This is a genomic window from Denitratimonas organivorans (genome assembly GCF_037478135.1).
Lineage (GTDB): Bacteria > Pseudomonadota > Gammaproteobacteria > Xanthomonadales > Xanthomonadaceae > Denitratimonas.
The window spans coordinates 57672-114974 of sequence record NZ_JBBHDV010000013.1; the positions used below are offsets into that span (position 1 = coordinate 57672).

Annotated in this window: 48 protein-coding genes and 1 pseudogene (2 of these 49 running past the window's edge); 36 read left to right on the forward strand and 13 right to left on the reverse strand. The window is 65.4% G+C overall.

The annotated features are described in order from the left end of the window. The 3 genes from WDB66_RS12650 to WDB66_RS12660 form a co-directional block, all read right to left on the reverse strand. A protein-coding gene (locus WDB66_RS12650; protein WP_339398960.1) for an oxygen-independent coproporphyrinogen III oxidase crosses the window boundary here: on the reverse strand, positions 1-913 show its 5' portion. It extends 434 nt beyond the left edge of the window; the window shows 913 of its 1347 coding nt (coding positions 1-913); its start codon is at positions 911-913; the stop codon falls past the left edge of the window. A 92-nt stretch (positions 914-1005) separates the two neighbouring features. Further along, positions 1006-2985: a pyridoxal phosphate-dependent decarboxylase family protein gene (locus tag WDB66_RS12655; RefSeq protein ID WP_339398961.1), complete on the reverse strand. Its 1980-nt coding sequence runs from the start codon at positions 2983-2985 to the stop codon at positions 1006-1008. A 7-nt stretch (positions 2986-2992) separates the two neighbouring features. Further along, a complete protein-coding gene (locus WDB66_RS12660; RefSeq protein WP_339398962.1) occupies positions 2993-3352 on the reverse strand; it encodes a hypothetical protein in 360 nt (119 codons plus the stop codon). A 59-nt stretch (positions 3353-3411) separates the two neighbouring features. On the opposite strand from WDB66_RS12660, the gene WDB66_RS12665 reads away from it, so the two are divergent. From WDB66_RS12665 to WDB66_RS12685, 5 genes are all read left to right on the forward strand, one after another. Next, positions 3412-4908, forward strand: a complete 1497-nt coding sequence (locus WDB66_RS12665; protein ID WP_339398963.1) for a UbiD family decarboxylase — start codon at positions 3412-3414, stop codon at positions 4906-4908. Between the two features lie 52 nt (positions 4909-4960). Beyond that, positions 4961-5959, forward strand: a complete 999-nt coding sequence (gene ubiU, locus WDB66_RS12670) for a ubiquinone anaerobic biosynthesis protein UbiU (protein ID WP_339398964.1) — start codon at positions 4961-4963, stop codon at positions 5957-5959. A 30-nt stretch (positions 5960-5989) separates the two neighbouring features. Then, on the forward strand, positions 5990-6865 hold the full coding sequence (locus WDB66_RS12675) for a U32 family peptidase (RefSeq protein WP_339398965.1): 876 nt from the start codon (positions 5990-5992) through the stop codon (positions 6863-6865). A 123-nt stretch (positions 6866-6988) separates the two neighbouring features. After that, positions 6989-7213: a hypothetical protein gene (locus WDB66_RS12680; RefSeq protein WP_339398966.1), complete on the forward strand. Its 225-nt coding sequence runs from the start codon at positions 6989-6991 to the stop codon at positions 7211-7213. Between the two features lie 15 nt (positions 7214-7228). Then, entirely contained in the window at positions 7229-8056 is an 828-nt protein-coding gene (locus WDB66_RS12685) for a S66 peptidase family protein (RefSeq protein ID WP_339399007.1), read from the forward strand. 136 nt (positions 8057-8192) lie between these two features. Here WDB66_RS12685 and fabB read toward each other — a convergent pair whose 3' ends face one another. The 3 genes from fabB to ubiT form a co-directional block, all read right to left on the reverse strand. Beyond that, positions 8193-9428, reverse strand: coding sequence for a beta-ketoacyl-ACP synthase I (fabB, locus tag WDB66_RS12690; RefSeq protein ID WP_339398967.1), 1236 nt, complete (start codon positions 9426-9428; stop codon positions 8193-8195). Positions 9429-9431: 3 nt separating this feature from the next. Further along, positions 9432-9947, reverse strand: coding sequence for a 3-hydroxyacyl-[acyl-carrier-protein] dehydratase FabA (gene fabA, locus WDB66_RS12695; RefSeq protein ID WP_339398968.1), 516 nt, complete (start codon positions 9945-9947; stop codon positions 9432-9434). 302 nt (positions 9948-10249) lie between these two features. Next, positions 10250-11170, reverse strand: a complete 921-nt coding sequence (gene ubiT / locus WDB66_RS12700; protein WP_339398969.1) for a ubiquinone anaerobic biosynthesis accessory factor UbiT — start codon at positions 11168-11170, stop codon at positions 10250-10252. A 143-nt stretch (positions 11171-11313) separates the two neighbouring features. Between ubiT and WDB66_RS12705 the strand changes: the two genes are divergently transcribed. The 8 genes from WDB66_RS12705 (at position 11314) to WDB66_RS12740 (ending at position 25645) form a co-directional block, all read left to right on the forward strand. Then, positions 11314-12441: an alkene reductase gene (locus tag WDB66_RS12705; RefSeq protein WP_339398970.1), complete on the forward strand. Its 1128-nt coding sequence runs from the start codon at positions 11314-11316 to the stop codon at positions 12439-12441. A 106-nt stretch (positions 12442-12547) separates the two neighbouring features. Then, entirely contained in the window at positions 12548-16057 is a 3510-nt protein-coding gene (locus tag WDB66_RS12710) for a helicase-related protein (protein WP_339398971.1), read from the forward strand. Between the two features lie 106 nt (positions 16058-16163). Next, positions 16164-17339 (forward strand): Fic family protein, encoded by a 1176-nt coding sequence (locus WDB66_RS12715; protein WP_339398972.1) that lies wholly within the window; start codon positions 16164-16166, stop codon positions 17337-17339. Between the two features lie 166 nt (positions 17340-17505). Continuing rightward, positions 17506-18114, forward strand: a complete 609-nt coding sequence (locus tag WDB66_RS12720) for an NYN domain-containing protein (RefSeq protein WP_339398973.1) — start codon at positions 17506-17508, stop codon at positions 18112-18114. A gap of 8 nt (positions 18115-18122) precedes the next feature. After that, positions 18123-21020 (forward strand): DUF1156 domain-containing protein, encoded by a 2898-nt coding sequence (locus WDB66_RS12725; RefSeq protein ID WP_339398974.1) that lies wholly within the window; start codon positions 18123-18125, stop codon positions 21018-21020. Position 21021: 1 nt separating this feature from the next. Continuing rightward, a complete protein-coding gene (locus WDB66_RS12730; RefSeq protein ID WP_339398975.1) occupies positions 21022-21780 on the forward strand; it encodes an AbiU2 domain-containing protein in 759 nt (252 codons plus the stop codon). A gap of 8 nt (positions 21781-21788) precedes the next feature. Continuing rightward, positions 21789-22847 carry a PDDEXK nuclease domain-containing protein gene (locus tag WDB66_RS12735; RefSeq protein WP_489670864.1) on the forward strand — a complete coding sequence of 353 codons (1059 nt, stop codon included), beginning with the start codon at positions 21789-21791 and terminating at the stop codon, positions 22845-22847. Next, entirely contained in the window at positions 22844-25645 is a 2802-nt protein-coding gene (locus tag WDB66_RS12740; protein WP_339398977.1) for an ATP-binding protein, read from the forward strand. The genes WDB66_RS12735 and WDB66_RS12740 overlap by 4 nt, the downstream gene beginning before the upstream one ends. Before the next feature lie 102 nt (positions 25646-25747). Here WDB66_RS12740 and WDB66_RS12745 read toward each other — a convergent pair whose 3' ends face one another. Next, on the reverse strand, positions 25748-27265 hold the full coding sequence (locus tag WDB66_RS12745; protein ID WP_339398978.1) for a helicase HerA-like domain-containing protein: 1518 nt from the start codon (positions 27263-27265) through the stop codon (positions 25748-25750). Between the two features lie 147 nt (positions 27266-27412). Here WDB66_RS12745 and WDB66_RS12750 point away from each other — a divergent pair, with 147 nt between their 5' ends. The 8 genes from WDB66_RS12750 to kdsB all read left to right on the forward strand — a co-directional run bounded on the left by WDB66_RS12750 (position 27413) and on the right by kdsB (position 34532). Then, entirely contained in the window at positions 27413-27739 is a 327-nt protein-coding gene (locus tag WDB66_RS12750; protein ID WP_339398979.1) for a ribbon-helix-helix domain-containing protein, read from the forward strand. After that, positions 27736-28155 (forward strand): type II toxin-antitoxin system VapC family toxin, encoded by a 420-nt coding sequence (locus tag WDB66_RS12755; protein WP_339398980.1) that lies wholly within the window; start codon positions 27736-27738, stop codon positions 28153-28155. The genes WDB66_RS12750 and WDB66_RS12755 overlap by 4 nt, the downstream gene beginning before the upstream one ends. A gap of 69 nt (positions 28156-28224) precedes the next feature. Beyond that, a complete protein-coding gene (locus tag WDB66_RS12760; protein ID WP_339398981.1) occupies positions 28225-29682 on the forward strand; it encodes a lytic transglycosylase domain-containing protein in 1458 nt (485 codons plus the stop codon). A 162-nt stretch (positions 29683-29844) separates the two neighbouring features. Continuing rightward, positions 29845-30501: a MotA/TolQ/ExbB proton channel family protein gene (locus tag WDB66_RS12765; protein ID WP_339398982.1), complete on the forward strand. Its 657-nt coding sequence runs from the start codon at positions 29845-29847 to the stop codon at positions 30499-30501. Next, positions 30498-30926: an ExbD/TolR family protein gene (locus WDB66_RS12770; RefSeq protein WP_339398983.1), complete on the forward strand. Its 429-nt coding sequence runs from the start codon at positions 30498-30500 to the stop codon at positions 30924-30926. The genes WDB66_RS12765 and WDB66_RS12770 overlap by 4 nt, the downstream gene beginning before the upstream one ends. Positions 30927-30950: 24 nt before the next feature. After that, on the forward strand, positions 30951-32732 hold the full coding sequence (gene msbA, locus WDB66_RS12775; protein ID WP_339398984.1) for a lipid A export permease/ATP-binding protein MsbA: 1782 nt from the start codon (positions 30951-30953) through the stop codon (positions 32730-32732). A gap of 1 nt (position 32733) precedes the next feature. Next, positions 32734-33768, forward strand: coding sequence for a tetraacyldisaccharide 4'-kinase (lpxK, locus tag WDB66_RS12780; protein ID WP_339398985.1), 1035 nt, complete (start codon positions 32734-32736; stop codon positions 33766-33768). Continuing rightward, positions 33765-34532, forward strand: coding sequence for a 3-deoxy-manno-octulosonate cytidylyltransferase (kdsB, locus tag WDB66_RS12785; protein WP_339398986.1), 768 nt, complete (start codon positions 33765-33767; stop codon positions 34530-34532). The genes lpxK and kdsB overlap by 4 nt, the downstream gene beginning before the upstream one ends. A gap of 147 nt (positions 34533-34679) precedes the next feature. On the opposite strand, the gene WDB66_RS12790 is transcribed toward kdsB, so the two are convergent. The 3 genes from WDB66_RS12790 to WDB66_RS12800 form a co-directional block, all read right to left on the reverse strand. Then, on the reverse strand, positions 34680-35570 hold the full coding sequence (locus WDB66_RS12790; protein WP_339398987.1) for a copper resistance protein B: 891 nt from the start codon (positions 35568-35570) through the stop codon (positions 34680-34682). Next, complete coding sequence (locus WDB66_RS12795) at positions 35567-37411, reverse strand: copper resistance system multicopper oxidase (protein WP_339398988.1); 1845 nt, start codon at positions 37409-37411, stop codon at positions 35567-35569. Before WDB66_RS12795 ends, WDB66_RS12790 begins: the two co-directional genes overlap by 4 nt. A gap of 76 nt (positions 37412-37487) precedes the next feature. Further along, positions 37488-37877 carry a hypothetical protein gene (locus WDB66_RS12800; RefSeq protein ID WP_339398989.1) on the reverse strand — a complete coding sequence of 130 codons (390 nt, stop codon included), beginning with the start codon at positions 37875-37877 and terminating at the stop codon, positions 37488-37490. Positions 37878-38106: 229 nt separating this feature from the next. On the opposite strand from WDB66_RS12800, the gene WDB66_RS12805 reads away from it, so the two are divergent. From WDB66_RS12805 to WDB66_RS12815, 3 genes are all read left to right on the forward strand, one after another. Beyond that, complete coding sequence (locus tag WDB66_RS12805; protein WP_339398990.1) at positions 38107-38985, forward strand: bile acid:sodium symporter family protein; 879 nt, start codon at positions 38107-38109, stop codon at positions 38983-38985. Positions 38986-39038: 53 nt separating this feature from the next. Next, the gene (locus WDB66_RS12810; RefSeq protein ID WP_339398991.1) at positions 39039-40163 is read left to right on the forward strand and encodes a PA0069 family radical SAM protein; all 1125 of its coding nucleotides are present in this window, start codon (positions 39039-39041) and stop codon (positions 40161-40163) included. Between the two features lie 137 nt (positions 40164-40300). Continuing rightward, positions 40301-41314 carry a TraB/GumN family protein gene (locus WDB66_RS12815; protein ID WP_339398992.1) on the forward strand — a complete coding sequence of 338 codons (1014 nt, stop codon included), beginning with the start codon at positions 40301-40303 and terminating at the stop codon, positions 41312-41314. Positions 41315-41785: 471 nt separating this feature from the next. On the opposite strand, the gene WDB66_RS12820 is transcribed toward WDB66_RS12815, so the two are convergent. Then, entirely contained in the window at positions 41786-43813 is a 2028-nt protein-coding gene (locus tag WDB66_RS12820; RefSeq protein WP_339398993.1) for a 3-hydroxyacyl-CoA dehydrogenase NAD-binding domain-containing protein, read from the reverse strand. Positions 43814-44003: 190 nt separating this feature from the next. Between WDB66_RS12820 and rpoE the strand changes: the two genes are divergently transcribed. The 9 genes from rpoE (at position 44004) to recO (ending at position 52615) form a co-directional block, all read left to right on the forward strand. Then, positions 44004-44618, forward strand: coding sequence for an RNA polymerase sigma factor RpoE (rpoE, locus tag WDB66_RS12825; protein WP_339398994.1), 615 nt, complete (start codon positions 44004-44006; stop codon positions 44616-44618). Beyond that, positions 44618-45286 carry a sigma-E factor negative regulatory protein gene (locus WDB66_RS12830; RefSeq protein ID WP_339398995.1) on the forward strand — a complete coding sequence of 223 codons (669 nt, stop codon included), beginning with the start codon at positions 44618-44620 and terminating at the stop codon, positions 45284-45286. The genes rpoE and WDB66_RS12830 overlap by 1 nt, the downstream gene beginning before the upstream one ends. Before the next feature lie 159 nt (positions 45287-45445). Beyond that, positions 45446-46861 (forward strand): DegQ family serine endoprotease, encoded by a 1416-nt coding sequence (locus tag WDB66_RS12835; RefSeq protein WP_339398996.1) that lies wholly within the window; start codon positions 45446-45448, stop codon positions 46859-46861. Between the two features lie 225 nt (positions 46862-47086). Further along, positions 47087-48877: a translation elongation factor 4 gene (gene lepA, locus WDB66_RS12840; RefSeq protein WP_339398997.1), complete on the forward strand. Its 1791-nt coding sequence runs from the start codon at positions 47087-47089 to the stop codon at positions 48875-48877. A 43-nt stretch (positions 48878-48920) separates the two neighbouring features. Then, positions 48921-49703, forward strand: coding sequence for a signal peptidase I (lepB, locus tag WDB66_RS12845; RefSeq protein ID WP_339398998.1), 783 nt, complete (start codon positions 48921-48923; stop codon positions 49701-49703). A gap of 54 nt (positions 49704-49757) precedes the next feature. Beyond that, positions 49758-50138 (forward strand): DUF4845 domain-containing protein, encoded by a 381-nt coding sequence (locus WDB66_RS12850; protein ID WP_339398999.1) that lies wholly within the window; start codon positions 49758-49760, stop codon positions 50136-50138. Continuing rightward, complete coding sequence (gene rnc, locus WDB66_RS12855; RefSeq protein ID WP_339399000.1) at positions 50131-50784, forward strand: ribonuclease III; 654 nt, start codon at positions 50131-50133, stop codon at positions 50782-50784. The genes WDB66_RS12850 and rnc overlap by 8 nt, the downstream gene beginning before the upstream one ends. Before the next feature lie 15 nt (positions 50785-50799). Further along, the gene (gene era, locus WDB66_RS12860) at positions 50800-51693 is read left to right on the forward strand and encodes a GTPase Era (protein WP_339399001.1); all 894 of its coding nucleotides are present in this window, start codon (positions 50800-50802) and stop codon (positions 51691-51693) included. Between the two features lie 106 nt (positions 51694-51799). Further along, positions 51800-52615, forward strand: coding sequence for a DNA repair protein RecO (gene recO, locus WDB66_RS12865; protein WP_489670865.1), 816 nt, complete (start codon positions 51800-51802; stop codon positions 52613-52615). 12 nt (positions 52616-52627) lie between these two features. Here the strand turns inward: recO and greB are convergent, their stop codons facing one another. Beyond that, positions 52628-53131, reverse strand: a complete 504-nt coding sequence (greB, locus tag WDB66_RS12870; RefSeq protein WP_339399002.1) for a transcription elongation factor GreB — start codon at positions 53129-53131, stop codon at positions 52628-52630. 187 nt (positions 53132-53318) lie between these two features. Here greB and WDB66_RS12875 point away from each other — a divergent pair, with 187 nt between their 5' ends. After that, entirely contained in the window at positions 53319-54824 is a 1506-nt protein-coding gene (locus WDB66_RS12875; protein ID WP_339399003.1) for a rhomboid family intramembrane serine protease, read from the forward strand. 13 nt (positions 54825-54837) lie between these two features. Here the strand turns inward: WDB66_RS12875 and WDB66_RS12880 are convergent, their stop codons facing one another. Further along, positions 54838-56076 (reverse strand): hypothetical protein, encoded by a 1239-nt coding sequence (locus tag WDB66_RS12880; RefSeq protein WP_339399004.1) that lies wholly within the window; start codon positions 56074-56076, stop codon positions 54838-54840. A 154-nt stretch (positions 56077-56230) separates the two neighbouring features. Between WDB66_RS12880 and dapD the strand changes: the two are divergent. Together dapD and WDB66_RS12890 are read left to right on the forward strand one after the other, a co-directional pair. Beyond that, positions 56231-57049: pseudogene (gene dapD, locus WDB66_RS12885) on the forward strand (2,3,4,5-tetrahydropyridine-2,6-dicarboxylate N-succinyltransferase); the annotation flags it as partial. After that, positions 57046-57303 carry the 5' portion of a Spx/MgsR family RNA polymerase-binding regulatory protein gene (locus WDB66_RS12890; protein ID WP_339399005.1) on the forward strand. Its footprint extends 99 nt past the window's final position, so the window shows 258 of its 357 coding nt (coding positions 1-258); its start codon is at positions 57046-57048; the stop codon falls past the right edge of the window. The pseudogene dapD and the gene WDB66_RS12890, both read left to right, overlap by 4 nt.

The following is a 57303-nucleotide window of genomic DNA, read 5'->3' on the forward strand; positions in this document are numbered from 1 at the left end:
GGGTGGTGTAACCGAGCAGGTCGCAGCGCAGTTCCTCCTGCCGGTCAGCCAGCGCCAGACGGTTGTCGGGCGGCGTGAAACAGCCCAGGCCGATATGCACATAGCCGGCAGCTTCGACCCGCTGTGCGAGGTTTTCGAACCCGTCCGGCTGCACGCCGGTGGCTGCTTCTTCGTTGCCGGTTTGCTGGCCGGTTTCGGGCAGCGGCGGGCGTGCCTGGCGGCGCAGGCCGAGACGATCCGGGCGCAGCGCCAGCACCTGTGTCAGCAGCGCATCCAGTTCCGCCGAAGGCTGCTCGAACAGGCGCCCGCTCAGGTTCACATGGATATTGCGCAGACCGTGCTGGCGCAGGTCTTCGACCAGCCCGGCCAGCGCCGGGATGTCGCTGTCGAGGTCGCTGTCCAGATTGAACACCGCGCGGTTGAAGCCGGCATCCACCAGCGCCGGAATATCCGCGCGCCGGGTCGAGGCCGGCTCCAGTTCCACCGAGCGCAGGGTGCGCTCCGGTGCTGCCCAGGAGTAGTGCCGGCCGATCACGTCCATGGCTTCGGCCAGCTGGTCGGCGTGCAGGTGGCGCAAGGCGTAGTCCAGCACGTGCACCTGTTCGACCTGGCGATCACGGTCGAACAGTTCGGCGCTCATCGCGATTTCCCGGTACAGCCGGGTCAGATAGGCATTGCCACGGGCGCCGCCATCGGCAGCGGTGCGCAGCAGCGGGCGCTGCGGAAAAGCAATGCATAGCGACAGCGGGCGCGGGATCGGGTCGCCATTGGTGATCGTGGCGATCTGGCGCAGCTCGCGCTCCTGGAAGCGGGTCGTCAGGCCTGCGCGGGTGCGGAAACACAGGCATCCAGGCCGCGGCGGATCATGACGCGGCAACTGGAGAAGTGCGGACGGGGCAGGGTAGGCGGCCATGCCGGCACCTTAGGCCGCGCTCCGGGCGGTTTCCTTGACCTGAATCATCCCGGGTGCAGGTTGCAGGCGCCGGCTGAGCCGGGCGCGGCGCTTCAGCCGCGCAGGATGCAGGCGGCCAGATGTTCGAAATAGCGGTCGATATAGCTGATGCCGTTTTCGTGGTCGATCAGATACGGGTTCATCAGCGTATGGCGCAGGATCAGGAGGCGGTCGTTGCCAGCATCGTCGCCGTGTGCGGCGAGCGTAGCCAGGTCCAGTTGCAGGCTGGTCAGGATGCGCTGCATTTCGGTGGGGCCGAGCACGTCGGGGCGCAGCGTGGTGGTGGAGGCGAAGAACTGCTTGAGCTGCAAGGGCTGACCCGGATCGCTGCGCAGTTCATCGTGCAGGCGCTGCACGAAACGGTTGGCCTGGGCCAGATCGCGGTTGCCGTGCGGGTTCAGTGCCAGGCAGACCAGGTTGCTGTCCGGCTCGAACGGCACCAGTGCGTGCAGCCGGCCGCGCATGTCGTGGGCGAAGCGTTCGGCGCGTTCGCGGAAGGCTTCGGCGGCCAGCACGGTGTGGCGTGGCAGCAGGCCGAAGTTTTCGTGGTCCAGCGGCAGCACGCGGTGGGTGACGTGCACCGCTGCCGCCATCGCACCGGATTTGGAGCCTTCCGGAATGAACTGGCCGAGTTGCCGGTAACGGCCGGCGTAGTCGCGCTTTTCGCCGCCGTGGAAGACGTAGTCGGCGCTCTCGGCCAGCAGCGCGATGGCGCGGTGATCGCGGCAGACGAAGGCGCCGGCGCCGTAGGGCAGATAGCCGAGCTTGTGTGGGTCCACCGTCACCGAATCGACCCGTGCCAGCGCGGCGAATGCGGCATGCACTTCCGGCTGCGGGAAGTGGCGGAAATCGCGCTGCACTTCGTGCAACGGCCGCAGGCTGCCATCGGGATTGCGGAACAGCGTGGTCAGATAGCCGCCCCAGGCGGCATCCACATGCACGCTGAAACCCAGACCGCGTGCGGCGAAACGTTCGCGTGCATCGACCACTGCATCGACCGGGTCGATGGTGCCGTATTCGGTGCTGCCCAGCACCGCGACCGCCGCCAGCACCGGCTGTTGGCGGCGCAGGCAATCTTCCAGCGCCTCGTCCAGTGCGGCTGCATCCAGACGCATGCCGCGCGTGGGCAGCAGGCGCAGCTGGTCGCGCCCCAGGCCGATCATCTTCAGCCCCTTGCTCCACGAATAATGCGCGGTGATCGGCGCCAGCACCTGCGGTGCGCGCAGCTGCGGATGCTGCTGGAAAAAGGCCAGCAGGCCGAGGCTTTCGATGCGTTGCGCTTCGACCTTTTCGCGCCAATGCACGCGGGTGCCCTCGGATTGTGCCGCCAGCCATGCCTGCCATTGGCCGAACAGCGCGATGCCGGCCTCGGGCGCGAGATTGAAGGCCTGCCAATCGTCCGCAGGCAAGGCGATATCCGGCACTGCGGCGGCGCGCAACGCGACCGGAAACGCCTTCAAGGCCAAGGCCAGACGCAGGCCCTGATAGTTGGCCAGGGTGCCGCCGGAAGTCAGGTGGCCGAAGGCGCAATCGGGGCGCTGCGGATCGTCCGGCCAGCCCAGCATCCGCGCCAGTTGCAGGCCGACCTGCATTTCCAGTTGCAGCGTGACCGGCGCGGCGTCCTCGCTGACGTTGTTCGGGTTGTAGGGCAGGGTCAGCATCTGCGCCGCCAGCCCGGGCAGCAGCAGGTCCGACACCATGTGCCCGACATAGCGCGGGCTGTGGAACGGCACCGAGCGCTTCAGCGCCGCGGAAAGCTGATGCAGTTCGCGCCGCATCCGCGCTTCGAAAGCCAGGTAATCCGGATGCTGCGCGGCACGGGTCGGGATCGCCGGCGGGTCTTCGGGATGGAAGTTGCGCCGCCAGTGCACGTGATCGCGCAGGAACTCGACCATCAGCCGTTCCAGCAGCGCATCGTTCTCGCCATACGGACCGAGGAAACAGGCATCGAGGCGGCGTTGCTTGGCCTCGGCCTCGCGGGTCTCGGAGCCGGAGGCGGGATGCGGAGGTGGGAGGGCTGATACCGCGTTCATGCCGGCATCAACCGCTGCAACCGCCGCAACAGATCGATGGCAGGCGTTCGACCTGTTCGGCCCGCACCGGATGACCGGCCTGGTCCAGCGCGGCCAGCAGCTCCTGATCCAGCATCATCGCGGCCACGCGCAGCACTTGCTGGCGGCTGTCGATATCGGCGATCGCGGCCGGATCAAAACGTTGCAGCGCATCGCCGATCACGGCCAGATCTAGGCCGGCGGTATCCATGTGGATCACGTATTCCATGGCGAAAGTTCCAGGGTGGGTGGATCCAGCTTCGCGCCGCAGTGGGGTCGACACCATGACCTGCGTCAACCGCAGGCCACCTTCGGCCGCCTGCCCGGCACCGTGCTTGACATCGGTCATGGCGGCGCGGCGCTGGCCGAATCCAGACTGCCCGGCATTGCCGCAACAGGATCAGGCCGATGGCGTTTCATGATTTGCGCGCGTTTCTGCAGCGCCTGCAGGAACAGCGGCAACTGCTCCGGATCGATGCGCCGATCGATCCGGAACTGGAAAGCACCGCGCTGTGCCAGCGGGCCTTGCGTGAATCCGGGCCGGCGCTGTTGATGTGCAATCCGGTCGGCTCCGAGCACCGCCTGCTGGGCAATCTGTTCGGCCACCAGCGCCGCATCGAAATGGCGATCGGCGACCGGCCGCTGGCCTCGCTGCGCGAGTTGGGCCAATTGCTGGCCGAGCTGAAAGAACCGCAATGGCCCTCATCATTGCGCGAGGCGCTGAAAAACTGGCCCGGTCTGGCGCAACTGGCGCATGTGGCGCCGCGCCGGATGAGCGAGGCGGGGTTCAACGAGATCTTGCTGGAAGGCGCCGACATTGATCTTGGCGCGTTGCCGATCCAGCGTTGCTGGCCGCAGGATGCCGGCCGCCTGCTGACCTTCGGCATGGTCGTGACCCGGGGCGTGCATCAGCGCCGCCAGAACCTGGGCATCTACCGCCAGCAACTGATCGGCCGCAACCGGCTGATCATGCGCTGGCTGCCGCATCGTGGCGGGGCGCAGGATTTCGCATCGTGGCAGCAGGCGTTTCCGGACAAACCTTTCCCGGTGCTGGTGGCCATCGGTGCCGATCCGGCGACGATGCTGGCGGCGGTGGCGCCGGTGCCCGACAGCCTGTCCGAATACGAATTCGCCGGCCTGCTGCGTGGCGCCCGCAGCCGCGTCTGGCACAGCGCGATGACCGGCCTGGACGCGCCGGCCTGTGCCGAAATCCTGCTCGAAGGTCATATCCATCCCGGTGACACCGCGCTGGAAGGCCCGTTCGGTGACCACACCGGTTACTACAACGCGCAGGAGCGCTTCCCGGTGCTGACCGTGGAGCGGCTGCGGATGCGCCACGATGCGATCTACCACGGCAGCTACATGGGTCGCGCGCCGTTTGATGAACCTTCGGTGCTGGCGATGGCGTTGAACGAGGTGTTCGTGCCGATCCTGGCCAAGGTGTTTCCGGAAATCACGGATTTCCATCTGCCGCCGGAAGCCTGTTCCTACCGCATCGCGGTGGTGTCGATCCGCAAGCAGTATGCCGGCCATGCGCGCCGCGTGATGATGGGCATCTGGTCCTATCTGCGGCAGTTCACCTACACCAAGTTCGTCATCGTCACCGACGAGGACATCGATGTGCGCGATTGGCGCCAGGTGGTCTGGGCGATATCGACCCGGGTGGACCCGGCACGCGACACGATGCTGGTGGAAAACACCCCGATCGACTATCTGGATTTCGCCTCGCCGGTGTCGGGCGTCGGCTCCAAGCTGGGGCTGGATGCGACCAACAAATGGCCCGGCGAAACCTCGCGCGAATGGAGCCAGCCGATCCGTCCCTGCGCGCAGGTGGAACGCCGCGTCGATGCCTTGTGGAAGGCGCTGGCGGATGCTGATCGGCGCTGCGGTGACATTGGTCAATGAGTGGCCGGCAGCGCCTGCCTAGCATGACCGCTCCTTTCCCGTGGAGCCTGCGATGCAACTGGTATGTCCGGCCGGCAACCTGCCGGCGTTGCGCGTGGCGATCGACGCCGGAGCCGATGCGGTCTACGCCGGTTTCCGCGACCAGACCAACGCCCGCGCTTTTCCCGGCCTGAACTTCGATGCCGACGAATTGCGCCAGGGCATCGCCTACGCCCACGCGCGTGGAAAACAGGTTTATCTGGCGCTGAACACCTATCCGGACAGCGCCCGGCTCGAATACTGGGAAGGCGCCGTCGACCATGCCGCCGAGTTGGGTGTGGACGCGATCATCGCGGCCGAGATGGGCGTGCTGGACTACGCCTGCCGCCGCCATCCGCAGATGGCGCGGCATCTGTCGGTGCAGGGTTCGGCCACCACTGCGGCGGCGCTGAAATACGCGTATGAACGCTTCGGCATCGCGCGGGCGGTGCTGCCGCGGGTGCTGTCGGTGCAGCAGGTCGAACGCCTGTGCCAGGCCTCGCCGGTGCCGCTGGAGGTGTTCGCTTTCGGCAGCCTGTGCATCATGGTGGAAGGGCGCTGCCAGCTCTCCAGCTACGTCACCGGCATGTCGCCCAACCGCCACGGGGTGTGTTCGCCAGCGCGCTTCGTGCAATGGGACGAACACCCGGATGCCAGCCGCACGGTGCGCCTGAACGGTGTGCTGATCGACCGCTTCGCCGAACATGAGGCGGCCGGTTATCCGACCGTCTGCAAGGGCCGTTTCGAGGTCGGCGGCGAGATCTTCCATGCACTGGAGGAACCGACCAGCCTCAACACGCTGGAACTGCTGCCACGGCTGGCCCGCGCCGGCGTGGTGGCGCTGAAGATCGAAGGCCGCCAGCGCGGTGCGGCCTACGTCAAGGCCGTGGCCGGCACCTGGCGGCGTGCGATCGACCGTTATCAGGCTGACCCGGCGCGCTGGGTGCTGGATGACGAGTGGCAGCAGGCGCTGTCGGCCCATGCCGAAGGCCAGCAGACCACGCTCGGCCCCTACCACCGCGCCTGGCACTGAGCCGGCGGCCGCACCCGAAAGGACAACCCGATGAAACTGAGCCTTGGCCCGTTGCAGTATTTCTGGCCGCGCCAGCAGACCCTGGATTTCTACCGAGACGTTGCAGCGTGGCCGCTGGACATCGTCTATCTGGGCGAAACCGTGTGCAGCAAGCGGCGTGAATTGCGCCTGCAGGACTGGCTGATGCTGGCCGACGAACTGGCCGAGGCCGGCAAGCAGGTCGTGCTGTCCACGCTGGCGCTGATCGAGGCCGAATCCGAGCTGGGCGCATTGCGCCGCCAGGTGCAGCAGGGCCGCTACCTGATCGAAGCCAATGACCTTTCCGCGGTGCAGCTGTGCCGCGAAAACGGCGTGGCCTTCGTCGCCGGCCCCAGCCTCAATATCTACAACCACCGCGCGCTGGCGATGCTGATGCAGGACGGCCTGATGCGCTGGACCGCCGGGGTCGAACAGGGCCGGCAACTGATCGGCGAACTGCGTGACGCGATGCGGGCGCAGGGCGAGCCGATGCCGGAACTGGAAGTCATCGGCTGGGGCCGCTTGCCGCTGTCGTTTTCGGCCCGCTGCTTCACCGCGCGGGCGCTGGATTTGCCCAAGGACCAGTGCGGCTTCCGCTGCATCGAACATCCGGACGGCCTGCCGCTGGCCACGCGCGAGGACCGCAGCTTCCTGCGCATCAACGGTATCCAGATCCAAGGCGAGGAAATCACCGACCTGGGCCCGGAACTGCCGGAACTGCGTGCGCTGGGCGTGGACGTTCTGCGCATCTATCCGCAGGCACAGGATGGCCGCGCCATCGTCGAACATTTCGACCTGGCCCGCCGGTGTGTCGAGCCACCGCCCCGGCGCGGTGCGCGCAACGGCTACTGGCATGGTGGGCCGGGCATGCGGGTCGAGGCGCCATAGCCCGGCGCTGGCCACGGGCCTGATCCGGGGAGCTGCAACCGCGTGCTGGCGGGTGTTCGCAGGATTGGACGCCGTGCCGCGTGAATCAATAAGCTGCGTCGTGCTCCAATGGATGACAGGTGCATGGACAGGCGTGGATTCATGGCAGGTGCGGTGGGCGCGGGTATCGGTATAGGACTCGCCGGCATGGTTCAGGCGGCAGCAAGCGGCGGCGCTTCGGTGGCCACGTCGACACGGGAGCGGCTGTTGCCGCCGGCGGTGAATCCGGGTGACCAGGTGGCGCTGGTCAGCCCGTCATCCGCGCACGTGGACCGGCTCGATCTGCAACTGGCGCAGGAAGTGCTCTAGGCACTGGGCTTGAAGGTGCACACTGGCGCGTATGTCTCGTCACGCCACGGCCATCTGGCCGGCACCGATACTGAGCGCGCGGCCGACATCAACGCCGCCTTCGCCGATGAAGGCATTCGCGCGGTCATCGCGTTGCGCGGCGGTTCGGGTGCGGCGCGGCTGTTGCCGCTGCTGGATTACGCTGCGATCCGCGCCAACCCGAAACCGCTGTTGGGCTATTCGGACATCACCGCGCTGCATTGCGCGCTGCAGGCGCAGACCGGGCTGGTCAGCTTCCACGGCCCGAATGGCAGCGGCAGCTGGAACGGCTTCAACGCCGACCAGTTCCGCCGCATGTTCTTCCAGCGCGAACAGATGCACTACCGCAACGAACCGGACCCCGGCGACGAGCTGGTGCCGCGCCGCGACCGCACCTTGACCATCACGCCAGGGCGGGCGCAGGGTGAGCTGCTGGGCGGCAATCTTGCGGTGCTCACGGCGTTGTCCGGCACGCCGTATCTGCCGGACTTCAGCGGCCGCATCCTGTTCCTGGAAGAAGTGGCCGAAGCGCCGTACCGCATCGACCGGATGCTGACTACGCTGAAACTTTCCGGCGCATTGTCGCGCATCGCCGGTTTGATCTTCGGCCATTGCACCGATTGCTCGCCGGGTGAAACCCACGGCTCGCTGAGCCTTGACCAGATTCTCGACGAGCACATCAAACCGCTCGGGGTACCGGCCTACCGTGGCGCGATGATCGGTCACATCCCGCGCCAGTTCATCGTGCCGGTCGGTGGCCGGGTCGAGATGGATGCCGATACGGGAACGTTCCGACTGCTGGAGTCGGTGTTCGCCGGGGTCTGACGCGCAGGCGGGTGCCGCCGCCCGGCCGTGGTGGTGACCGCGGCCGGGATGTCGCCTGGACAAGCGCGGGAATTCACCGGGTGGCGTTTGCGCTGGCGGCGGTGTTCGCCGCCGGAGCCGGCCACCGGCGAGCGCATCAGACCCGCGCGAACACCAGGCTGGCGTTGGTGCCGCCGAAGCCGAAGCTGTTGGACATCACGGTGTTCAGGCTGGCCTCGCGCGTTTCCCGCACGATCGGGAAGCCTTCCACCTTCGGGTCCAGCGTTTCGATGTTGGCCGAGCCGGCGATGAAGCCGTCGCGCATCATCAGCAGGCAGAAGATCGCCTCGTGCACGCTGGCCGCGCCGAGCGAGTGGCCGCTCAGGGCCTTGGTCGAGGAAATCGGCGGGAGCGCCTCACCGAACACTTCGCGCACCGATTGCAGTTCGATCACATCGCCCAGCGGGGTGGAGGTGCCGTGGGTGTTGAGGTAGCCGATGTTTCCGACTGCTTCGCCGTGCAGGCCAGCCAGTGCCATGCGCATGCAGCGCACCGCACCTTCACCGGACGGGGCCACCATGTCCACGCCATCGGACGTGACGCCGTAGCCGACCAGTTCGGCGTGGATCTTCGCGCCGCGCGCCTTGGCGTGCTCGTAGTCTTCCAACACCAGCATGCCGCCGCCGCCGGCGATGACGAAGCCGTCGCGGTCCGCATCGTAGGGGCGCGAGGCGCTGTGCGGAGTGTCGTTGCGCTTGCTCGACAGTGCGCCCATCGCATCGAACTGCGTGGTCATGCCCCAGTGCAGTTCCTCGCCGCCACCGGCCAGGATCACGTCCTGCGCGCCGTGACGGATCAGGTCGGCGGCCGCACCGATGCAATGCGCGGAGGTCGCGCAGGCGGCGGAAATCGAATAGCTCAGGCCGCGGATGCCGAACGCGGTGGACAGCGTGGCCGAGACGGTCGAACCCATCGAACGCGGCACCATGTACGGGCCGACCTTGCGCACGCCCTTGTTGCGCAGCAGGTCGCCGGTTTCGATCTGCCACTGTGGAGAACCGCCGCCGGAACCTGCGATCAGGCCGGTGCGGATATCGCGCACCTGCTCATCGGAAAGGCCGGCGTCGGCGATCGCATCGCGCGCCGCGACATAGGCGAAGCCCGCCGCATCGCCCATGAAACGCTTGAGCTTGCGGTCGATCTGCTCGTTCAGATCGATGTCCGGCCAGCCGGCGACCTGGCTGCGCAGGCCCAGCTCGGCGTATTCGGGTACAGCGCGGATGCCGGCGCGCATCTGGCGCAGCGAGGCGCTGACGCTGTCGGCGTCGTTGCCCAGGCAGGAGGTGATGCCGAAGCCGGTGACCACCACGCGGCGCTTGGAAATTGCATTCATGACTCAGAACCCATCGGTCGAAGTGAACAGGCCCACGCGCAGGTCCTCGGCGGTGTAGATCTCGCGCCCATCCACCAGGGTGCTGCCGTCGGCGATGATCAGTTCCAGCTTGCCGCGCATGACCCGGCGCACGTGCAGTTCGTAGCTGACCAGCTTGGCCGTGGGCAGCACCTGGCCGGTGAATTTGACCTGGCCCACGCCCAGCGCACGGCCACGGCCCGGCGCACCCAGCCACGGCAGATAGAAGCCGCACAGCTGCCACATCGCATCCAGCCCGAGGCAGCCTGGCATCACCGGATCGCCCTCGAAATGGCAGGGGAAAAACCACAGGTCCGGATGGATATCCAGCTCAGCCTGGATCAGGCCCTTGCCGTACTTGCCGCCCTCGGTGCCGATGTGGGTGATGCGGTCGAACATGAGCATCGGCGGTGCCGGCAGGCGCGCGTTGCCGGGGCCGAACAGCTCGCCACGGGAACAGGCCAGAAGTTGCTCACGGTCGTAGGAATTGGCTCGGGTCATATCAACTACACAGCGGGGAAAAGCGGGGATTCTGACCGGTCCGGCACAACTTTGCGCTGAAGCCGTCCCTGCCCATTTCCATACGGCAACGCATTGTCGGGCAAGGAAATGGTGTACTGGCAAGGGTTTGCGCCGCTGCACCCGGAGCGGATCGACGCCTGTGAAAAAGTGTGGCCGGCGGCAATTCATGCACGCCTGTGCGCAAATCTGCGCAGTAATTGGGTGCCATCACCCCGGTGGCGCTCTGTCGGGCAGGTTGCAGTGATTGATGATGGGGCCGGCGTGCCGCTGCGGTTGCGGCTTCAGTCGGCGTCGGGCAGCTGTGGCAAGGCCGGCGCCCACCTTTCGCGAAATGCGCTGCGCGCGGCACGAGCCAGGCCGGCACTGCGTTGCAGGGCGATGCGCAGACCCAGCGGGATCGCTTCCCAGGGCATGCGGTCCAGCAGATTGCGCACCGTCAGGCCCAGTTCGGTATCGCCGGTCAGCACCAGCCGGCGCTGGAAGAACAGCGTATCGGCATCCTCCAGCCGGCTGGCCAGCAGCAACAGATCGGTGGCGCTGCCGCGCACGCTGGCTTCGGCCGCTTCCGGCACCGCGTGCAGGCGGCCGTGCTGCCAGTGGAACACCCATTCCAGCCCGAGATCGGACACCGTGATGCCAAGCCGGCGCCCGGCGACTTCATCCAGCGTCGAACCCACACCGGGTTGCCCCAGCACGCGGGAAAGCACGGTTTCCACCAGCCGCGCGTGCAGCGGTGCCGGCAGATGCCGCAGCAGCGGCTTCCAGCGTGAAGGCGGTGGAACCAGGCGCAGCAGCGCCGGATGTTCGACAAGCGGGGTGTGACGGGATGGATTCATTTCAGCAACGACCAGGGAAGGATCGGGACAGGAGGAAATGCCGGCGCCAATGCCCTGTTGCTGGCGCGCATCGGCGATCAGCACGCGGACAAGCCGCTGTGCGGTGAGGCGTGGCAGGTGCAGGCGTTCCGCCAGCCGGTGGGCGCGGTGCAGCACCTGCTGTTCGCGCGCCGGATCGTGCAATGGCTGGCGCAGCCTGCGTTTCAAACGTCCGGCGATGGCCGCCAGCCGACGCCGCAGCGCGAGCAGGCGGAGCATGTCGTCGTCGATCCGGTCGATGCCGTGGCGGGTGCCGCGTAGCAGCAGTTGCGCCAGTTCATCTGGCAACGGCAACGGGCCGGAAGGGGACTGCTCGGGTGGCGGCACGCGCGGATCCTGCGGGCTTTGGACAGCGCAGGATGCTAGCCGGCGGCTGTCGCCGGGCCGCTGACAAAGGTCAAGCTGCGGGGCATCGGTGGCCGGCTTGTCCCGCCGCAGGCGTTCACGCATGCTGGCCCGATCCCCTTTTGATGTCTGGTGATGCCATGAGCCGTCTGTTTGAACCCGTCAACGCCGGAGCGTTGCAGCTTCCCAACCGCATCGTGATGGCGCCGCTCACGCGCAACCGCTCGCCCAAGGGCGTGCCCGGCGCGATGGTGGAAACCTATTACGCGCAGCGCGCCAGCGCCGGTCTCATCGTCAGCGAAGGTGTGGCGATCACCCAGCAGGGCCAGGGTTATGCCGATGTGCCGGGGCTGTACGAGGCCGCGCAACTGGACGGCTGGCGCCGCGTCACCGCCGCCGTGCATGCCGCCGGCGGCCGCATCGTGGCCCAGCTCTGGCATGTGGGCCGGGTGTCGCATGTATCGCTGCAACCCGGTGGTGCCGATCCGGTCGCACCTTCCGCCATCACCGCCGAGGCCAAGACCTACATCCTCAAACCCGATGGCGACGGCGAATTCGTACCGACTTCGGCCCCGCGCGCGCTGGAGATCGGGGAAATCCCCGCCATCGTGCAGGACTACGCGCGCGCCGCCCGCGCTGCGATCGATGCCGGCTTCGACGGCGTGGAACTGCATGGTGCCAATGGCTACCTGATCGACCAGTTCCTGCGCGCCGGCAGCAACCGGCGCAGTGACGAATACGGCGGCTGCATCGAAAACCGCGTGCGTTTCATGGATGAAGTCGTGGCCGCCGTGGCCGCCGCGATCGGTGGCGAACGCACCGGCATCCGCATCTCGCCGGTGACCCCGGCCAACGACGCCGCCGATCCCGAACCGCAAGCCCTATTCGAAGCCGTCGCCGCGTCGCTGGCGCGCCACGATCTGGCCTTCGTGCACGTGATCGAAGGCGCCACCGGCGGTGCCCGCGACTTCCAGCAAGGCGACACCCCGTTCGACTACCACGCCCTGCGAAATGCCTACCGCAACGCCGGTGGGCACGGCGCCTGGATTCTCAACAACGGCTACACCCGCGAACTGGCCGACGCCGCCATCGCGGCTGGCCACGCCGACGCCATCGCCTTCGGCCGCCCCTTCATCGCCAACCCCGATCTTGTCCGCCGCCTGCGCGAAAACGCCCCGCTCAATACCCCGGATCGCAGCACCTTCTATGGTGGCGGTGAAGCGGGGTATATCGATTATCCGGTGATGGGTTGAAGACAGAACCTGGGCACGTCGCAATCTCAGTCGGTGAGACTACGACGTGCCAGCATCGCCGCTTTCTCCGACGTGCAAGGCCCGTGAATCAGGAACAACCCGAGCAATGAAACTCGAACAACTTTCCGCAGGCGCACAAATCACCGGCATCGATCCCTCCGGACCGGTGGCGCTCGTAGCCGTGGAATGGCTTGGCGAGGATGTCGTATCCGTGGTCTACCGCGGTGCCGATGGCCGCGTTTCCGAGCGCATGCTGTCCCGTACCGATGAGGAACGTCTCGCACCGGCCACCACCACGCGCGCCTGGAGCTTCCAGTCCAATGGCGGGGATTTCAGGCTCGCCACCGAAGCCCTGCGGATCAAGTTGGCGCACCTGTTCGATCCGATGATGGCGGTGCACACCTCCAACGTCGAACCACTGCCGCACCAGATTTCGGCGGTGTACGAACACATGCTGCCGCGCCAGCCGCTGCGCTATGTGTTGGCCGACGATCCGGGCGCCGGCAAGACCATCATGGCTGGCCTGTTCATCCGTGAACTGGTGATGCGCGCCGATGCGCGGCGCATCCTGATCGTTGCGCCCGGCTCGTTGGTGGGCCAATGGCAGGATGAACTGCGCGAGAAGTTCGGCCTGGAGTTCGAGATCTTCAGCCGCGAGCGACAGGAAGCCAGCGGCAGCGGCAACTATTTCCTCGATCAGGATCATCTGCTCGTGCGCTTGGACCAGCTCTCGCGCAACGAGGAATACCGCGAAAAACTCAGTCTCACGGATTGGGATCTGATCATCGTGGACGAGGCGCACAAGCTCTCGGCCAGTTACTTCGGTGGCGAAGTCAAGAAAACCCGGCGCTTCCAGTTGGGCGAACAACTCGGCGGCCTGTGCCGGCACTTCCTGCTGATGACCGCGACCCCGCACAACGGCAAGGAGGAAGATTTCCAACTCTTCCTGTCGCTGCTTGATGGCGACCGCTTCTACGGCAAGTTCCGCGAAGGCGCGCACAAGGTCGAAGTCGGCGACCTGATGCGCCGCATGGTCAAGGAAAAGCTGGTCAAGTTCGACGGCACGCCACTGTTTCCCGAACGCCGCGCCTATACCGCCCAGTACGAACTTTCCGATATCGAAGCCGCGCTGTACGAGTCCGTCACCACCTATGTACGCGAGGAAATGAACCGCGCCGACCGGCTCGATGGCAAACGCAAGGGCACCGTTGGCTTTGCACTGACCATCCTGCAACGGCGTCTGGCGTCCAGCCCGGAGGCCATCTACCAATCGCTCAAGCGCCGTCGCGCCAGGTTGGAAACCGAGCTGGCCGAACGCCGCACCCTCGCGCGCGGACGCAATGTGCGCGAGGACGCCGAGCTTTACGTGGTACGCAAACTCGACGTGCCGGACAACCTCTTTGAAGCCGACGACGAGCTCAGCGCCGAGGAATACGAAGCCTACGCCGATCAGGTGTCCAGCCAGGCCACCAGCGCCCAGACCCTGGCCGAACTGGAAGCGGAAATCATCAGCCTGCAAGCACTCGAACAGCAGGCGCGCGATGTCGTGCAATCGGGCAACGACAGCAAATGGCGGCAGCTTTCCGCCCTGCTCGAATCCCCGGAAATGCGTGATCCGCAGGGCCGACGTCGTAAGCTGATCATCTTCACCGAACAGCGCGACACCCTGAACTATCTGCGCGCCCGCATCGCCGACACCTTCGGCAATCCTGATGCCATCCTCGCCATCCACGGCGGGGTCAACCGCGACGAGCGGCGCAAGGTGCAGGAACGTTTCCGCCAGGACAAACAAGTCGTCGTGCTGCTGGCTACCGATGCGGCAGGTGAGGGCGTCAACCTGCAGAACGCCCACCTGATGATCAACTACGACCTGCCGTGGAATCCGAACCGCATCGAACAGCGCTTCGGCCGCATCCACCGCATCGGCCAGCGCGAGGTCTGTCACCTGTGGAACCTGGTCGCCAGCGGCACCCGTGAAGGCGCGGTGTTCCAACGGCTTTTCGAGAAGCTGGAAGTCGAACGCCTGGCGCTCGGCGGGCAGGTTTTCGACATCCTCGGCGAAGCCTTCGAGGGCGAATCGCTGAAGGATCTGCTGATCGAAGCCATCCGCTACGGCGAGCGTCCGGACGTGCGTGCCCGTCTCAACCAGGTCATCGACGGCGCGCTGGATACCGCACATCTGAGCAGCATCATCCAGCGCAATGCACTGGTCGACAACAGCATGACCATGGAGCACCTGTTCGCCATCAAGGAGGAGATGGACAAGGCCCAGGCGCGCAAACTGCAACCGTACTTCTTGCGCAGCTTTTTCCTGGAAGCCTTTGCCGCCATCGGTGGCGATGCGCGCAGGCGTGAAGGTCATCGCTACGAAATCCCGCACGTGCCCGCCGTGCTGCGCGAACGTGACCGCCAGATCAGCGACACCCGCACCCCGGTGCTGACCCGCTACGCCCGCATCTGCTTCGACAAATCCGAAATCCATGTCGATGGCAAACCGATGGCGGATCTGGTCCATCCCGCGCATCCGCTGATGGCCGCGCTGATCGACGTGGTACTGATCGAGCGCCAGCGCAGCCTGCGCGAGGGCACCATCCTGCTTGATCCCACCGACGAAGGCAGCGAACCCTCACTGCTCCTGCTGCTGGATCACGCCGTGCGCGAAGGCAGCAGCGAGAACGTCCGTCATCTCTCGCGCCGCATCCAATTCGTCCACGCCAGCGCCTCGGGCCAGATGCGCTTTGCCGGATGGGCACCGCATCTGGATCTGGAGCCGCTGGAACCTGCCGACCTGGCTCTGGTCGAGCCGCTGCTTGATCAACCCTGGCTGGCCTCCGGTGTGGAATCGCGTGCCGTGCAGCACGCCGCCACCATGCTGGCGCCGGACCATTACGACGAAGTGCGTCAGCGCCGCGAACGCCAGGTCAGCCGCATCCATGAGGCCGTCCATCACCGCCTGGTGAAGGAAATCAACTATCTGTCCAGCCGGGCCGCCCAACTCGATATCGATGTCGCCGCCGGCCGCCAGCCGCGCGTCCAGCCGCAACAATTGCGCCGCCGCGCGGAAGAACTCGCCGCGCGCCTGCAAACTCGTACCCGCGAACTGGAGGACATGCGCCACATCGTTTCCGCCACGCCGGTGCTGGTCGGCGGCGCACTGGTCGTGCCGATGGGCCTGCTGCGCGAACTTCGCGGCCAGACCCCGGCACCTTTCAGCCCCGATGCCGCAGCACGCCGCGCCATCGAACTGCGCGCCATGGCCGCCGTCATCGCCCACGAAGAAGCCCTCGGCCACGCAGTGAAGGACGTTTCGGCGGAAAAGTGCGGCTGGGACATCACCGCCCAACCACCCGCCACCGCCGGCGCGCTGCCGGAACCGCGCCATATCGAAGTCAAGGGCAGGGCACGGGGTGCCGATGTCATCACCGTCACCCGCAACGAGATCTGTACCGCCCTCAATCAAGGCGAAAAGTTCTGGCTCGCCATCGTGCTGATCGATGGCGACCACATCGATGGTCCGCACTACATCCCGCAGCCGTTCACCCAGGAGCCGGAGCCGGGCGCCACCTCGGTCAACTTCCAGCTTGCACATCTACTGGCGCAAGCAAGGACAGAGTGATGTGGCGGGTGCGACATTTTCGGCGACACTCTGTGCGGTAAAAAAGCTATAAATAGCTGACTCAGTTACACTAAACAACTTGATCAGGGGCGACATTTCGAGCGACATGAACGCGGTATCCACGCTTCCATGGTTGCGGCTGGAAACGGATCGGTTCGGCCCGTTCAGCTTTGTCGTGGGCGTGGACATGGCCGCGCTCGAAATCGAACTCACCCGCGTCGAAGACGCCTGGCGCATGTTCAACGCCTCACCGCTGGCCCAGGTCGCCAACCGCCTGCAACGCGAAGTGCTGGTTCAATCCGTGTTCGGCACCAACACCATCGAAGGCGCTCACCTCACCGAGGAAGAAACCGACCGCTCGCTCGACCTCGACCCGGCGCAAGTGCAGGCCGAGCAGGACATCCGCGTGCGCAACATCAGGGCCGCCTACGAACTGGCCGTGCGCAGTGCCGAGACGCCCGGCTGGGAACTGTCGCTCGACTACCTGTGCCAGCTTCACACCGAAATCTGTCGCGATCTGCCGCACGCCGACAACCGCCCCGGCCTGCTCCGCGACAACCCGCGCGAGCGCCCCACCGTCGTCGGTGATGCCCCGCATGGCGGCACCTACAAGCCGCCACAATACGGCCGCGACATGCGCACGCTTCTCGAAGGCTTGATCGACTGGCACCGGCAACTGGTACAGGCCGGCATCTCATCGCTGATCCGCGCACCGCTGGTGCATCTGTATTTCGAACTCATCCACCCATTCTGGGATGGCAACGGCCGCGTCGGCCGCGTCCTCGAAGCCACTTTGCTGCGTCAGGCCGGCTACAAGTACGCCCCGTTTGCCTTGGCCAAGTTCTACCAGGAACAGATCCACCGCTACTTCGCGCTGTTCAACCAGTGCCGCAAGACGGCTGCGCGCGGTGACGAACACCCCAACCATGCGTTTGTCGCCTTCCATCTGGAGGGCTTGCGCGTGGTCATCGAGCGCCTGCATGGGCGCGTCAACCAGATGGTGCATGTCCTGCTGTTCGAGGCCCAGGTCCGCGGCTTGTTCGACGCCGGCGACATCAACCAGCGCCAGTACGCCATCATCCGCCACCTACTGGAACACGGGCGCGCGCTGCCGATGACCAGCCTGCGTACCGACCCGCGCTATCAGGCCATGTATCTGGGGCTTACGGACAAGACCCGCCAGCGCGACATGCGCCGTCTGCTGGAAATCGGCCTGATCCGACACGACGACAACGGCCAGCTGTGGCCGGGATTCATCGCAAGCAGGGAGGCCGGCAAGTGAACAGCTGTCGATGCCGGAAAAAAGAAACGCCCGCACGAGGCGGGCGTCGGGCCGGGGATGCTATCCCCGGCGGGGTAGGCGGAATATTAGTCTTGCCTAACAGTTTGTCAAGTGCCGCGGTGCCAGATACGCGGCCGGCAGCAAGGGGCCGTGCATGGGCCGAGTGATGGGATACATCGACGGGTTCAACCTGTTTTTTGGGCTGCGCGACAGCAAGCTGCGCCGCTATTACTGGCTGAACCCCGAGAAGCTGGTAGCCAATCTGCTGAAGGAGGGCCAGGTGCTCGTAGGCACCCGTTACTTCACGGCCCGCATCAGCCCCAATCCGGCCGACCCCAACAAGCACCTCCGTCAGCAGGCGTACCTGGAGGCGCTGGAAACGCTGCCTGAGGTTGACATCGTTTTCGGCCAGTACCTGACCAAGCCAAAGTCCTGCCTTCGCTGCCATGCGACCTGGCAGCAGAACGAGGAAAAGATGACCGACGTCAACATCGCCGTGCGCTTGCTGACCGATGCCATGGACAATGCGTTCGATACCGCCATGATCGTGTCAGCCGACAGCGATCTGGTGCCGCCCGTGCAGGTCGTGAGGCAGCGATTCCCCCAAAAACGCATCATCATTGCATCGCCACCCAAACGACACTCGGTGCGCTTGGCCGAAGCAGCCAACGCCTGCTTCACCATTGGTCGAAAGCGGCTTGCCGACAGCCAGCTCCCCGACACTATCGTCAATCCTGCCGGTTACGCATTGCAGCGCCCGGACACCTGGAAATAGCAGAGCCCATGACCATCAAATCCCCCCGCAAGCTCATCGAAGTCGCCCTCCCGCTCGACAAGATCAACGCCGCCGCGGCGCGCGAGAAGTCGATCCGGCACGGGCATCCCAGCACCCTGCACCTGTGGTGGGCGCGGCGGCCGCTGGCGGCGGCGCGGGCGGTGATCTTTGCGCAGATGGTCAACGACCCCGGCTACCAGCAGGGCGGCGGGTTCAAGTACGGGGCGAACAAGGAAAAGGCCGCGATCGAGCGCGAGCGGCTGTTCCGCATCATCGAGGACCTGGTGCTGTGGGAGAACACCAACAACGAGGAGGTGCTGGAACGTGCCCGCGCCGAGATCCGCCGCTCCTGGCGCGAGGTCTGCGCGCTGAACAAGGATCACCCGCAGGCCGCCGAACTGTTTGACCCTGACAAGTTGCCTGCCTTCCATGACCCCTTCGCGGGCGGGGGTGCGCTGCCGCTGGAGGCCCAGCGCCTGGGGTTGGAGAGCCACGCCTCCGACCTCAACCCGGTGGCGGTGACTATCAACAAGGCGATGATCGAGATCCCGCCGCGCTTCGCCGGCCGCAAGCCGATCGGACCGGAGCCAGCGGCAGACACCGGCAGCCGGAAGAAGGCGACCAAGGATGCCTTTGAAGACTGGTCCGGCGCCCGCGGCCTGGCCGAGGACGTGCGCCGCTATGGCGCCTGGATGCGCGAGCAGGCCCAGCAGCGCATCGGCCATCTGTATCCGCAGATCGAGGTCACCGCGCAGATGGTCGCCGAGCGCCCGGACCTCAAGCCGTACCAAGGACAGAAGCTCACCGTCATCGCCTGGCTGTGGGCGCGCACCGTCAAGAGCCCCAACCCGGCCTGGCGCCATGCCGAGGTGCCGCTGGCGTCCACCTTCATCCTGTCCAGCAAGAAGGGCAAGGAGGCGTATGTGCAGCCGGTGGTGGAGGGTGACCGGTATCGCTTCACGGTGGAGGTGGGGACGCCGCCTGAGGATGCAAAGGGCGGCACTGCAGCCGGCAAGCGGGGTGGCTTCTATTGCCTGCTGTCGGACTCACCCATCGACTACAAATACATCCGTTCAGAAGGTCAAGCAGGGCGGATGGGGCGGCGTCTTATGGCTATTGTGGCCGAGGGTGATCGTGGTCGAGTTTATTTGACGCCGACCGAGGAGCACGAAGTCATCGCGCGACAGGCTGAACCTACTTGGAAGCCTGAAACAAAACTGCATGGCAAATGTCGCGTCAACGTCAGCAACTATGGGCTGGACGTTTACGGCGATCTATTTACCCCGCGCCAGCTGGTGGCGCTGACCACCTTCTCCGACCTGGTGGGCGAAGCCATCGCCAAGGTCAAGGCCGACGCGCTGGCCGCCGGCATGCCCGACGACGGCCGCGGCCTCGACGCCGGCGGCACCGGCGCCACCGCCTACGCCGAAGCGGTGGGGGTGTATCTGGCGTTCTTGGTCGATCAAGTAGCCAATCATCAATCCACGATCTGCGGTTGGAATCATCCAAACACGCAAATGAGGAGTGTGTTCTCTCGCCAAGCAATCCCGATGACTTGGGATTATGCAGAGGCCAATGTCTTCTCTAGCTCGTCCGGGAGCTACACGAATCTGTTCGATAGGCAAGTTAAAGGCTTTGAGGCGTTGGGAGCGCATCCCATCGAGGGGGTCGCACAGCAAGCCGACGCAGCAACTCAAGTCATCTCCCGTAACAGGCTGATATCCACCGATCCGCCCTATTACGACAACATCGGTTACGCCGACCTGTCCGACTTCTTCTATGTCTGGCTGCGTCGCTCATTGCGTTCGATCTATCCCGATCTGTTCGCCACGCTCGCTGTGCCCAAGGTTGAAGAGCTCGTAGCTACACCCTACCGCCATGGAAGCAAAGAGGCCGCTGAGACATTTTTCCTCGACGGAATGACCCAAGCGCTGCGGAATCTGGCGCAGCAGGCTCATCCCGGTTTTCCGGTCACTATCTATTATGCTTTCAAGCAGTCCGAGACTAAGGACGACGCCGGCACCTCCAGCACCGGCTGGGAAACGTTCCTTGAAGCGGTGCTACAGGCGGGATTTGCGCTCACGGGCACTTGGCCGATGCGAACCGAGAAGCAGGGTCGTGTAATCGGCAACAATACCAACGCCCTGGCTTCGAGCGTTGTCCTCGTCTGCCGCCGCCGCGAAGTCGACGCCCCTTCCGTCTCCCGCCGCGAGTTCATCCGTGAACTCAACGCCGTGCTGCCGGAGGCGCTGAACGAAATGACCCGCGGCGGCGTCAATTCGCCGGTGGCGCCGGTGGACCTGTCACAGGCCATCATTGGTCCGGGCATGGCCATTTTCAGCCGCCATGCCGCGGTGCTGGAGGCCGACGGTACGCCCATGAGCGTGCGCAGCGCCCTGCAGCTCATCAACCGCTACCTCTCCGAAGACGATTTCGACCACGACACCCAGTTCTGTCTGTCCTGGTTCGAGGAGAGCGGCTGGGCCGAGGGCAAATACGGCGATGCCGATGTGCTGGCCCGCGCCAAGGGCACCAGCGTCGCCGGCCTGGTCGAGGCCGGCGTGGTCGAGAGCAGCAAGGGCCGCCTGCGCCTGCTGCGCTGGCGCGAGCTCCCCGCCGACTGGTCCCCACGCAACGACGCCCGCGTGCCCGTCTGGGAAGCCCTGCACCAGCTCATCCGCGCCCTCAACCAGCACGGCGAAACCGCCGCCGGCCAGCTGCTCGCCCAGATGCCCGACAAGACCAGTGCCCTCATCGCACTCACCTACCGCCTCTACACCCTCTGCGAGCGCAAGGGCTGGGCGGAAGAGGCCCGCGCCTACAACGAACTGCAAGGCGCCTGGAACGGCATCGAGCAGGCCAGCCGTGAGGGTGCGGCGGGTGAGCAGGGGAGTTTGGACGTTTGACATGGCAAAGCCGCAGTCCATCACCGAAGTATTGAAGCTAATCGGTAACGAATTGCATTTGCTATGGGCGCAGATGGATACCTACCAGACGCTTTACCTCGTCGATAAGGATAAGCGTCAACAGTTGATGGCAGAGACGGCCCCCGGGTTCTTCGTTCTCATTCAAGCCACCTTGATCGAGAGCTTGTTGCTGCGTATTTGCCGACTTCTCGATCCTGCGGAGCAGAATGGCAATGCGAATGTCTCCTTCGAGACACTGTGGCTGCTGCTGGCAAAGAACGAGCAGCCGGACGAGCCCAGCTCACAGAAGGCCATGAGGCTCGCAGTTCGCGAATTGCTTGACGACTGGAGTGAGTGTCATTGCAATACCGCAGCCAATACTGTCGGCAAGTACGGCCGGCTCAAGAAGCTGCGTCGGAAGGTGCTGGCCCACAACGACTTCACCCTGCGAAGAAGAGCGCAAGCCAATGAGCTATGGGCTGTCGAGGCAACTGAGCAGGACTACGAGTTGGTCCGGGAAGTGGCGGGTCGCCTTTGGTCGGTCTATCGCAAAGTCAAACAGGAAGTCGTGGGCCGGGATGAGGTCGAGCCGCGATACGCGAAGCTGCATGACCAGCCTGTGATGTTGCTGAGGCAGTTGGCTAGCGGGATATGTCTCGATAAGTTGGTGGATGCCAACATTCGCCTGCAAGCGGCCGACTGTCTAACGCATCACATCGGCGACGAACGACAGCAGAAAGTGTTCGGCTCAAGCAAATGACCAAGCATATGAGCCAGTCATCAGCCTTGCTCCAGGAACTGCGCAGCCTGATTGAGCACGCACGGCTGCATGTCGCACAGACTGCCAACAGCACGTTGACCCTGCTGTACTGGCAGATGGGCGGGCGGATTCATCGGGAAGTGCTCAAAGGTGATCGGGCGGAATACGGACAGAAGATTCTTGCGACGCTGTCGCAAGAATTGACGAGGGAGTATGGGAAGGGATTCAATTTCTCGGCGCTGACGCGGATGGTCAAGTTTGCGGAGGCTTTCCCCGACGGGCAGATTGTTGCTGCGCTGTCGCAGCACCTGAGCTGGAGCCATTTCGTCGAAATCCTGCCGCTCAAGCAGCCGCTGGAGCGCGAGTACTACGCCGAAATGTGCCGCGTCGAGCGCTGGAGTGTGCGCACGCTGCGCGAGCGTATCGGCAGCCAGCTTTACCTGCGCACGGCGATGGCCAAGCAGCCGGAGGCGGTGGTTCGCAAGGAAATCAGCCACCTGCGTGACGGCGGGCAGATGACGCCGGACATGGTGTTCCGCGACCCTTACATGCTGGACTTTCTGGGCTTGCCGGACGGCTACAGCGAGCGCGATCTGGAAGCCGCCATCCTGCGCGAGATGGAACGGTTCCTGCTGGAACTGGGCAGTGGCTTTACCTTTGTCGCGCGGCAAAAGCGCATCAGCGTCGGCAAGGACGATTTTTACCTCGATCTGCTGTTCTATCACCGGTATCTGCGCCGGCTGGTGGCAGTGGAATTGAAGCTGGAAGCCTTCTCGCCTGCGCACAAGGGGCAGATGGAGCTGTATCTCCGTTGGTTGGATAAGTACGATCGCGCCGAAGGCGAGGCATCGCCCCTGGGGCTGATTCTGTGCGCCGGTGCGGATCGCGAACAGGTCAAGCTGCTGGATCTGGATGCGTCAGGTATCCGCGTGGCGCAGTATCTGGCGCATATCCCCGACATCGCGCAGTTGCGCGAACAATTGCATCGTGCCGTGCTGCTGGCACGTGAACGGGCCGCTACCGGTCAGTTGCCGCACGCGGAAGAATCGAACGAGGATCGGACATGAGTCTCAAACCCTGGCGCGAAATCGCCATCCCGCACGAAGACGTGCATCGCGGCACCTTCCAGCAGGCCGAGTTCGCCGCCGACATCACCCAGGTGCACGAGGGCAGGGCCGGTGCCGAGTATCAAGATCCGGCGCTGTTTTTCCGCCGCACCTTCATCACCGAGGGCATGGGCCTGTTGCTGACGTCGGTGGCGCAGCGCTTGTCCGGCAAGGGCGGTGATCCGGTGATCCAGCTGCAGACGGCGTTCGGTGGCGGCAAGACGCACACCATGCTGGCGGTGATGCACATGGCTGGCGGCAAGGCGGCGGCGACCGAGATGGACGGTGTGCCCGCCATTCTCGACCGCGCCGGGGTGATGCAGTTGCCTGCGGCGAAGGTGGTGGTGCTGGATGGCATCCGTCTTTCGCCGAGCCAGCCGCGGATGGTGGATGGCCACTCGCTGCGCACGCTGTGGGGCGAGTTGGCGTGGCAACTCGGTGGCGCAGAAGGTTATGCGCGCGTAGCCGATGCCGATGCCAGCGGCACGTCCCCCGGCAAGCAGGTGCTGGTGGAATTGCTGCAAGCCCATGCCCCGACGGTGATCCTGATTGACGAACTGGTGGCCTATATCCGCCAGTTCGAGGACGGCAAGGCGCTGTCCGGCGGCACCTACGACAGCAACCTGACCTTCGTGCAGGCGCTCACCGAGGCGATCAAGTCGGTGCCGACGGCGGTGTTGCTGGCGTCGTTGCCGGAATCCGAACGTGAGGCGGGCAGTGCGCGCGGTGTGCAGGCGTTGAAGGCGCTGGAGCATTATTTCGGGCGCGTGCAGGCGATCTGGAAACCGGTGGCGACGCTGGAAGCCTTCGAGATCGTGCGCCGTCGGCTGTTCACACAGATCAGCGACCGTTCGGCAGCCGATGCGGTGTGCCGCGCTTTCGCCAGCGATTACGTGACCCACGCAGCGGAACTGCCGGGCGAGACGCAGGAAGGCCAGTATCTGGAGCGGATGCAGGCGGCGTATCCAATTCATCCCGAAGTATTCGAGCGGCTTTACAACGACTGGTCAACCTTGCCCAGCTTCCAGCGCACGCGCGGCGTGCTGAAGCTGATGGCACGGGTGATCCACCGGCTGTGGCAGGACAACAATCAGGACCTGATGCTGATGCCGGGCAACCTGCCGCTGTACGACGCGGCGGTGCGCACGGAGTTGACGGCGTATCTACAGGCGGGCTGGGAGCCGGTGCTGGAGCGGGATGTGGATGGCGAGCGTTCCGAGCCGGTGTTCATCGAACAGAACGAACCACGTTTCGGTGCGGTGCAGGCGTGTCGACGGGTGACGCGCAGTATCTTTCTGGGCAGTGCGCCGACTGGCAGCAATGAGCTGGCCCGTGGCCTGGAAACTTCGCGCGTGGTGCTGGGTTGTCTGCAACCGGGGCAGGCACCGCATGTGTTCGTCGATGCGCTGGGCCGGTTGGAAGGCCGGCTGACCTATTTGAGCAAGGGCAACGGGCGCTGGTGGCTGGATGTGCGGCCCAACCTGCGGCAGGAGATGGAGGAGCGGAAGAAACGCTTCGACGATGCCGCAGTGATCGACGAAATCCGCCAGGCAATCAACCGCGTGATGGGCAATTCGCAGCCGTTTTCTGCGGTGCATGTGTTCACCCGGCACGCGGACATTCCGGACGATTGGGAACTGCGTCTGGTGGTGCTGCCACCTTCGGCTGCGTGGACGCGTGCAGGCACGAATCCGGCGCGCGACATGGCACAGCAGATTCTTCGCTCACGAGGAGAGCAGCCGCGCCAGAAGCAGAATCGCCTGTTGTTTCTGGCGGCGGATTTCGATCAGGTCGGGCGACTCAAGGACACCGTGCGGATGCTGTTGTCGTGGCGCTCGATCGAGGCCGATATCAAGGATCTGCGCCTGACGCTGGACAATCACCAGCAACGGCAGGCTACGCAGGGCCGCGAGCAGGCGGCGGAAACCTTGCTGCGGCTGGTGCGTGAGGCGTACCGCTGGGTTCTCGCACCGATGCAGTTGGAAAAGCGCAATGGCGGGCTGGAGGATCAGGGCTGGGAACATTTCGCGCTGAATCCGGCTTCGCAAGGTCTGGGCCGGGAAATCGAGCGCGTGGTGACGGAGAACGAGTTGGTGATCGGGGAGTGGGCACCCGTGCACCTGAATCGGTTGCTGTCCAAGTGGTACTGGAAGGATGGTGCCGTGGACGTGCCGGCGATGCAGGTGTGGCAGCACATGTGCCAGTACCTGTACCTGCCACGTCTGATCAAGTCCACGGTAATGCAGACGACCATCGCGGCCGGCGCCGTCAGCCGGGATTTCTTCGGGCTGGCCTACGGCAGGGATGGTGACAAGTGGCGCGGCTTTTCGTTCGGCAAGACCACCACGCCCTTGATGGACGAGCTGCTGCTGATCGAGCCGGCTGCCGCTGCGCAGTACGAGGAATCGATCCGGCCAGTCACACCGCCCGCAGCGCCCGTACCGACTCCGGGTGATGGGAATGAGCCGCCTTCAGAGCCTTCGCCGAATGCGCCGCAGCCACCAGTGGCTACGCCCGCACCGGTTGCCCGGCTGACGCGGTTTTTTGCCACGGCCGAGCTTGATCCGGTACGCGCATCGCTGGACTTCTCCAAGCTGGCCGAGGAACTCATCGGTCTGTTCAGCGCCTCACCCGGCAGCCAGGTCACGATCAAGGTCGATATCGAGGCGCAGAACCCGGATGGCTTCAGCGATTCGGTGGTGCGTGCGGCCAGGGAGAATGGCAAGGTGCTGGGCGTGCGTAGTGTGGATTTCGAGTAAGCGTCGCTGACGCAATGAAAACGGGCGCCACCTGGGCGCCCGTCCATCCATCACGCCGCCACCGCTGGTTTCATCCAAGCGGTGGTGGCGAGTGTCGTCATCTCATTTTTTGTTGAAGATCCCGCCCAGCACGCCACGCAAAATCTGGTTGCCGAGTTTGGTGCCGACGGTGCGGGCGGTCTGCTTGGCCATGGTGTCGACCACGCCCTGGCGGCGTTTGGTGCCGAACAGCCATTCGTTGACCTTCTGGCCCATGCCGCCGTCGGTTTCGGCGGGTTTGGCCTTGGCCTGCGCCTTGGCTTCGGCTTCGGCGGCCTTGGCGGCGGTCAGTTCTTCGGCGCGGCGCAGCAGGATTTCATGCGCGGATTCGCGGTTGACCGGGGTGTCGTAGCGGCCCCCGACCGGGCTGCGGCTGCGGATGGTGGCGCGTTCTTCAGGCGTGATCGCGCCCATGCGGCAGCGCGGTGGGCAGATCAGGGTTTTTTCCACCGGCGCGGGGATGCCCTTGTCCATCAGCATCGAGGTCAGTGCTTCGCCGGTGCCCAGTTGCGAGATGGTTTCCACCACGTCCAGTTGTGGGTTCTGCACGAAGGTCTGGGCTGCGGTGCGCACCGCTTTCTGGTCGCGCGGGGTGAAGGCGCGCAGTGCGTGCTGCACGCGGTTGCCGAGCTGGCCGAGGATTTCGGTGGGTACATCGTCGGGGAACTGCGAGCAGAAATACACGCCCACGCCCTTGGAGCGGATGATGCGGATCACCTGTTCCACGCGCTGGCGCAGCGCCGGCGGCGCGTCGTCGAACAGCAGGTGCGCCTCGTCGAAGATGAAGACCAGTTTTGGGCGGTCCAGATCGCCCACTTCCGGCAGGTTTTCGAACAGCTCGGACAGCAGCCACAGCAGGAAGGTGGAATACAGGCGCGGCTTGAGGATCAGCTTGTCGGCGGCGAGGATGTTGATGATGCCGCGGCCGGAAAAATCGGTTCGCATCAGGTCGTTGAGATCCAGTGCCGGCTCGCCGAAGAACTGGCCGCCGCCGTCCTGTTCCAGCCGCAATAGGGCGCGCTGGATGGCACCGATCGAGGCTGGGCTGATCAGGCCGTAGCGGGTGGAAATGTCCTTGCGTTCTTCGGCGGCGAAGGTCAGCAGCGAGCGTAGATCGTCGATGTCCAGCAACAGCCAGCCGTTGTCATCGGCCAGCTTGAACACGATGTCGAGCACGCCGGCCTGGGTGTCGTTGAGTTCGAGCATGCGCGCCAGCAGCGTCGGGCCGATCTCGGAGATTGTGGCGCGCACCGGATGGCCGTCCTTGCCGAACACGTCCCAGAACACGGTCGGGTTGCCTTCGTTGCCGTAGCCGTCGATGCCGATTTTTTCGGCCCGGGCCAGCAGCTTTTCGTTGCTGGTGCCCGGTACCGCAAGGCCGGCGATGTCGCCCTTCACGTCTGCCAGGAACACCGGCACGCCCTGCCGGGAAAAACCCTCGGCCAGCACCATCAGCGTGACCGACTTGCCGGTGCCGGTGGCGCCGGCGACCAGACCGTGGCGGTTGCCGTATTTGGTCAGCAGGTGGACTTGGCCGCTGTCGGGCGTGGTGACGGACTTGCCGACGAGGATCTGGTTCACGGACGGGGCTCCCTGTGCAGTACGCGCTGTGTAAAACACGCGATTGTATGCGCGATGGCGGCACGCCTTCACGGCAGGCATGGCTTGCATCAATTCACTGCTTGTCATAACTTGTATGACGAAGCATGACTGGCCGGACATCCAACCATGAACACGCCTGCCGATATCCGCATCAACGCCCGCCTCACCGGTGAGGATGCCGAGCGTTTCCAGCAGTTGCTGGGCAGTGAGGGGCTGACGGCCTCCGAGCTGTTGCGCGCGGCACTGCGCGAGTACCACGAGCGCCACGCGATACCGGCGCGCGATGCGCTTTCCATCCTTGAAAAACATGCGTTTCTGGCCGGCGGCGAAGGGCCGGAGGATTTGTCCTCGGCGTACAAGAGTTATCTCACCGAGGCGCTGGAAACCAAGATTCCGACGCATGCGCACGAGCCGCTTCCAGCTGCGCCCAAGCCTCGCAGGCGCAGGCCGTGATCCTGACCGACAGCGGTTTCTGGATCGCGCTGGGCAATCGCCGCGACCGGCATCACGCTGCCGCACTGCGCGCCGCCGAGCGTTATCAGGGTGAAGGCTTTGTTTCCACCTGGCCGGTGCTGACCGAAGTCACGCATCTGCTGATGGCGCGCGTGGGTGTGCATCAATCGCTGGCGTTCGTGGCCTCGGTGGCCGATGGCGCCTGCCGTGTGCCGGAGCTGCCGGACGGTGCGCTGGCCCGCGCCACTCATCTGATGACGCGCTACCGCAACCTGCCGATGGATCTGGCCGATGCATCGCTGCTGATCCTGGCCGAGAGCCTGGGTGAAGGCCGTATCCTTTCCACCGATCGCCGTGATTTCGATGGCTATCGCTGGAAGGAAACCCGGCCTTTCGCCAACCTGCTCGAAATATGACCCAGGCACGCTTGCCGCTGCCGGTGGTGCTGGTTAGGCTGGCGCGTTTGTTCGAACCGGGGATGTGGCGTGCGTGTTTCGTTGATGGTTTTGCTGGTGGCCGGTGTGCTGGCTGGTTGTGCAACGCAGCCGCCCCGGCCGCAGGCACAGGTATCGGATGCGGCGCTGAACGCGCTGTACGCACGGATCGACGAGGCCACGGCAGGCTTTGACGCGGCGGTAAGCAGTTACGAGCGCGGTGATGCGAGCGCCGCCGCCAGCCAGTTCGGCAGCGCCCGTGCCGAACTTCGCGCCATTGCCGATGAGTGCCTGGAGCAGCCCGGTTGCGACGTGCGCCGCGTGCTGGCCGCACAGGATGCACTGCTGGTGCGCCAGGGCCGCGTTCTGGTCGGTGCCACCGAGGACAGCGACCCGGTAAACGGTGACGGGGATCTGGTCGGCGAGGGCGACTCGCCGGTGCTGCTGGTGTTGCCCGAGTCGGCCCGCACCGTGGCGATGCTCAACGGCAAGGATCTGGCCAAGGTCATCGAGTTGAACGAACCGGTGAAGGCGGCGCTGGAGGAATGGCTGACCTGGATGCGCCCGCAGCTGCTCGATACCTGGGAGAACTACCAGTACATGCGGCATCGCATGTTCCCCGAGTACGAAAAGAGCGGTCTGCCCGAGGCGCTGCTGTTCGGCATCATGGCCAAGGAATCGGGCGGGCGCGTGCACGCGGTGTCGCGCGCCGGGGCGGCCGGGCCATTGCAGTTCATGCCGGCCACCGGCGCGCGTTTCGGGCTCAATCGCGGCGGCAGCTTCGATCTGCGCTTCGATCCGCAGGAATCCACCCGCGCCAACGCCGCCTATCTCAACGAACGCTTCGCCGAGTTGAACGGCAATCTCTCGCTGGCGCTGGCCGCCTACAACGGCGGGGAAGGGCGCATCGCGCGGCTGTCCGGCAAGGGCACGCATGATTTCTGGAGCTCGCAGGTGTTCAACGCGCTGCCGGCCGAAACCCGCGAATACGTGCCGATGGTGATGGCGGCAGCGTGGCTGTTCCTGCATCCGGAGCGCTACAACCTCAGCTTCGCGCAATACGACGCCAGCCCGGTGAAGATCACGCTGGAGCAGGAAATTTCGATCAACGAAATGGCGGTCTGCATCGGCCAGCACGGCAACCCGCGCGGCTGGTTCCGGCACCTGCGCAACCTCAACGCACGCTGGGAAGCCGGCCGTCGCATTCCGGCCGGTACTGAACTGGAACTGCCGGCCGCCGCCGCCGATGCCTGGCTGCGCCAATGTCAGAACGGCCCGATGCTGGCGATGAGCCGCGAATTGCACGAAGCCCGTCCGCCAGTGGCGCCAGCCGTGGCCGCGCGTGGCGCCGGCAGCTACACGGTGAAGAAGGGCGACTCACTGCATTCGATTGCGCGCCGCAATGGCTGCACCGTGCAGGGCATCGCCAATGCCAACAGCATCCGTGCACCGAAATATCTGATCAAGCCCGGTCAGCGACTGGTGCTGGCAGGTTGCAGCCGGCGCTGACGGCTGTGCTGAACACGGCGCTGCAGCCCGGCCTGGTGCCGCAGCGTTCCGCCCCATGGCCACCGCAGCGATCTTGCGCAACTGTGCAGGATCGCGTTGCCGGCGGTGTCAGCGGGTATCATTCGCCGACCGGGGGCGAGTCTTTGGCTTAGGAGTTGTTGCGTGCTGGAACTGTTCAAGGCGGGCGGATGGGTGATGTGGCCGATCCTGGCGGCATCGGCGATTGCATTGGCGATCATCCTGGAGCGTTTCTGGACCCTGCGCCGCAAGAGCGTGCTGCCGCCGGGGCTGGGCGAGGAAGTGCGCGAATGGGCGCGGCATGCGCATCTTGATCCCAAGCATATCGAGGCGCTGCGCAGCAATTCCCCGCTGGGCGAAGTGCTGGCGGCAGGGCTGGATGTGCGCCGGCGCCCGCGCGAGGTGATCCGCGAGCGCATCGAAGACACCGGCCGGCATGTGATGCACCGGCTCGAACGCTATCTCAATACGCTGGGTACGATCGCCAGCGCGGCGCCGCTGCTGGGCCTGCTGGGCACGGTGATCGGCATGATGCGGATGTTCCTGGGCATTCTGGATCACGGCATCGGCGACATGACGCAATTGGCCGGCGGCATCGGCCAGGCGCTGGTCACCACGGCGGCCGGCATCTGCGTGGCGATTCCGGCGCTGGTGCTGCACCGTTATTTCCGTGGTCTGGTGACGGCCTACGTGATCGAAATGGAGCGCCAGGCGATGGCGCTGATCGACACCCTGGACACCGTGGCGCACCCGCCGCCGGCCGCTCCGGCACCGGTGCGGCGCAGGAGTGCGGCCGGATGAGGATCGGATCGGCCAGCGCGCATGACGAACTGGAAGTCAGCCTGATTCCGCTGATTGATGTCGTGCTCACGCTCATCATCTTCTTTGTTGTCACCACCACCTTTCAGGACCGCAGCGCGCTGAAGATCGATCTGCCCGAGGCCGCTGGCCAGCCGGCGGAAACACCGAAGGATCCGCTGGTGGTCGTGGTTGATGGGGAAGGGCGCTACTTCGTCGGCGGTGGCGAAGTACTCAAGCGCGATGTGCGTTCGCTGCGCGAGGCCATCGGCCAGGTGGCCGGTGACGACAAGAACCGCGCGGTGATCCTGCGCGCCGATGCCCGTACCCCGCATCAGGCGGTGGTGACCGCGATGGATGCGATCGGGCAGCTGGGTTTTTCACGCCTGTCGATCGCCACCGTGCCGGCACCGGATGGTGGCGGCTGACGCCCGCTTTCAAGGCCCATTCCGATGTCCCGCGATCCGGCCAGGCCCGCTTCCAGCTCCCGGCAGACGCATGCGCGCCTGCTGCGTTATGTGCGTCCGTACTGGCCGTTCTGGTGTCTGGCGATCCTGGGCATGGTGTTCGATGCCGCCGCTGCCGGTGCCTTCGTCAAACTGATCGAACCGATGCTCGACGAGCTGTTCGTGGTGCGGGATCCGGTGGCGATCTTCTGGATGCCGATCGCGCTGGTGCTGCTGTTCGTGGTGCGCGGCGTGGCGACCTATGCCGGGGATTACGGCATGGCGCGCATCGGCCGCAGCGTGGTACGCGACCTGCGCAACCAGGTATTCGGAAAATATCAACGCCTGCCGGCGGCCTATTTCGACCGCGAGCCGGGTGGGCAGGTGGTGTCGCGCCTGATCTACGGTGCCGAACAGGTGGCCCAGGCCAGTGCCGATGCGGTCAAGGTCATGATCGTGGACAGTCTGACCATCGTGGCGATGGTGACGGTGATGCTCTGGCACAGCCCGAGCCTGACGCTGTATCTGTTCGTGATGGTGCCGCTGACCGGGCTGGTGTGGCGGTACGTCGGGCGCCGTTACCGCCGCATCAATCGCACCATCCAGTCCTCGATGGGCGATGTCACCGGCATGGTGGAAGAAGCCGTCGAAGGCCATCGCGAAGTGCGCATCTATGGCGGCCAGTCGCGCGAGGCCGAGCGTTTCGCCAAGGCGGCGCAGCGCAATCTGAGCTTGAACCTGAAGGTGGCCAGCACCAATGCGCTGAGTTCGGCCACGATCCAGCTGGTGGCCGCCAGCGCGCTGGCCGCGATCGTCTGGCGCGCAACCCGGCCGGATCTGCTGGAAAGCCTGACCGCCGGCGCCTTCATGTCGCTGATCACCGCGATGCTGGTGATGCTGCCCTCGATCAAGCGCCTGACGACGGTACAGGCCGTGGTGCAGCGTGGCGTGGCGGCCGCCGATGAACTGTTTGAAGTGATTGATGCGCCGGAAGAACCCGACCACGGCAGCCGTCCGATGCAGCAGGCGCGCGGCGAAATCGAACTGCGCGAGGTGAGCCTGCGCTACCCCGGGCGCGCTGAAGCCGCGCTGGACCGGGTCAGCCTGCATTGCCCGCCGGGCAGCGTCACCGCGCTGGTCGGGCCATCGGGCAGTGGCAAGAGCAGTCTGGCCAGCCTGCTGCCGCGTTTCTACGAGCCCGATGCCGGCAGCATCCTGCTTGATGGCCACCCGCTGGCCGATTACCGCCTGGCCGATCTGCGCGCACAGATCGCGCTGGTGAGCCAGCGCGTGGTGCTGTTCAACGGCAGCATCGCCGACAACATCGCCTACGGCGGGCTGGAAGGCGCCACCCGTGCGCAGATCGAAGCTGCTGCCGAGGCCGCCAACGCGATGGAGTTCATCCGCGAATTGCCGGATGGGCTGGACAGCCCGGTGGGCGAACACGGCGCGCTGCTGTCCGGCGGCCAGCGCCAGCGCATCGCGATTGCCCGGGCGCTGCTGAAGAACGCACCGATTCTGGTTCTGGACGAGGCCACCAGCGCGCTGGACACCCGCTCTGAACGTCTGATCCAGGATGCACTGAGCAGACTGATGGCCAACCGCACCACGCTGGTGATCGCGCACCGGCTGAGCACGATCGAACACGCCGACCAGATCGCGGTGATGGATCATGGCCGCGTGGTCGAGCTGGGGCGCCATGCCGATCTGCTGGAAGCCGGCGGCGTCTATGCCGCGCTGTACCGCCTCCAGTTCCGCGAAGCGTCGGCCAGCGGCAGCGGAGACTGAGATGCCCAGCCTGCGGACCCACGCCACCCACTGGTTCGAGCGGCGCTGGTACGGCGCGGCGCAGCCGGGGGTGTTTCTCGGCGCGCTGTCACGCCTGTTCCGCCGCATAGCGGTGGCGCGGCGCGAACGCTATCTGGCGGCGCTGGCTGGTGATCCATCAGCCGCACGGCATTTGCCGCAGCGGGCGGAGGTGCCGGTCATCGTGGTCGGCAACCTGGCCATCGGCGGGGCCGGCAAAACCCCGCTCACCATTGCCTTGGCACAGGCGCTGTCCAGGCGCGGATTCCGCCCTGGCGTGATTTCGCGCGGCTACGGCCGGCGCGGCACCACGCCGCACCGGGTGCAGGCCTTGGATACGCCAGCAACAGCCGGTGACGAACCCCTGCTGATTTCGCGCCGTGCAGAGGTGCCGGTCGCAGTGGCGGCACGCCGCATCGACGCGGCCCGGCTTTTGACCGCCAGTGGCGACGTGGATGTGCTGATAGCCGACGACGGCCTGCAGCACTACGCCCTGGCGCGCGACATCGAGATCCTTGTGATCGACGGCGTGCGCCGTCTCGGCAATGCGAGGATGCTGCCGGCCGGCCCGCTGCGGGAACCGGCTTCACGCCGCAATGCTTGCGATTTCGTCGTACACAACGGCGGTGCGCCGGCACCGGGCGAAATTCCGATGCGGCTGGAGCTGCTGCATGCCCATCCACTGGCCGGCGGCAGCGCGAAGGCGCTCAAGGAGTTCGCCGGCAGCAGGGTGCATGCCGTCGCGGGCATTGGCCACCCGGAGCGCTTCTTCAACTCGCTGCGCGAACTCGGGCTGGAGGTGGAACCGCACGCCTTCGCCGATCACCACACCTTCAGCGCGGCGGACCTGGATTTCGGCGATCGGGCACCGGTGCTGATGACCGAGAAGGACGCGGTCAAATGCACCGCGTTCGCGCGCGAGAACTGGTTTTCCGTACCGGCCAGCGCGCACCTGCCGGACGCTTTCTTCGATGCGGTTGCAGCACGACTCGCGGCCCTGCAAGGAAATGATCGATGAGCACCCCGGACTTCGTCGTCGCGATTCCCGCGCGCTACGGTTCCACCCGGCTGCCGGCCAAGGCACTGCGCCTGATCGCCGACGAGCCGATGATCGTCCACGTGGTGCGCCGCGCCAGCGAGGCCGGTGCGCGCGAAGTGGTCGTGGCCACCGACGATGCGCGCATCGCCGATGCGCTCGCACCGCTGGGCGTCAGCGTTTGCATGACCTCGGCCGCACACGCCTCCGGCACCGATCGTCTGGCCGAATGCGCGCAGCTGCGCGGCTGGTCCGACGACACCCTGGTCGTGAATCTCCAGGGCGACGAACCGCAGGCGCCCCCGGCCGCGATCCGCGCTGCGGCACAGGTGTTGCTCGACAGCGGCGCACAGATCGCCACACTCGCCCAGCCTATTGCCGGCACCAACGAATTATTCGATCCCAATTGCGTGAAACTGGTGCGCGACGCCGACGGCCTCGCCCTGTATTTCAGCCGCGCCCCGATCCCCTGGCACCGCGACGCCTTCGCCAGTGATCGCATCACATTGCCGGCAGAAAACGCCTGGCTTCGCCACATCGGCCTCTACGCCTACCGCGTCGCCCATCTGCGCGACTTCGCTGCGATGCCGCCCGGCACTCTGGAGCAGATCGAATCACTCGAACAACTGCGCGCCCTGGAAGCCGGCTGGCGCATCGCCGCCGCCCTCAGCCCCGAACCGTTCCCGGCCGGCGTGGATACGGAAGAAGACCTGCTGCGGGTGGAGCAGGAAATGCGGGTGCGCTGAGCGTCACACCTCCAGCACGTTGACCGCCGGCCCGTGCGATGCAGCGGCCAGGTGCTGATCGTGCATCCCAATCTGCATGGTCCACGACAAGCTGGCACGTTGCCCGCCGAACTCCACCATGCCTTCCTGGTGGAGTTCGGCTTGCCCTTAAAACCAGAATCTCAGCCCGGCCACCCATTGTCCGCCTTGTTCGGCCTCGGGAACATTGCCTGCGTCATGGCGGATGTATCCGATGTAGGGAGCCAAATCCGGGCGGATTTCGTAGCGCAGTTTTATGCCGGTTTCCACGCCGCTCCAGCCGGATTCGACGCCGTGGCGCGGGTCGCTCGATGCGGTGACGCCGGTGGCCAATGAGGGGGTCAGGATCCAGCGCCAGGTGAGGAGCAGTTCGTATTCCGCGTGCAGGCTCAGCTCGGCTTGGCCCGGCCCGCCGAGATAGAGCATGGCGTCGACTTCGAACTGGTACGGCGCCAGGCCCTGCATGCCGATGGCGGCCCGGGTTTGCGATGGCCCGGGGCGACTGTCATGACGGATGCCGGCGACGGTGTCCCACCAGGGGCCGATGGCGTGGCCCCACAAGGCTTCGATGTGGGCGCTGCCGGTGCGGCCTGAACGGCGCTCGCCCGATGTTTTCAGCCAGAGTTTGTTGATGTCCCGGCCAATCCAGGTGGTGGCGTTCCAGCCGAAGCGGCCGCTTCCGCCATCACGCGCGCGTCGCCATTCAAGGCCATCGACGAGGGTCTTGAAATAAATGGCGTCGTCGTCCATGCCGTGATCGGCCATCGACATTCCACCCAGATCCGGAAAGGCGGCGGCGCGGTCTGCGTCGGTGATCGGAGCGAGGGCAGGGCCGCTCGGGGTGTGGTGTTCGTGCTGGGCATGGTCATGTGTGGAGTGATCCGTCGCGTGCTTGCTGCTGGTTTCCGAGTGCTCAGAGTGGTGCGCGTGGTGGGCGTGATCGTGCGATTGCGCCAGCGCGGGCCCGCCCAGTGCACAGCCCAGAGTCAGGAGCAGACGGGTGAGGGCAGGCTGTTTCATGCCGGCTCCTCCACCCGCACTTCGCGGAACATGCCGGTTTCCATGTGATAGAGCAGGTGGCAGTGGAAGGCCCAGCGTCCCAACGCATCGGCGGTGACGCGGAAGCTGCGGCGGGTTCCGGGGGGGATCGTGATGGTGTGTTTGCGCACCTGGAAGCGGCCGTGTTCGTCCTCCAGGTCGCTCCACAGGCCATGCAGATGGATCGGGTGTTCCATCATCGTGTCATTGACCAGCACGATGCGCACGCGCTCACCGTAGATCAGCCGCAGTGGTTCGGCACTGGAGAACTTGATGCCGTCAAATGACCACGAAAAGCGTTCCATATGGCCGGTGAGGTGAAGTTCCAGCGTGCGTGAGGGCTCGCGTCCGTCCGGGTCCGGAAAGCTGCTGCGCATCTGGGCATAGGTGAGCACCTGACGTCCGTTGTTGCGCAGGCCGATGCCCGGGTCGTCGAGCTTGGGCGCGGGCGTCATGGTTTGCATGTCCACGTGCGGGTTGCCGGTTTCGCTGGCCGGGTGAGACTGCATCGTCATGCCGGGCATGGCGTGGGCATCGTGTGCGCTGGCGGCTGCGGCGTGATGCGCATGGTCTGCATGTTCATCGTGATTGGCATGGCCCGCATGGCCGGCATGGCCGGCATGTGGATCGGCAGCGTGGTTCATTTGCGCATGGTCACCATGCGCGCCGTGGTCGTGGCCCATATCGGCCATGGTGAGGTAGACAGGTTTGTCCAACGCCGGAATCGGCGCATCCATGCCGTTGCGCGGTGCCAGCGTGGCGCGGGCGTAGCCGGTGCGGTCGTAGTTCTGCGCGAAGATGGTGTAGGCGCGGTCCTCGGCCGGTTCGACCAGCACATCGTAGGTTTCCGCCACCGCGATACGGATTTCATCAACCGTCACCGGCTGTACCGGCTGGCCATCGGCCGCGATCACGGTGAGTTTCAGGCCGGGGATGCGCAGGTCGAAATAGCTCATCGCCGAGCCATTGATCAGCCGCAGCAGCACGCGTTCACCGGGCTGGAACAGGCCGGTCCAGTTGCCTGCCGGCGTGACCCCGTTGGTCAGGAAGGTGTATTCGAAGCCGTTGACGTCGGCCAGATCGCTCGGGCTCATCCGCATCCGGCCCCAGCCTTTGCGGTCTTCAACGGTGTCGGCCCAGCCGTGCTCGCGCACATCGGCGAGGAAGTCCGCCAGCGTGCGGCGGCGCCGGTTGTAGTAGTGCGACTGCTTCTTCAGACGGGCAAGCAGACGGTGCGGGTCCAGATCGGTCCAGTCGGAAAACAGCAGCACGTGTTCGCGCTCCCATTGGGGTGCCGGTGCGTCGCGTGGTTCCACGATCATCGCGCCGTACATGCCGACCTGTTCCTGTGCGCCGGAGTGGCTGTGATACCAGTAGGTGCCGTGCTGGCGCAGGCGATAACGGTAGGTGAACTGCTCCCCGGGCGCGATGCCATGGAAGCTCAGGCCGGGCACGCCATCCATGTTGGCCGGCAGCAGAATGCCGTGCCAGTGAATCGAGGTGTCCACGTCGAGCATGTTTTTCACGCGAATCAGGACGTCATCGCCTTCGCGAAAACGCAGGATCGGTGCCGGCAGGCTGCCGTTGACGGTGATGGCGCGGCGCGCGCGGCCGGTGAAGTTCACCAGCGTTTCGCCGATGGCAAGGTCCAGTTGCGGCCCTTCCAGCACGCCAGGTTGGCCAGCCAGGGGCAATGTGCCGGTGCTGGCACGAGCATGGGTAATCCAGCCACAGGAGGCGATGGCGCCACCCAGTGTCAGGCCCTGGACGAAACGACGGCGCGACAGGCCGGCATCGGCCGGCATGGGAGTAACGTGTTGCATTGGATATCTCCGGACAGAAACGGTGGCGCGCCGCCCCTGCGGAGGGACGACACGCGGAACTACCGCAGCAAAAGCGTCAGGCGGAGATGGGAGGGCGCAGATCGGGAGCGAAGCTGGCCACGGGCGGGCGGGTTGCGACGCGCGGGGCTGTCGGAGTCGAAAGCACCCCGGCGGTGAGGTGATCGGATGCGCCGATCAGGATGCTGCCATTGAGCGCACATCCACAGGGGCAGCCTGCATCGATGCAGATACCAGCATCGTGGGCACCCAGAGCGTGGGTGTCGTGGCGCAGGATCGCGTGGGTGGGTCCGGCCTCGGGTTCGACCTGCGCGCGCTGCTCGTGGCACGGCATGGGGTGTTCGGAAGACTGGATTTGCGTGCCTGCATCGATGGGGTGTGCGCCGTGCAGTGGCATGGCGCCGCGCAGGCCGGAGGTGTCCAGCACCAGCAGCAACAAGATCAGCATTTGGAACAGCGTGCGCAGTTGGGGCATGCAGGTGGAGGCAAGTGAGGTCAGGCGCAGTGGTCGTGCGTGGATTGGAGACTGCATGGGATGCGGAAAAGTTTCAATGGATGCACGCCGCCTGCTGATTTGATGCAGGCCACAGGCTCGCGTTCTATCTTACGGGCGGGCATGATGCAGCGCGCGCCGGGGGGCGCCGATCATGTGTGGCATATGGCCCGGGGGAGGCTTGATGGCTGACAACAGCATTCTGATGATTTTTCTGCCGCTGGCACTGGCCGTCCTGATGGCGGGCTTGGGTCTTAATCTGACGCTGGCTGATTTCGCGCGGGTCGCAAGGCAGCCGCGTGCGGTGCTGGTGGCGTTGGCGGTGCAATCGCTGCTGTTGCCGCCGGTGGCGTTCGGGCTGGCCTGGCTGCTGGGTTTGCCGCCGGAACTGGCGGTGGGTCTGGTGCTGTTGTCGGCCTCGCCCGGTGGCGTCACTGCCAACATCTTCAGTCATCTGGCGCGCGGTGATGTCGCGCTGAACGTGACGCTGACGGCGGTCAACAGCGCGCTGGCGCTGATCACGCTGCCGCTCTGGACAGGGCTGGCACTGCAGTGGTTCATGGACAGTGACAGCGCGGTGCCGCCGCCGTTGCGCAAACTGCTTGAGGTGGCCGTGATTGTCGTGGTGCCGGTGGTGCTGGGCATGGTGTTGCGTGCCTGGCGGCCGAAGCTGGCCGATGCCGCAGAAAAGCCGGTGCGGGCCATGTCCACGATGCTGCTGGTGGCGCTGATCGCGCTGGCGATCGTCAGCGAATTCGAGGTGCTGCGCAATTACGCTGCCGTGGTGGGTCTGGCGTGTCTGGGCTTCAATCTGATCAGCCTGTTTTCCGGCTATTTCGCTGGGCTGGTGAGCCGGCTTGGCCGGCCGCAGGCGATCGCCATCGGCTTTGAGATCAGCATCCACAACAGCACGTTGGCGATTATCCTGGCGCTGCAGGTGCTGGGCAACGAGCGCATCGCGATTCCGGCGGCGGTGTATGCGGTGCTGATGTATCCAGTAGCGGCGGGGTTCGTGTACTGGCTGAACCGGCGCGCGCGGCAGCAAGCGGCGGCAGGCGGATGACGGGATTCAGCTGACGTCTCATCCAGTGAGACAGGCAGGCGCATACTGGCGGCATGAAAACGCCGCCGTCCATCCTTGATGCGCCCACTGACCCGCTCGGCGCTCCTACCCGGATCAAGGGTCGGGGCGTGGCGTCCAATCCTGCCGGCCGTTTCGAATCGCTGCGTCGGGTACGGGAAGACGATGGCTGGACTCCGGACGAGCTGCTGGAGCCGCCTGCGCGCCCGAAAACGCAGGTCACGCTGGAAACCGCGCGCAGCATCATCAGCCGCAACGATTCGCCGGATCTGGGATTCGACCAGTCGATCAATCCTTATCGCGGCTGCGAACATGGTTGCGTTTATTGCTATGCACGGCCGTCGCATGGCTATCTCAACCTGTCTGCCGGGCTGGATTTCGAGACGAAGCTGTTCGCCAAGGCCAATGCGGCGGATCTGCTGCGTGCCGAGCTGGGCAAGCGCGGCTACGTCTGCTCGCCGATCAACCTTGGCGCGAACACCGATCCCTACCAGCCGATCGAGCGCCGCCACGCGATCACCCGCAGCGTGCTGGAGGTGCTGTCGGAAACGCAGCACCCGGCCACCATCGTCACCAAGAACGCACTGGTCGAGCGCGACATTGAACTGCTGGCCGACATGGCCAAACGCCGGCTGGTGCACGTGTTCGTTTCCGTCACCACACTCGACAACCGCCTGTCGGCCACGCTCGAACCACGCGCCAGCGCACCGCATCGCCGCCTGCAAGCGGTGAAAACGCTCAACGCCGCCGGTGTGCCGTGTGGGGTGATGGTGGCGCCGGTGATCCCCTTCGTCACCGACCAGTTCATGGAATCCATCCTCGAACAGGCCGCCGCAGCCGGTGCGCGCGTGGCCGGCTACACCGTGCTGCGCCTGCCATACGAGGTGAAGGATCTGATGCGCGAATGGCTGGCCCTGCATCTGCCCGAGCGCGCCGCGCATGTGATGAACGTGCTGCGCGAGATGCGCGGCGGGCGCGACAACGATCCTGCGTTCGGCAGCCGCATGCGCGGGCAGGGCGCCTATGCCGATCTGCTGCGCCAGCGCTTCGCCGTGGCTTGCCGGAAGTTCAGCCTCAACCGGGGCCGCGAGGCGCTGGATCTGGATGTGTCGCGTTTCGTGCCGCCGCGGCCACCTTCGCCGCAGGGTGAGCTGTTCTGAGCCGAATCATCGATGAACGCGGTGACCAGACGGATATCCGCTACGTTGCTGTCCGCCACTAGCATCCGGGTTCCATTTTCACAGGCGAACGATCCATGTATCGATGCGGTGCAGTGTTGTGTGCGGCCCTGCTGGCCATGGCCCCTGCGACGGCGCAGTTGGCCGAACACACTCAAGGCGAAGAGGTGCTGATCGAGGAGTTGCCCATCACTGCTGATGCATTGCCTTCGCGCGACGAGGCCATCGTGCTGGAAACCCTGGTGGTCAGCGGCACGATGCCGGGGCCGGGCATGTGGAAGGTGCGGCGTGACGGCCACACGATGTGGATCCTGGGCACTCTGCAACCTGTGGCGCGGCGGATGGAGTGGGAGTCGGAGGCGGTCGAGCGCCAGATCGCGGTCTCGGATTTCGTGCTGCTGTCGCCCTCGGCGAAGTTCGATATCGGCCGTGGGCGCTTGCGTTCGATGCTGCTGGTGCCTTCGATGCTGCGCGCACGGCGCAATCCGGATGGCGACCGGTTGGTGGATGCCGTGCCCGAGGCTGATTACGCACGCTGGCTGGTGTTGAAGGAGCGCTGGATGGGGCGTGATCGCGCAGTCGAAAAGCGCCGCCCGATCTTCGCCGCGCAGGAGCTGTACGAGGCGGCGGTGGAAAAGTCCGGGCTGCGCTTCAAGGGGCTGGTGTCGCCGGTGGTCAGCAAGGTGGTGAAGAGGCACGACATCCCGGTCTTCCGCCCGCGCGTGGAGATCACGATTGAGGATCCGAAGGGCGCGATCAAGGCCTTCCGTGACGCCGAGATCGATGATGCCGCCTGTTTCCGCAAGACCCTGGATCACCTTGAGGCCGATCTGGAAAAGATGCGCATCCGCGCCAACGCCTGGGCGCGCGGCGACATGCTGACGCTGCGTGAGATCACCTACGAGGACCAGAGCCGGACCTGCACCGATGCGCTGCTGGAATCGCGTTTCGCGCAGGAGCAGGGCATCGACGATCTGCGTGATCGGCTCGAAAACGCCTGGCTGGAGGCGGCGGAAAAGGCCATCGCCGAGCACGAAACCAGTTTCGCGGTGCTGCCGATCAGCCGGCTGGTGGCGGCGGATGGTTATCTGGCCGCGCTGGCGGCGCGTGGTTACGGGATCGAAGCGCCGTAGGGGCGTTGTTGAGAGGAAAGCGCGCCCCACTCAGGTGCGCTCCTGCAACCATGGTGTATCCAGTGGCAGGGCATACATTGCAGGCCGCGTGCGCGGTTGATTTCCCGGTCGCCGCGGTAGGAGCGCACATCGCAGATGGGCGCGAAGAATACCGTCACAGCTGCATAGGTCGGGGTGAGCGAATGCGAACCCCGACGCCGCGGTGTCGGGTCGCTGCGCATCCCGTTCGCCATTTGGATTGGATTGCCAGGTTCGGAGTGTTGGGGTTCGCGTTCGCTCACCGCCAACCTATGACGGTTTCCGGATTTTCGGGACTGGTCCTGGTCGGGGTGAGGCTTGCCCGTCACATCGAACCGGCAGGCCGCGGTGAGTCTGTTCCCGCAGTAATTCCAGACTCACGCACTGTCAGACTCGCGCGTTGTGCTGGATGAGCCGGGCCACGGCGATGACGTCGTGTGACCCGGCTGGTCGTCAGTGGATCGCATCCCAGCCGGGGCGCGGCGTGAAGCGTTCGCCGTGGCGGGTGGCCAGTTGCTCCAGGCGCTTCTTCAGTTTGTCCGCGCCTTCGCTGCGGATGTACTGGATCGGGCCACCGTGGAAAGGCGCAAAACCGGTGCCGAAGATCACGCCGGCATCGAGCAGGTCGGCATCGGCCACCACGCCATCGTGCAGGCAGGCCACGGCTTCGTTCAGCAGGCGCAGCACGAGGCGGTCGCTGAGGTCGTCCGGGGTACGGTAGCCGTCCGGCAGCTCGGGTTTCACCGGCTTGCCTTCAGTCCATTCGTACAGGCCCTTGCCGTCCTTCTTGCCGCGCGCATCCGGCTCGAAGGCGAAATCCGGCGGCGTGGTGCCATGGAACTGCGCCATGATTTTCCCGACGCTGGCGGCCACGTCCAGACCCACGGTATCGACCAGCTCGATCGGCCCCATCGGCATGCCGAAATCGACCGCCGCCTTGTCGATGGCGCGGCCCGGGATTCCTTCGCGGAAGGCCAGAATGGCTTCTTCCATGTAGGGCGCCAGGATGCGGTTGACGAGGAAGCCGGGCGTGCCGGCGACCGGCACCGGGAACTTGTCGATGGCCTTGCAGAAGGAGGCCAGGCGGCGTTCGGTTTCCGGCGACATGCCATCGTGCTGGACGATTTCCACCAGCGGCATCAGTGCCACGGGGTTGAAATAGTGCAGGCCGGCGAAGCGGTCCGGATGCGCCAGGCCTTCGCGCAAGCCGGTCAATGCCAGTGAGCTGGTATTGGTGACCAGCAGGGCGTCGGGTTTGAGCTGCGGTTCGATGCGCGCGTACAGCTCCTTCTTGGCATCCAGGTTTTCGTAGATCGCCTCGATGACCAGATCCGCCTTCGCCACGCCGGCACCTTCCACATCGGCATTCAGGCGTGCGATGGCGGCGGCGCGCTTGGCCTCGACCTTGAGCTTCTTTTCAAACAGCTTGCCGGCGCGATCTAGGGCCGGCTGGATGTACTGCATTTCGCGATCCTGCAGCGTGACATCGAAGCCGCGCAGCGCACACCACGCAGCGATGTCACCGCCCATGACGCCGGCGCCGATCACGTGTACATGCGCAATCCCGTGATCCTTGCCGCCCAGGCCCTTGAGCCGCTCCATCAGGAAAAACACGCGGATCAGGTTGCGTGCGGTGCTGCCGCCGGCCAGTTTCACCACGGCACGGGCTTCGGCCTTGAGCCGGGCATCGATGCTGCCGCCGCTGCGTCTCCAGGTGTCGATCAGTGCGTACGGCGCCGGGTAGTGTGCCTTCTTCGCCTTGCGCGCGACCTGCTTGACCAGCATCGGTGCCATCGCCTGCCGCACCGGCCACAGGTTCGTGGCCCAGGCCAGTGCGCGCTGCTTGAGCGGGCGGGTGGTGCCGCGCTTGGCCATTTCTATCGCGGCATCCAGCAGCACCGCCGGTTCCACGACCTTGTCCACCAGACCGATGGCACGTGCGTTCTTCGCCGAAAGCGCGCGACCGGTCAGCATCATGTCCATCGCCGCCGGAGTGCCGACCAGATGTGGCAGGCGTACCGAGCCGCCCCAGCCGGGGAAGATGCCCAGTTTCACTTCCGGCAGGCCGATGCGGGTGGAATCGTCGCTCGATGCGACGCGGTAACGGCAGGCCAGCGACAGTTCGGTGCCGCCGCCCATGCAGTGACCGTGAATCGCGACCACGGTGGGGCAGGACAGCCGGTTCAGACGTTCGAACACGAGCTGGCCACGGCGGATGGCGTCCATCACCGTGCCGCGTGTATCAAACTCCTGGAATTCCTTCAGGTCGGCACCGGCGATGAAACCGGCGGCCTTGCCGGAGCGGATCACGACCGCCTTCGGGGTGTCGATTTCGAGCCGCTCGATGATGTTGTCCAGCTCTTCCAGCACTTCCTGCGAAAGCGCATTGACCGGGGCGTCGGCCCGTTCCAGGGTCAGGACGAGGATGCCGTCGGCACGGGCCTCCGGCTGCCAGTGGCGGAAACGCAATCCGTCGAACATGGGAATCTCCTGTGCAGGCGCGCGGGCCCGGCGGCAAAGTGGCTATGATCCCGGCTAGCGCGGTTCGCGGTCAATGCGGCAGGGTATGGTGGCAGCCGTGGCACTGGAATTGCGGGAACTTCCACCCCACAACCGTGTCTATGAGGCGACCACAGACGTGCCGCCCGAATTGTTCAGAGGCAGGCCTTGGATGAGTGAGAACAACGTGGACCAGGCACTGATCAAACGCGTGCAGGAAGGCGACAAGCGCGCTTTCGACCTGCTCGTGCTCAAGTACCAGCACAAACTGGTGGGCGTGATCTCCCGCTACATACACGACTGGGCCGAGTGCCAGGACGTGGCGCAGGAAGCCTTCATCCGCGCCTACCGCGCGTTGCCCAATTTCCGCGGCGACAGCCAGTTCTACACCTGGCTGTACAAGATCGCGATCAATACCGCCAAGAACCACCTGGTCGCGCTGGGCCGCCGCCCGCCGACCGAGGACATCGATGCGCAGGACGCGGTGCAGTTCGAATCCGGCAGCCGCCTGCGCGAATCCGGCACGCCGGAAAATGAAGCCATGCGGCGCGAAATTGAACAAACCGTCGCGCGCACGGTCGAAGCCTTGCCCGAGGAACTGCGCGTGGCGATCACGCTGCGCGAAGTGGACGGCCTCAGTTACGAGGAGATCGCCGAGACCATGGGCTGCCCCATCGGCACGGTGCGTTCACGCATCTTCCGGGCACGCGAGGCGATCGACAACAAACTGCGCCCGCTGATGGGCGATGCCACCGGCAGGAACGAGCGAAGCGAGAAGGTGTCGTGATGAACCAGGAAATCCGTGAACAATTGTCCGCACTGATCGACGGTGAACTGGACCGCGATCGCACCCGCTTTCTGTTGAAGCGGGCCGAACATGATGCCGATCTGGTGGCGGTCTGGCAGCGCTGGCACTTTGTCGGTGAGGCGATGCGTGGTTCGGCCTTGCCGCTGCGGCGCGATTTCGCGCGCAGCATCGCGGCGCGGCTGGATGATGAACAGGCCGTGGAGCAGGTCGTGATCCAGCACCCGCGTCCGGGTTTTGCGCATTGGGGCGGCGGCTTCGCCATCGCGGCATCCGTGGCGCTGGTGGCGCTGCTGTTCACCCGCCCTGTGGATCCGACGATTGAAGCCGGGCAGCCGTCCGGCGACCAGATCGCCAGCCAGCCGGTCGGCACGCTGGCACCGACCACGCTGATGCCGGCCGTGGTCGCGCCTTCGCCGTATCGCGAACAGGATCTGCGGCCGCCATATCGCTTTGCGGCGCAGACGGTGGCCGCGCAGGATTCCGGCAATGCCGCGATGCAGCTGCGCTTTGACCCCAACCACGAGGCCTACTGGCTGCGTCATACCCAAGCGCTGAACGGTTACGGTCGCAGCGATGTGGCCGGCAGCGCGCAGCCGTGGCTGGCACCGTTGCGCCCGGATGCTGCGCAGGACGGCGTCCGGCACTGATCCGGACGCGATGCCAACGGTTCTGTGCGGCATCGCGTGTAATCCCGGGGCCGATGGCGGCCCGATATCGAAGCTGATGCGGTACTGGTGTGCCACGTGCTGGTGGCAGTTTCCATGCCGCCGCGTGTTTCCCACATTCCATTTGCAAGCGAGAACCCCATGAAGCGGATTCATTCCCGAACGATGTGGCTGTTGATGCTGTGCCTGGCCGCTGGTATGGCCAAGGCGCAATTGCCCGATTTCACCGGCCTGGTATCCGAAGCCAGCCCGGCCGTGGTCAGCGTGCTGGCGACGCGCACCGCCGAGGCGCAGGCCCAGGCGCGCGGTCAACGCGGTGCGGAAGATGAGGAAATGCATGAATTCTTCCGCCGCTTCTTCGGTCAGCCGGGCATGCCCGGCATGCCGCAGGTGCCGCGCGACCGCACCTCGCAGGGCACCGGCTTCATCATTTCCGCCGACGGCTATGTGCTGACCAATCACCACGTCATCGACGGTGCCGACGAGCTTCATGTGCAGTTGGCCGATCGGCGCGAGCTGGCGGCCAAGCTGATCGGTAGCGATGCCGAAACTGACGTGGCCCTGCTGAAGCTCGATGCCAGCAATCTGCCGACGCTGAAGCTGGGCGATTCGGACACGCTCAAGCCGGGTCAGTGGGTGGTGGCGATCGGTTCGCCGTTCGGCTTCAACCATTCGGTCACCGCCGGCATCGTCAGCGCCACCGGGCGCAGTTCGCAGATGGCGGGGCAGCAGTACGTGCCGTTCATCCAGACCGATGTGGCGATCAACCGCGGCAACTCCGGCGGCCCGCTGCTGGATATCGAAGGCCGCGTGGTCGGCATCAATTCGCAGATCTTCTCCAATACCGGCGGCTTCATGGGGGTGTCGTTCGCGATCCCGATCGAGACCGCGATGCGCTCGGCCGATCAGTTGAAGAAGCAGGGCTATGTGGCGCGCGGCATGCTCGGCGTTCGCATCCAGGATGTCACCCGGGACGTGGCGCGCAGCCTTGGTCTGCCCAGTTCCAGCGGTGCGCTGGTGTTCCAGGTTGAACCCGATGGCGCGGCCGACAAGGCCGGCATCAAGGTGCAGGACGTGATCCTGTCGTTCAACGGCCAGGACGTCGCAGGATCGGCGCAGCTGCCGCCGCTGGTCGGTGCCGCCGATCCGGGCAGCAAGGCCCAGGTGAAGGTCTTCCGCGACGGCAAGGAGCGCACGATCACGGTCACCGTGGGCGAGGCGCCGCGTGACAGTACGACGGCCGGCGGCAATGAGTCCGCCGTGGACAGCAGCAATCCTCTGGGTTTCAGCGTGGACGATCTCAGTGCCGCGCAGCGCGAGGCCTTGGGGCTGGAAGCCAACGAAGGCGTGGTGGTCAGCCGCGTATCCGGCCCCGCCGCGCAGCGCCTGCGTGCCGGTGATGTGATCCTGATGGTCGGCAAGACCCGCGTTGGCAGCGTTGCGCAGTTCGAGCAGGCCACTAAGAACGTCAAATCCGGCGAGCCGGTGATGCTGCTGGTGCGTCGCGGCGAGGTCACCCAGTTCATCACGGTGACGCCGCCGAAGAAGAAGGATTGATGGGACCGGCCAGCGGCTCCGGGCTGGAATCATGGCCGGAGCCGCTGGCCGGGTTGGGCAGGGACAGACTTTGCCCGGCCCTGTTTCGTGATCCGGGCTGAATCGCTTGCCCGGATTTCCCTTTCCGGCGCTGTCGTCCGTGGCCGGGCGGTTCTTCCGGTGCCGCCCGACATGGCATAATGCCGGGTTCCCAGCGCGGCATCCGCCACGCGCCCCGGACCTTTCATGCAGCACATCCGCAACTTTTCCATCATCGCCCACGTCGACCACGGCAAGTCCACGCTCGCTGATCGCATCATCCAGCTTTGCGAAGGTCTGACCGAGCGCGAAATGGAAGCGCAGGTGCTCGACTCCAACCCGATCGAGCGCGAGCGTGGCATTACGATCAAGGCCAAGTCGATCTCGCTGCCCTATACCGCGCTGGACGGGCAGGTCTACCAGCTGAACTTCATCGACACTCCCGGTCACGTCGACTTTTCCTATGAAGTCAGCCGCTCGCTGGCGGCTTGCGAAGGCGCACTGCTGGTGGTCGACGCGGCCCAGGGCGTGGAGGCGCAATCGGTCGCCAACTGCTATACCGCCGTGGAAATGGGGCTGGAAGTGATTCCGGTGCTGAACAAGATCGACCTGCCCACGGCCGAGCCGGAGCGGGTGCGCGAGGAAATCGAAGCGGTGATCGGTATCGATGCCACCGACGCGGTCGAGGTCAGCGCCAAGACCGGCCTGAACGTACGCGCGGTGCTGGAAGCCATCGTGCAGCGTATTCCGCCGCCCAAGCCGCGCGATACCGACCGGTTGCAGGCGCTGATCATCGATTCCTGGTTCGACAACTATCTGGGTGTGGTTTCGCAGATCCGGGTGATGCAGGGCGAGATCAAGGCCGGCGACAAGCTGCTGGTGATGAGCACCGGCCGCGTCCACCAGGTCGACCAGGTCGGCGTGTTCACGCCCAAGCGCAAGGTCGTTGCGAAGCTGGGCCCGGGTGAAGCGGGCTGGATGACGGCCAGCATCAAGGACGTGCACGGCGCACCGGTTGGCGACACCCTGACGCTGGCGGCGGCTCCGGCCGAAGAGCCCTTGCCCGGTTTCCAGGAAATGCAGCCGCGCGTGTTCGCCGGCCTGTTCCCGATCGATGCCGATGACTACCCGGACCTGCGCGAGGCGCTGGAGAAGTTGCGTCTGAACGATGCCGCGCTGCGCTTCGAGCCGGAAAGTTCCGAAGCGATGGGTTTCGGCTTCCGTTGCGGCTTCCTCGGCATGCTGCACATGGAAATCGTGCAGGAGCGTCTGGAACGGGAATACAACCTGGATCTGATCAGCACCGCACCGACGGTGATCTACGAACTGGTCGACGTGGAGGGCAATGTCACGCCGCTGGACAACCCGGCGCATCTGCCGCCGGTTTCGAAGATCGCCGAGATCCGCGAGCCGATCATCCTGGCCAGCATCCTGACGCCGCCCGATTACGTCGGCAACGTGATCAAGCTGTGCGAGGAAAAGCGCGGCATGCAGACCGGCATCCAGTACATGGGCAGCCAGGTGCAGGTCAGTTACGAGTTGCCGATGGCCGAGGTGGTGCTGGATTTCTTCGACAAGCTCAAGTCGGTCAGCCGTGGCTATGCCTCGCTCGACTACCACTTCGTGCGTTTCGAGGCCGGCCCGTTCGTGCGCCTGGACATCCTGATCAATGGCGACCGGGTCGATGCGCTGTCGATCATCTGCCATCGCGCGCATGCGGATCGCCGTGGCCGCGAGATCTGCGAAAAGATGAAGGAACTGATTCCACGGCAGATGTTCGATGTCGCGATCCAGGCTGCGGTCGGGGCCCAGGTGATCGCGCGCACCACGGTCAAGGCGATGCGCAAGAACGTGCTGGCCAAGTGCTACGGCGGCGACGCCACGCGCAAGAAGAAGCTGCTGGAGAAGCAGAAGGAAGGCAAAAAGCGGATGAAGTCGGTCGGCCGCGTCGACATTCCGCAGGAAGCCTTCCTGGCCGTGCTCCAGGCCGACAAGTAGACCCGATTCCGGCCCCGCGCCTGCCCGTACCCGAGGAGTTCCCGTGCATTTCGATTTTGCCGCCCTGTTGGTCGTCCTGAGTGCGCTGACCGGCGTGATCTGGCTGCTGGACCGCCTGCTGTTCGCCAAAAAGCGCGCGCAGCACAATGGCAAGGAGCCGGTGATCGTCGAGTACGCGCGCTCGTTCTTCCCGGTGATCTTCATCGTGCTGGTGGTGCGCTCGTTCCTGGCCGAACCCTTCCGCATCCCGTCCAACTCGATGATGCCGACGCTGCTGACCGGCGACTTCATCCTGGTCAACAAGTTCAGCTACGGCATCCGGCTGCCGGTCACCGACACCAAGGTGATCCCGGTGAGCCTGCCGGAACGCGGCGACGTGGCGGTGTTCCGCTATCCGAAAGACCCTTCGCAGGACTACATCAAGCGCGTTATCGGCCTGCCCGGTGATGTGGTGGAATACCGCAACAAGGTGCTGACGGTGAACGGCGAACGCATCGCCACCGAACCGCAGGGGCCGTATGTCGGGGTTGGTTCCGGGCGCGAAATGAGCGGCGCGATGCTGCTGGAGGAAGACCTGGGCGGCGTCCAGCACCAGATCCTGGTGGATCCGCGCATCCAGCGTGGCCGCATCGGCGAGGGTAGCTGGACCGTGCCCGAGGGCCATTACTTCGTGATGGGCGACAACCGCGACAACAGCGAGGACAGCCGCTTCTGGAACTATGTGCCGGAAGACCATCTGGTCGGCAAGGCCTTCCTGATCTGGATGAACTGGGACGGCAAGAACGGCGGCGTGGATTTTTCCCGCCTGGGAACCGTCATACACTAGTGCCGCAGCTGCGCGGCAGCTGTATCCATCAACCAACCTGTTGCGGGGGATTCCATGAAGTCAGTCAAGAAGCAGTCCGGCCTCACGTTGATGAGCTTCCTGATCGTGCTGGTCGTGGTGGGCTTTTTCATCTTCATCGGCATGAAGTTGTTCCCGGTCTACAACGAATACTGGTCGGTGGTGACCGACATGAAGGGGCTGGCGGCCGAGCCGGGCGTCAAGCAGCTCTCGCCCGAGCAGGTGCGTGATCGCCTGTTCCGCCGTTTCGACATCAGCTATGTGGATTCGGTGAAGCCGCAGAATGTGAAGGTCACGCGGCAGAACGGCTATCAGCTCAACGTCGCCTACGAGGTGCGCCGCAACCTGATGTACAACCTGGATTTTGTGGCGGTGTTCGACAAGACCGTCGAACTGGGTGGCAGGGACATTGACTGACCGCATCGGCCACCGTTTCGCCGATCCGGCCCTGCGGCAGCGCGCGCTGACGCACCGTAGTGCCAGCGGACGTAACAACGAACGTCTGGAGTTTCTCGGCGATGGGCTGGTCAACCTGATCGTGGCCGAAGCGCTGTACCAGCGCTTTCCGCAGGCCGACGAGGGCTGGCTGACGCGCGCGCGCGCGCAGCTGGTGCGCGAAGAATCACTCGCTGCCATCGCGCGCGAACTGGAACTGGGCGATCAGCTTGAGCTGGGGCCGGGCGAACTGAAGAGCGGCGGTTTTCGGCGCGATTCGATCCTGGCCGATGCGCTGGAAGCGATCGTCGGCGCGATCCATCTGGACGCCGGTTTCGACACCTGCCGCCGCATCGCGCTGCAATGGTTCGAGCCGCGCTTTTCCACCCTGGCCGAGAACGGCACCGAAAAGGACGCCAAGACCCGGCTGCAGGAATGGCTCCAGGCGCGCGGCCTGCCTTTGCCCGAATATGTGCTGCTGGAGGCGCGTGGTGATGAGCACGACAGGATGTTTGATGTCGCTTGCCGCCTCGCGCAGCCGCCACTGCAAGCTACCGGCGACGGCAGTTCGCGCCGCCAGGCCGAACAGCGCGCCGCGCGCAGCATCCTGGAACAGCTCCCCGCCTGACAGGCCATCGCATCCATGAGTGAAACCCCATTCCACGCCGGCCTGGTGGCCGTCATCGGCCGTCCCAACGTCGGCAAGTCCACGCTGATCAACGCCATGGTCGGCTACAAGGTCAGCATTGTTTCGGCCCGCCCGCAGACCACGCGGCACCGCATTCTGGGTATCGACAGCAGCCCGGACGGACAGATCGTGTTTGTCGATACGCCCGGCCTGCACAGCGACGGCAAGCGCGCCATCAACCGCTACATGAACCGCGCCGCCCGCGGTGCGCTGGCCGATGTCCAGCTGTGCGTGCTGGTGATCGAGGCCGGCCAGTGGCGCGACGAGGACGAGGCCGCCTGGCAGGTGGCGCGCGACAGCGGCCTGCCTTGCGTGCTGGTGATCAACAAGGTTGACCGCATCCGCGACAAGGGCGAGCTGCTGCCGTTCATCGCCACGGTCACGCAGGAGCGTGAGTTTGCCGAGGTGTTTCCGGTATCGGCGGAAAAGGGCGTGGCGCTGGATGATCTGCGGCGCGGCCTGCTGCGCCTGTTGCCGGCGTCCGAGCCGCTGTACGGCGAAGACGAGGTCACTGACCGCAGCGAACGTTTCCTCGTGGCCGAGCTGATCCGCGAGCAGCTGATGCGCCAACTCGGCGCCGAACTCCCCTATGCCACCACGGTGATGATCGAGCGTTTCGCCGATGAGGAACGGATGTTGCGCATCTCGGCCACGATCTTCGTCGAACGCGATGGCCAGAAAGCGATCGTGATCGGTGCCGGCGGCAGCCGCATGCGCTCGATCGGGCAGGCAGCACGGCTGGCAATCGAATCGCAGTTCGAACGCAAGGTGTTCCTGGAACTGTGGTGCAAGGTGCGCGAAGCCTGGTCGGACAACGAGAACGCGCTGCGCGGGTTTGGGTATGAGTGAAGCAGGGATTGGGGATGCGGGATTTGGGATTGGATAAAGCCTGCGGTCCGTAGTCAGCTGCTTTCACGAATCCCCAATCCCGACTCCCGAATCCCGGCCGCATCCCATGGACCTCCAGCCCGCCTTTATCCTGCATGCGCGCGCTTATCGTGAAACCAGTCTGCTGCTGGATGCCTTCACTCGCGATCATGGCCGTGTCGGGCTGATTGCGCGTGGTGTGCGCGGCGCGCGTGGGCAGGCCACGCGGGCGGCGCTGCAACCGTTGCAGCCGCTGCTGCTTTCCTGGCGCGGGCAGGGCGAGCTGTGGACCTTGACCTCGACCGAGGCTGCCGGCGCTGCGCTGGCGCTGCGTGGCGACGCGCTGTTGTCCGGTTTCTACCTCAATGAACTGCTGCTGCGTCTGCTTCCACGGCACGATCCGCATGCGGCGCTGTTCTGGCGCTATGCCGAATGCGTGAATGCGCTGGCTGCGGGTGAGCCGGCGGGCTGGGAGCTGCGCCGTTTCGAGCGCGACCTGCTCGACGCGCTGGGCTATGGTCTGGAGTTGTCCGTCGATGCAGAGGATGGAACGCCGTTGCAGGCGGAAGGGCGTTATCGCTTCGATCCCGAATCCGGCCCCGGCCGGGTCTGGGGCGAGCGCGCCAGCAGTGGCAGCATTTCCGGAGCGGCGCTGATCGCGCTGCGTGATGATGTCGCGCCTGGAGCAACGGAACTGCGCGAATTGCGCCGCCTGATGCGCGGTGTGCTGCTGCACCATCTGGGCGGGCGTGAATTGCGTTCGTGGCAGGTGCTGGCGGATCTGGCGCAGCGTGGCCCGCGGCCGCCTGGTGCCCGTGCTGGTGTAGAGGATGCCGGGCTGGATGGGACTTTGCCCGATGCCACTGCGCCCGAAAATGCTGTGCCTGAAGATGCCGATCCGTGAGAGCCGCAGCACTCAGCCGCTGTAATCCACCGCAAGAATCGCGTATCCACGCCGCCCGCCGGGCAGTTCTACTTCAAGTTCGTCATCGCCGCGCTTGCCCAGCAACGCCCGCGCCAGTGGCGAGTCGATACTGATCCGGCCCTGCGCAGCATCGGTTTCATCCGGCCCGACGATGCGGTAGCGCAGGCTGTCGCCGCTTTCCAGATCCTCCAACTCCACCCAGGCGCCGAAATACACGGCGCGCGGATCGCTTGGCATGGTCTCGATCACCTTGAGCACTTCCAGCCGCTTGCTGAGATAGCGCACGCGCCGGTCGATTTCGCCCAATTGCTTCTTGCGATAGCTGTATTCGGCGTTCTCCGAACGGTCGCCTTCGGCGGCAGCAGCGGCCAGCGCCTTGACCACTTCCGGGCGCTGCTCCTTCCACAGATGGTTGAGTTCCTCGCGCAATCGCTCGAAACCTTCGCGGGTGATCACCGCTGTGGATGCAGGAGCAGGAGGACGCCAGCGGCTCATGGGTTTGGGGCAGGGGTTGGGGATGACGGTATCCGGGATTGGGAAGAGCAGCGTGCCCCGGATGCGCGGGTGAAGGCAAGGATTTCGGATACGCTTTGCTGTGAAAGTGTCCGCTCATCGGCTCCGTTCCATCTGGCTGCCACTTCTGACAAATCCCGAATCCTGTCATCCCCAATCCCGGCTGCCCATGCTCATCCTGCCGCTGCACCGCCCGCTGACCCGCGCCACGTTCCCGTTTGTCACAGCCGTGCTGATCATGCTGAACATTGCAGTGTTCGCATTGTTTCAGAGTGGCGATGGTGCACGTCTGGCGGCCACGCAGGAGTGGTACGCGCGTTCCGGGCTGGCGGCGCTGGAATGGCCGGGATATCTGGCGCATCTGGAAACCCTGGACCTGACGCAACAGCAGGAACAGGCGCTGGCACTGCCGGAAGACGAGCGCGCCGCGGCACTGTTCATGGCGCGCCTGACGGACGTGCGGTTGGATGCGGCGCTGCGGATTTCGACAGCAACCGAAGAACACACCTCGCAAGCACGCGCGCTGACGCCTGCCGGAAGCAAGGATGCCGATGCCGCGCAGCTTTCCCGCCTGCAGGCCGAATACGACCGTCGCATGGCGCAGATCCCGACCTGGCGTTTCCTGCAGCGCCACTCGGAGCTGGATCCGGTGCGGCTGCTGGCACACGCCTTCCTGCACGGCGACGTGATGCACCTGCTGGGCAATATGTTCTTCCTGGCGGCGCTCGGCCTGCTGGTGGAAGGTGCGCTGGGACCATGGCGGTTTGCGTTGCTGTATCTGCTGGGCGCGGCGGGTGCGGGGCTGTTTTCAGCGGCATGGAACTGGGGCACGCCCGGTGGCGGCCTCGGTGCCTCCGGCGCGATCGCGGCCTTGATGGGCGCGTTCTGCGTGTTGTGGGGCACGCGCCCGGTGCGTTTTTTCTGGTGGTTCTTCGTGCTGTTCGATTACGTGCGCAAGCCCGCGATCTGGCTGCTGCCGGCCTGGGTCGGCTGGGAGGCGCTGAACATGCTGTTCAACCGCGGCACCGGGGTCGGCTTCGATGCGCATCTGGGTGGTCTGCTGACCGGTGCGCTGGCTGGCTGGGCCTTGGTGCGCAGCGGGCAGGTGCGGCACGATTTTCTTGACGATGCCGATGTTCCGCCGGATGTTGAAAAAGTGCTGGTGCAGGCGCGCGAATGGCTGGGCCGGATGCAACTGCCCGAAGCCGACGCGCTGCTGGCCGAACTGGATGAAGCACTTCCCGGTCGCCTGGACGTCGCGCTGCTGCGGCATCGGGTCGCGTTGCTGGGCGGCAATGCCACTGCTGCGCGCCAGCGTGCGCTGCGTGCGCTGGAAATCGACGCCGCCCATGCCGGAGAAGTGGCACGGCAGCTGGCCTTGCTGGAAGAGGCGCTGCCGCTGGAGCGGCCGATCCCGCCGGGCGCATGGCGCCAGCAGCTGCGGCGGCGCTGGATGGCGCTGGGTTGCCATGCCGAAGTCGAACGCCTGCTGGAGCGTTGGCTGGCCGACGATGCCAGCGCCACGCACTGGTTCGAACTGGCGCTGCGGCGACACGGTGCCGGCGACGAGGCCGGCTTCCATCGTCTGTTGCGGATCGTGCAGCAGCGTTTTCCGCTGGCGCCGGAAGCGGCCAAGGCGCGTTTTCTGCTGGAGCAGGCAACCGGCACCGCCTGAGCGCGGTGAAGGGTCAGTCAGCCGGCAGTTTCGCGATGGCCTGCGTGATGCGTGCTCGCGCTTCAGGTTCCAGATCGCGGCCGATGTATTCCAGAATCTGGCGCGCCAGCGGTACCCGGTCGCGTTGCACCAGCAGGGCGGTCACGTCCAGCGTCCAGTCCACGCGCGCCGGTTCGCGTGGCCAGCGCTTGAGCATCGCCAGCCACAGATCGATCGCCAGCTGTGCCTGGCCGGTATCGCGGGCGCGCAATGCCAGACGGTGGCCGTCCTCGGGTTGTTGCAGGGTGAAGGTGCGTTCGGCGTCGAGTGATTCGCGCGCCACGGCCAGTGCGCGGCGCTCCTGTTTTTCCAGCAGCAACAGGTTCAGGTAGAGGCCGGCGTGCTGCAACAGCGCGGCCTTGTCGTTGCGGCTGCGAAGCAGCTTGCGGTACAGCTCGTGCGCGTCCATCGGCACCGCACGGTCGCGCATTTCATCTTCGAGCCGGGCGATGGCGGCATCGGCCTGCCCATCGGCGACCAGTGCCTGGGTTTCTTCCATCAGGTCGGTATCGCGGGTGCGCAGCTTCGGCTTGCCGTGGATTTCGCCAGGTTCGAAGCCCAGTTCCTCGTGGTACTGGAACACCAGATAGCCCATCAGGTGGAAGGTCGCGAACAGGCCCCAGAGCGTGGCCGCGCGCAGCAGCAGATCGGCCAGCAGCATCGGCATCAGCATCTGCAGCCAGTGTCCTGCGGTGGCGGCGCTGGCCTGGATCACGAACAGCAGGCCGAAAGCCGCAAAGTACGGGCCACCGATGCGGCGCATGATTTCCAGCGCGGTGGACGGATCCATCGCGCGGCCGAGACTGCCGTCAATCGCCAGCGAAATGATCGCGCCAGGCAGCAGCAGGGACAGCAGCAGGATCGCGACGATGCCCAGCCCGATGCCGCCGATCAGCATGCAGGCCACGAACAGGATCAGCACCAGTATGTACAGCACAAGGAAACGCCAGACCACGCCGTTGTCGGTATGCGTGGTGATCTCCGGCGCATCCATCTGGCCGTGCGCGGTGCGCACCAGGATTTCGAAGGCGTAGCGGTAGATCGCCAGCCACACCACCGCGCCCAGGATGAAGCCGACCAGGCCGGGCAGCAGCCCCAGCAGGCCGGCCACGCTGAAGGTGATCAGGCTGACCAGCGCGGCACCACGGAACGGATACAGCGCGATCTGGTTCAGACGGTTCCAGAACGGCTCGGGCGTGGCATTCGTGTTCATCGGGTACGGGCGGCTGGAACAGGGCCGGAAAGCATGGCGCAAGCGCGCTTTCCGGTCCATCGCGGCGGCAGTTGCGGCGACGATGCAGTAGGCTTGGCGGGTTATCCATGGAGGAAGTCCGATGTCCCGCAGCAATCCGCAGCACGCCGTCTGGCGCACCGCGATCGAAGGTGCCTGGGAGCGCCGTGCCGAGTTGACCATCGCCGAAATCGACGGCGCCACGCGTCCGCTGGTGGACGAAGTGCTGGAAGCGGTCGAGCGCGGCGAATTGCGCATCGCGCAGCCGGCGCCCGACGGCAACGGCTGGCAGGTCAATGAGTGGTTGAAGAAGGCTGTGCTGCTGTCGTTCCGGGTCAGCGAAAGCGAACTGATCGAAGCTGATCCGGCCTCGTTCTGGGACAAGGTTCCACTGCGCTTTGCCGCTGCCGATGAGGCCACCTTCCGCGAAGTCGGTGCGCGCGTGGTGCCTGGCGCCATCGTGCGGCGCGGCGCCCACATCGGACGTGACGTGGTGCTGATGCCCAGCTTCATCAATATCGGTGCCTATGTCGGGCCCGGCACGATGGTCGATACCTGGGCCACAGTCGGTTCCTGCGCGCAGATCGGCGCGCGCTGCCATATTTCCGGCGGTGCCGGCATCGGCGGCGTGCTGGAGCCGCTGCAGGCCGCGCCCACGATCATCGAGGACGACTGCTTCATCGGCGCCCGTTCCGAGGTGGTGGAAGGGGTGATCGTGGAGCAGGGCAGCGTCATCGGCATGGGCGTGTTTCTGGGCCAGTCCACCCGTATCTACGACCGCGCCAGCGGCGAGATCAGCTACGGCCGGATTCCGGCCGGCAGCGTCGTGGTGTCAGGCTCGTTGCCGGCCGCCGATGGCAGCCATTCGCTGTATTGCGCGGTGATCGTCAAGCGGGTGGATGCCAAGACCCGCGCCAAGACCTCGATCAATGAGCTGCTGCGGAGCGGGGCATGAGCGTGCAACTGTTCGGCCTGGACAACTGCGACACCTGCCGCAAGGCGCGCAACTGGCTGACGCGATTCGAGATCGAGTACAGCTTCAGCGACTACCGCGCACAGCGCATCGAGCCGGCCACGCTCAAATCCTGGGCCACGCAGCTGGGTGGCTGGGATGCACTGATCAATCGCGCCTCGACCACCTGGCGCAACCTGCCGCCCAACCGCAAGACACCCGGTTCGGATCCGGAGTGGCAGCTGCTGTTGAAGGAA

What these genes read in the sequence shown, in the direction of transcription:
- WDB66_RS12795 (WP_339398988.1), bottom strand. Translation starts at nt 37,411, where the DNA reads ATGCAACACGTTACTCCCATGCCGGCCGATGCCGGCCTGTCGCGCCGT.
- WDB66_RS12820 (WP_339398993.1), bottom strand. Translation starts at nt 43,813, where the DNA reads ATGTTCGACGGATTGCGTTTCCGCCACTGGCAGCCGGAGGCCCGTGCC.
- WDB66_RS12740 (WP_339398977.1), top strand. Translation starts at nt 22,844, where the DNA reads ATGAGTCTCAAACCCTGGCGCGAAATCGCCATCCCGCACGAAGACGTG.
- greB (WP_339399002.1), bottom strand. Translation starts at nt 53,131, where the DNA reads ATGAGCCGCTGGCGTCCTCCTGCTCCTGCATCCACAGCGGTGATCACC.
- WDB66_RS12830 (WP_339398995.1), top strand. Translation starts at nt 44,618, where the DNA reads ATGAACCAGGAAATCCGTGAACAATTGTCCGCACTGATCGACGGTGAA.
- WDB66_RS12655 (WP_339398961.1), bottom strand. Translation starts at nt 2,985, where the DNA reads ATGAACGCGGTATCAGCCCTCCCACCTCCGCATCCCGCCTCCGGCTCC.
- WDB66_RS12805 (WP_339398990.1), top strand. Translation starts at nt 38,107, where the DNA reads ATGGCTGACAACAGCATTCTGATGATTTTTCTGCCGCTGGCACTGGCC.
- WDB66_RS12835 (WP_339398996.1), top strand. Translation starts at nt 45,446, where the DNA reads ATGAAGCGGATTCATTCCCGAACGATGTGGCTGTTGATGCTGTGCCTG.
- WDB66_RS12725 (WP_339398974.1), top strand. Translation starts at nt 18,123, where the DNA reads ATGACCATCAAATCCCCCCGCAAGCTCATCGAAGTCGCCCTCCCGCTC.
- WDB66_RS12735 (WP_489670864.1), top strand. Translation starts at nt 21,789, where the DNA reads ATGAGCCAGTCATCAGCCTTGCTCCAGGAACTGCGCAGCCTGATTGAG.
- WDB66_RS12660 (WP_339398962.1), bottom strand. Translation starts at nt 3,352, where the DNA reads ATGACCGATGTCAAGCACGGTGCCGGGCAGGCGGCCGAAGGTGGCCTG.
- lpxK (WP_339398985.1), top strand. Translation starts at nt 32,734, where the DNA reads ATGCCCAGCCTGCGGACCCACGCCACCCACTGGTTCGAGCGGCGCTGG.
- lepA (WP_339398997.1), top strand. Translation starts at nt 47,087, where the DNA reads ATGCAGCACATCCGCAACTTTTCCATCATCGCCCACGTCGACCACGGC.
- ubiU (WP_339398964.1), top strand. Translation starts at nt 4,961, where the DNA reads ATGCAACTGGTATGTCCGGCCGGCAACCTGCCGGCGTTGCGCGTGGCG.
- recO (WP_489670865.1), top strand. Translation starts at nt 51,800, where the DNA reads ATGGACCTCCAGCCCGCCTTTATCCTGCATGCGCGCGCTTATCGTGAA.
- WDB66_RS12710 (WP_339398971.1), top strand. Translation starts at nt 12,548, where the DNA reads ATGAAACTCGAACAACTTTCCGCAGGCGCACAAATCACCGGCATCGAT.
- WDB66_RS12715 (WP_339398972.1), top strand. Translation starts at nt 16,164, where the DNA reads ATGAACGCGGTATCCACGCTTCCATGGTTGCGGCTGGAAACGGATCGG.
- WDB66_RS12875 (WP_339399003.1), top strand. Translation starts at nt 53,319, where the DNA reads ATGCTCATCCTGCCGCTGCACCGCCCGCTGACCCGCGCCACGTTCCCG.
- fabA (WP_339398968.1), bottom strand. Translation starts at nt 9,947, where the DNA reads ATGACCCGAGCCAATTCCTACGACCGTGAGCAACTTCTGGCCTGTTCC.
- WDB66_RS12720 (WP_339398973.1), top strand. Translation starts at nt 17,506, where the DNA reads ATGGGATACATCGACGGGTTCAACCTGTTTTTTGGGCTGCGCGACAGC.
- WDB66_RS12730 (WP_339398975.1), top strand. Translation starts at nt 21,022, where the DNA reads ATGGCAAAGCCGCAGTCCATCACCGAAGTATTGAAGCTAATCGGTAAC.
- WDB66_RS12815 (WP_339398992.1), top strand. Translation starts at nt 40,301, where the DNA reads ATGGCCCCTGCGACGGCGCAGTTGGCCGAACACACTCAAGGCGAAGAG.
- era (WP_339399001.1), top strand. Translation starts at nt 50,800, where the DNA reads ATGAGTGAAACCCCATTCCACGCCGGCCTGGTGGCCGTCATCGGCCGT.
- WDB66_RS12790 (WP_339398987.1), bottom strand. Translation starts at nt 35,570, where the DNA reads ATGAAACAGCCTGCCCTCACCCGTCTGCTCCTGACTCTGGGCTGTGCA.
- WDB66_RS12750 (WP_339398979.1), top strand. Translation starts at nt 27,413, where the DNA reads ATGAACACGCCTGCCGATATCCGCATCAACGCCCGCCTCACCGGTGAG.
- WDB66_RS12880 (WP_339399004.1), bottom strand. Translation starts at nt 56,076, where the DNA reads ATGAACACGAATGCCACGCCCGAGCCGTTCTGGAACCGTCTGAACCAG.
- WDB66_RS12810 (WP_339398991.1), top strand. Translation starts at nt 39,039, where the DNA reads ATGAAAACGCCGCCGTCCATCCTTGATGCGCCCACTGACCCGCTCGGC.
- WDB66_RS12770 (WP_339398983.1), top strand. Translation starts at nt 30,498, where the DNA reads ATGAGGATCGGATCGGCCAGCGCGCATGACGAACTGGAAGTCAGCCTG.
- WDB66_RS12800 (WP_339398989.1), bottom strand. Translation starts at nt 37,877, where the DNA reads ATGCTGATCTTGTTGCTGCTGGTGCTGGACACCTCCGGCCTGCGCGGC.
- WDB66_RS12675 (WP_339398965.1), top strand. Translation starts at nt 5,990, where the DNA reads ATGAAACTGAGCCTTGGCCCGTTGCAGTATTTCTGGCCGCGCCAGCAG.
- fabB (WP_339398967.1), bottom strand. Translation starts at nt 9,428, where the DNA reads ATGAATGCAATTTCCAAGCGCCGCGTGGTGGTCACCGGCTTCGGCATC.
- rpoE (WP_339398994.1), top strand. Translation starts at nt 44,004, where the DNA reads ATGAGTGAGAACAACGTGGACCAGGCACTGATCAAACGCGTGCAGGAA.
- kdsB (WP_339398986.1), top strand. Translation starts at nt 33,765, where the DNA reads ATGAGCACCCCGGACTTCGTCGTCGCGATTCCCGCGCGCTACGGTTCC.
- WDB66_RS12705 (WP_339398970.1), top strand. Translation starts at nt 11,314, where the DNA reads ATGTCTGGTGATGCCATGAGCCGTCTGTTTGAACCCGTCAACGCCGGA.
- WDB66_RS12680 (WP_339398966.1), top strand. Translation starts at nt 6,989, where the DNA reads ATGGACAGGCGTGGATTCATGGCAGGTGCGGTGGGCGCGGGTATCGGT.
- WDB66_RS12850 (WP_339398999.1), top strand. Translation starts at nt 49,758, where the DNA reads ATGAAGTCAGTCAAGAAGCAGTCCGGCCTCACGTTGATGAGCTTCCTG.
- WDB66_RS12665 (WP_339398963.1), top strand. Translation starts at nt 3,412, where the DNA reads ATGGCGTTTCATGATTTGCGCGCGTTTCTGCAGCGCCTGCAGGAACAG.
- msbA (WP_339398984.1), top strand. Translation starts at nt 30,951, where the DNA reads ATGTCCCGCGATCCGGCCAGGCCCGCTTCCAGCTCCCGGCAGACGCAT.